We start from the raw sequence: 55,806 nt of genomic DNA on the forward strand, positions 1-55,806 counted from the left end.
ATGTTGCCGGTGCCATAGATATGGGACATGTCGAACGGTACGCCATTGGCGTTAATTGGCTTGGCCGAGCGTCCAGATGACAGCACCTGTCGCAGGTTCAACTCCCTTAGATCCTGATGAAATAGGATAACGCAAGTGGACCCCGGCCGGGGTCATCGGTGTCGTTAGGTTGAGAGCGACTACATGGCTTGGGAGTCAATGCGCCTGAGTTCCTCGGCAATCGTCGTTATAAAAATGTCGCAATAGTGCCTTCCAACCCGCTAAACCATGGCGTGGAGAATGAACTGCATCGCTGTTTGGGTCTCGCCGTTGGATTTGCCGATGACCCGCTAAAGGTACCTGGCAAAAGCCGAACCGGGTCTGGCCACCCGGAACTCATATCGCAGTTTGCCTGACCGCGAGTACATCGCATACACCCTCGTAACGCGCAGGAAGTGCAGGCCACGCACTGGGAGGCAGCAGCATAGCAAGACGATGCTCGAGTGCTGAACATTCGTCATCAAGAGCCGCAGTTTCAGCAGATAAGTCGGCACGCGTGCGCGCGGCAATGGTTGTGGCCATCCCCCCGGGCGCACGGCCCCGAAGGCGGCAGGAGGCGACCACGACGGCATCCCAAGGTCGCGCCACCCGCAACCTTGCAGCCGACAGCGCGACGGCCATGCGCCGATCCTCTTCCCGGGGGAGAGGGGCGATCCCGCCCGAAGCCCGGTACGCATCCGGCCGCCATGCGATCAGGGCACCGGGGCTCTGGCCATGGCATGGGGTCGGGTTCCAAGGAAGCGCCGCCATAATGCCGTCGATGAGCGCACGGAGAGAATCGCGCCGATCTTCGAGGAGACCGTGCTGCCGTACCGCCGCGGGCAGGTTCGCGAACTCGCCCGCGTCAGGCACCACGCGCCCGAAGGCGGCTTCGGCGTCGTCCAGCGCACGGGCAAGGACTGTGGCCGTGCCATGGGCCAGGGTACAGTCTGCGTCGGTAGTCATGACCCAGGATGGCCGTCGCAGGAGGGCTATTTCGAGCCCGATGGCGCGTGCTTCACCTACACCTCCGGCGAGAGGGGGCGTCTCAATGACGAAGGCTCCGTGCTTGTGGGCCACCGCCGCCGTCGCGTCGCGGCAGCCATTGGCGACGACGATCGCCGTCACGCCTTCGCGGCGCAGAGCCGCCAAAGCCGCGGGCAGGCGAGCGGATTCATCACGCGCGGGGATCACCGCGATCACGTTCATGGCGATGGCAGGGGAAGGGGGGCGAAGACGGCGATGCGGTAGCGTCTGTCGGTCTCGACCGTATGGGATTGGCGTTGCGTCGCGTTCGAATATTCGGCGAATGCATCCTCGCCGCTGAGCAGGTGACCAGTCGGACCGCGCCACGTGACCGTCACCACGTCGGCACGTGGCCATGCTGCGTCGATGCGTCCTGCAACGTCTCGGATCGCGTCGGCCGCAAGGAAATAGAGAACCTCACTCAGCAGCACGAGATCGTGCATTGTCCCGGGCAACGGGCATGGCAGGAACCCCTCGACGAAGAGACCATTCGGCACGACCTTGCGTGCCGCTGCCAACGCTGTCGGTACGGCATCGAGGCCGGTATAACTAAGACATCGTGGTGCGATGCGACGGGAAAGCTCACCGTTGCCACAACCGAGTTCAAGCGCGCTTTCGTAATTCGATCGGGGCAGGGCATTCAAGACTGCCGCAAAACGTTCAGCCTCGAAGCTTGATGAGCGGAAGTTCCATGGGTCGTCCGTCTCGGCATAGAGGCCCAGCAGGTGCGCCCGCCCCGCAGCTACCGGGGCGGTCATGCCGATACCGGTACAAAGAGCTCGGCTTCGCTGATGAAGCGTTCGGCAAAACCCGGTGGCATCTCGAATCCGTCGGGATCGTCGGTGACTACGAGGCCCATCTGGCTTCGATGCGCGGCAAGCGCCCGACGCTTGGCATCCCGGCGCTTGGGCAGATCCAGCCGCAAACCCGGCAGATCTTTGCCCGCCTCCAAGGCACTCCAGCGGGACCAGACCGGATAATGCCAGAGCTGCAAACCGGTGCGCCAAACGCCAACCCTCGCTGCCGCTTCCGCGCCTGCTTGGTGGTCGCAATGGGGATCGTCCGGTGACGGGAAGAGGAGTGTGTCTACACCCAGTCGATCGCATAGTCCTGTCAGGACATGCGCCAGATCGGCACCCGGCCCGTAAAGCCTGTGCAACGCCGCATCGGGAAAGCCAAGCCATGTCACGTCCCGGGCAGGCGTTCCGCCGAGCCGGCGTACGGCTTCAGTCAGTTCGCCATGCCGTACCGCAGCAAGGCGCGCGTGGGGCCAGAGCAGAGAATGCGGATGGGAGGCCGCGCCATCAGTCAGGCATACGACATGCGTGAAACGCCCTTGCGCCCATCGTTCGGCGAGCAGCAACCCGCATCCAAGTGACTCGTCGTCGGGATGCGGGGCCAGTACGAGGAGTGGTGCTTCGCCCTCCAACAGATCCGCGAGAGTCATCGGAGCGCCTCCAGCCCGGTTTCCGTGACAGTCCGGACGGCGCGATCGAGCTTGGCGTCGGGCGCGGCCTGACGCAGGAACAGCGACAGGTCCCGCCGCATCCGGTCGAGCGGATCCCGAATGTCCTGAGCGGCCATACCGAGCGAACGTTCACAGAGCGCAAGGATACGGGTGCAGGCGCTTTCCACGGCTTCGCGCGCGAGAAGGCTATGCGCCACCGCCCGCTCGACGGCTTCTGGGGGCGCGTGACTTGCTGCTTCCACCGCTTCGGCTGCCGCTTCGACCACGGCGCGGGCAGCCGTCGCATCGGCCATGGCGCGACCCAAACGGTTGCGCTGAATGGGATCGTCGAGGCGTTCCATCCGCCGTAGCATGTCAGTCCAGCGCGCGATGAGGCCCTCCGCGCCGCCCACATGCGCCGCACAATAGCGCCAAACCCCGCCTTCGAACCAAGGCTCGGTCATCAAAGCTCCAGCCTTGCCGATGCATTCCGCCTCCTCAAGGATAATCCCCGTGGCGTCAAAGCCGCCGGATCGGGTGGCACGCATGGCGGAAGCCGTCCATGCGTCGTGGTCGTAGCGATTTGGGTCGTCTGCTGGGGCCAGGAACATCCTTATGGGGGCGTCCCGTGTCGCGCGAGCAGTCAGGACGGCGAGGCCGACATGGCCGAGACCCGACGCGTAGCGCTTGCTTCCAATGAGTGCGAAGCCGCCCCCGCCATGGTCCCGCCATTCGAGCGGTTCGGGACCTTCGGCTCCCCATACGCCAAGTAGCACGCCACGGCGCACTGCTGTCCGCATCGCTTCGCGGACCTGGCGGTCGCCATGTATCTCGACTAGGACAGCCGCGTTGACATGCCCCTCGACGAGCCGCGCGAGCGCTAGGTCGGCAGCCCCGATGACGCGTAGCAGGTTCGAAAGCGGACGGGCCGTCCCATGCGCCCACCCGAGACCGTGTCCTTCGGGCGAAGGTAGCACGGCACGCAGTGTCCCCCTCTCGCGCAGCAAGTCCAAGGCGGCGGACAGGTCCGGCAGATCGTGGGTGGTGGTATTCTGGGAATTCCTCAGACGATCAAGCGATCGAAACAAGCTGGCGACGACCGCGTCAACGGCGACCGGCTCGGCAGTATGGTGTACGGGATACATGCATCCTCCCGCCCGAACGCGACGGGCATGAATAGCAGGTAGGTCGCCTCCATCCGTAACAAGCGGTCGTTAAACTAGTTTACGTGCCTGTAGCTCGGCGTTGTGAAGTTCGAGGTAGGCCGGGTCGAAATCGGCGAAACGTGCCAACCCCTCGGGGTTCGGCAAATGGATACGTCCGCCGGCCCATTCGAGAAGACCTTCGGCGCGCAGATCCCTGACGGCGTGGTTCACATGCACAACCGAATAGCCCAGCACCTGGGCCAAGCCGCGCTGGTCCAAGGGCATCGCGAAAGTGGATTCTCTCGTCAAACCCACAGCTGCGAGGCGTGCGTGCAACTCGCAGATTAGGTGGCCGATCCGTTGCGTGCCGCGGAGCGCCGCCCGCGTCACGATCCAAACGCGGTGCATCTTTGCGTCGATAAGTGTGGCGCGCCAGAGCAGGCGCGCGAGGCGCGGATAATCTCGGGTCAGTGCTTCGAGGTGATCGCTCGCGACGAAGTCGATCATGCAGGGCCCTATGGCCACGATGTCATGATCGAGATGATCGAGCAGGAACGAGTGCAGATCCACGAAGTCGCCGGGCACGTGGAGCGCGCTCACGACACGTTCGGTCCGCCCTACTCGGTGGACCCGCATTGCCATGCCATCCACCAGCATGCAACTTCCTTCGGGTGCAAGCCCTTCGGCAACGATCCTTTCGGCATGGGCATAGGTGCGCCGTTCGACCGGCATGTCGCGCAAGGCGGTGCGCTCTTCCTCCGACAATGCATTTCTGCGCGCGAGATGTGTTTCGAGCTGTTTCGTCATGACCAAATGGGAACCCTTACTCTTCTGTAACAATCGTTCTATCGAATCTGGCAGGTCACGACGGCGATGTTCTAAGCCCCATCGTCAGCGGATACGTCGAGGGACTTGCGATAATAGAGAGGCCGACCTTCCGGTTTGCCTCTGACGGATGGCTCAATGATTGCCGATGTGACTGAGATTGGTCTCGGGAAGCTCGCGAGCACAAGAGAATAAATTGCTTTATCCCTGACTGGGTGTCCTTGGAGAGAAACATTCATATCGCAAGCGCCGCCAGAACTCGAGAAACCGCATCGTGATCATATTCCTCGGACTTAAGACCACTCATAGAGTTTGTGGGCCTTAGCTTGATTGCGCGGAGACTATTTCGTCAGCCGCCGTGTATGCCGCCCCAGTCATTCTTTGCTTTGAGGACCAAGGAGTCAGGAGCGTAACCAAAACTCTTCTTGCGCGCAGGCCGTGACCTTCGGCCCGGCCGGGACTATCGGATATCTGGAAGACGTCGGGATCCAAAAACAAAACTCGGGCGAAACCAGGCATTCGGGCAGTGAAGTGGTTCGGAAGGGGGGCAGGGATCTTCGCGCTGTCGGATACGACTCATCCATTAGGTGCTGCCAACTTGTCGACGAAGCGCGCCCCCCAGACAAAAACGTCGGTATCGCGGACGACTTCCATCAGTGCGGCATGGCGCTCACACCGTTCGTCGAGCGGCATAGAGAGACCCTGTTCAATTGCGTCGGCGACTTCTTCGGAATCATGGGGGTTGACGATCAGAGCTTCGGTCATCTGCTCGGCTGCCCCGGCCGACCGCGACAGGATCAAGACGCCCGGATCCTGAGGATCCTGTGCGGCTACGTATTCCTTGGCGACAAGGTTCATGCCGTCTGCGAGAGGTGTCACCAATCCGACGGAAGCCAGCCGATAAAGGGGCGCGAGCGTCTCGCGTGGAACGCTTCGTACGATGAGCCGGATCGGCGTCCAGTCGATCTCGCCGTACTGCCCGTTGATGCGTCCTGTCAGTGCCTCGAGCTCGCGTGTGATTTCCTGATAGGAGGCGATGACCTCGCGCGAGGGGGGCGTGATCTGGATAAGCGTGGCGCGTGGCAAAGAAGGGTCACGCGCTTCGAGGAACTTTGCGAACCCACGTATGCGATGGGGGATTCCCTTTGAGTAGTCGAGCCGATCCACGCCGATGATCATTTTGGCACCCGCCCGGATATGTACTGGGTCATGGGAAAGCGGCGTGCTTGCGACCGAAGTGAATGCTTCGCTGTCAATTCCGATCGGGAAGGAGCGAACTTCGAACTTTCGGTCTCCGAGCTTTACCCGACCGTTGAAGAGCAACTCTCCGCAGGCATGACCGCGATATACTTCGAGGCAACGCGCGACATCCGCTTCTGTCTGGAGACCAACCAGGTCGTAGGAGGCGATCCAGCGATAGAATTCGTCGCGCTCGTTGAGGGATGCGATGTCCGAGGATGTGGGGAATGGGATATGGAGAAATAATCCCAGACGGGCCCGGACGCCCAACCGTCGCAGCTCGTAGGCAAGGGGGAGGAAGTGGTAATCGTGGATCCAGATCAGATCCTCGGGGCCGGTAATCTCTGCGAGCATTCGGGCGATCCGCGCGTTAACAGCAAGATAACCCTCGGCAAAGCGCCGTTCGAGTGCGAGGAGATCCGTCCGATGATGGCAGAGCGGCCAGAGAACGGAATTCGCATATCCGAGGGGCATTGTTGCAGAACTCACGCTTGAGGCATGACTTCCCCTTCCCCCGCTGAGGTTATGCGACGCGAACGATCTCGGCAGTGCCGAGGGCATTGAAGCGGTTCATGAGTGCGACGCGAATGTGGATCTCGGCGGTTTGGCGGTCAGGGTCTCTTGCGGCTATGCGTTCGCCGAATGCTTTGAGGCATCGCATTTTCGCCTCCACGCGGCTGCGTGCGTGGTATCCGGTCCAGTACTTCCAGAATGCTCTGCCGTAATGCTTCGTGGCGCGCAGCGTCTCGTTCCGCGCCTTCGCTGCCGGGCCGTCTTCCTTCCAGGCGCGCCCGTTTCTCCGGATCGGGATGATCGGTGTGGCTTGCCGGTCGGCGATAGCAGCATGGCAGCGACGTGTGTCGTAGGCACCGTCGGCGGTCACCGTGCCGATCTGCTCGTCCTCGGGGATCTGGCCGAGTAGCTCGGGTAGGATCGGGCTGTCGCCATCGCGGCTTGGAGTGAACTCGACGGCCCGGATGTCGGAAGTGGCCGTATCCATGGCGAGATGCACCTTGCGCCACTGACGACGGCCTTGGGCGCCATGCTTGCGCGCCTGCCACTCACCGTCGCCGAGGAACTTGATGCCCGTGCTATCCACGAGCAAGTTGAGCGGGCCATCGGAGCAGCGATACGGGATCTGGACCGCCAAGGTCTTTTGCCTGCGGCACAGGGTGCTGAAGTCGGGGACGGACCAGTTCAGCCCCGCCAACCGGAGCAGGCTGGCCACCATACCGGCGGTCTGTCGCAAGGGCAGCTTGAAGAGAACTTTGACCGACAGACAAAACTGGATAGCGGCATCTGAGAAGACGGGTGGACGTCCGAGCCGACCTTTATGCGGCGCCAGCCAAGCCATCTCCCGGTCTATCCAGATCAGCATTGAGCCGCGCTTGCGCAAGGCAGCGTTGTAGCTGGACCAGTTCGTCGTGCGGTAGCGGGCGGGGGAAGGCTTGCTCATGCAGCCCGTCTAACCAACTGGATTCACGCTGTGAATCGCCCGCAGACAGAGTTCTGCAACAACGCCCGCCCACTGGCCCTTGGGGAACCGAGGATACGACGAGGACTGATTCCGCGAAGACCTGATTAAAAGATGATAACGCCCTGCATCCCAAGGCGGAAGTCGCGTGATACACCAATGAAATACGACAAGCGCCGCTACCGAAAAGGCAACCGGATCGAGATCATGTTTGGGTGACTGAAGGACCTGGCGGCGCGCCGCAACCCGCTGCGACAGAAGCACCACGGTCATCCTCTCGGCGATCACCCTCGTTGCTGTCATAATCATCCTCCTCTGTCGCCGCTGCGCAATCGATCCAAGTATGGTCCGTTTGTGTAAGAGATACAGGAATGCGTTGGACCTTTAATGTGGAGGCTGCTTCGACGTTACCAGAAGGTAGGAATTGGGTTCTAACTTGGAAGAATTTTTGGAATACTAGCCTTCGACGTTGAGCGACAAATGATCGATGATTTGTCGCACTAAATTGATCGATAAGAACAAAGGGGGGAATATGCTTGGAGTAGGCATTGTCGGGGCCGGGATGGTTGCCGATGTGAACTGGCGGGCGCTCAGGGATCTCGATGATCTCGTAAGTATTGTCGGAGTGCATAATCGCAGTTCGGAAAGGTTGAAGAAGTTCTGTTCGGAACGATCGCTCGAGCCGTTCGAAGATCTCGACGACCTTCTGGGTCATCCCGACGTCGATGTCATACTCGTGCTGACCCCGCCCAACGCGCGGCGCGAGATCGTTCGGAAGGCAACGGAAGAGGGAAAGCATATTTTGCTGGAGAAGCCGATCGAACGGGATCTCGACGCCGCGACGGATCTTGTGGAAACAGCCGAGAAGGCCGGCGTAACGCTCGGGGTCATCTTTCAGCATCGCTTCAGGGAAGCCTCGGAAGAGCTTCGTCGGCAGATCCAGGCAGGGCGGCTCGGAAAGCTGGTCTGCGCGATGGTCGAGGTGCCTTGGTGGCGCCCACAATCCTATTACGACGAGCCAGGGCGCGGAACCTACGAGCGTGACGGTGGCGGCGTTTTGATCAATCAGGCAATCCATACGCTCGATCTCATGCTGTCTTACACGGGACCGGTCTCCGAGGTCTCGGCGCTTTCGGCAACGACCACCCTTCACGATATGGAGGCCGAGGATTTCGTTTCCGCTGGGATACGGTTCGCGTCCGGTGCGGTCGGATCTGTCGTTGCAACGACGGCCGCCTATCCGGGTGGTTCGGAATCTATCACCCTGCAGTTCGAGAACGCTTCTCTCAAGCTGCAATCGGGAACGCTGACAACGTCCTGGCAAAATGGAGAGGTCGAGACGTTCGGTGAAACCGCCACGACGGGCGGTGGTGCCGATCCCATGGCGTTCCCGCACGATTGGCATTCTTCGGCTCAGCGCGATTTTTTCGTAGCCGTCGGGGCTGGCCGCCAACCGACCGTGGACGGGGCCGAAGCACTCAAGGTGCATCGATTGATCGACGCGATGACACGGTCGTCGTCGGAAGGACGCACGATAATATTGGAGGATACGAACCTTGAGCAAGGATGACATCGTCATCGGCGTGGTCGGCATCGACCACCGTCATATCTATGGAATGCTCGAAGGAATGCTTTCGGAGGGAGCCACCTGCAAGGGATGGTGGACCGAAGGCGAACCGCAGACCATCGAGGGGTTCGTAAAGAGGTTCGGTGAGATACCAAGGGTCGAGGATCGAGAGAGCCTCCTCAAGGATCCCGATATCGACATGATCCTGATTGCATCTCCGCCCCACGAGCGAGCGGATCGGTCGGTCGAGGCGATGGAGAACGGCAAGGACGTGATGCTCGACAAGCCGGGCTGCGTGAAGCTCTCCGAGCTTGAACGCATTGAGGAGACGGTTGCCCGGACGAAACGGATCTGGTCCATCGACTTCTCTGAGCGCTTCGAGGTTCCGGCCGCCTACAAGGCGCTGGAAATCGTCAGGACCGGCGTATTGGGGCGAATCGTGCAGACGGTTTCGGTCGGACCGCATCGCCTGAACGCGCCGACGAGGCCTGACTGGTTCTTCGACAAGTCTCTTTATGGAGGGATCCTGGGGGATATCGGTACGCACCAGATCGACCAGTTTCTCGCTTTCACGGGGTCGACGGAGGCCGAGATCGTCAGTTCGACAATCGGCAACTTCGCCAACGAGGACCACCCCGATTTCGAGGATTTCGGCGAAGTCTTGTTGCGAAGTGAACATGCGCAAGGTTATTTCCGGGTCGACTGGTACACGCCCGACGCCCTGCCGAACTGGGGGGACGGGCGTCTCTTTGTCCTTGGCACCAATGGGTACATCGAACTTCGCAAATACGTGGATGTCGAAGGGCGGCCGGGGACGGATCACCTCTTCATGGTAACCAACGACGAGTCGAAATACATCGACTGTGCGGACGTCGAGCGGACCTATTTCTCCGACCTGAAGCGCGATGTCATAGATCGGACTGAGCATGCAGCGTCCTTCGAACATACCGCAACCGTCATGCGGCTTGCATTGCAGGCCCAGGCGGAAGCGCACGTTCGTTGGGGACATGGCATCCGAGGGCGATCCGAACCTCTAAGGGTTCGCGCAAGGGTCCGTTAGTTGTGCCAGCACAGCCAGCATGGAAGGTCTTCGGATTTTTTCCTGAAGATCCTTGCGGCACCCGATCGAGCCATGTGGTTCATGGCCGGAACGCTGAGCACGAAGATCAGCAACAACACGACGAGGAAAACTGCACTGATCGGACGTGTGAAGAAGGGTGTCGGATCGCCGCGTCTGCCCGAGACCGTGACGAAGGTTCACATTGAGCGAATCTCCCAGCACGATACCAAGGACGAGGGTACCATCGGAAAGCGCAGTTCCCTCAACAGGAAGCCGGGAAAGCCGAATAGAACCGTCACGTAAACTTTGAACATCCGCTGAGTGATTACAAACGAGCATACGACACAGAGGATGGCAATCACGGCCATCAACCGTTCGCTCGGGATCGTCATCAACTGCATGAAAACTCTCTTCAGTAAAAGCCCTATGAGCAGGTTCGCGATCTTCGCCGTCAAGAGTATCGCGACGATCTGATAAAAGAACCCGGGATTCATGACGAGGAGAAGCGGCCCCGGTCGAACACCTTGCAGGAACATCGCCGCCATAAGGACCGCCGCCGATCCCGGCAGTACGAGCGTGAGCGCCGGGATCATCGACGCCGGCACGACTGCGTTGTTGCCGGTCTCGGCTGCAATCAGCCCTTCTTGGCTGCCGTGACCATATTGCTTGCGAAGCTTCGCCGCCCATTTGGCTTTAGCGTACTGGCCTGCCCCTATCGGGTGGTCCGGTTTCAGTCTTAGTGCATGATGGGTTTCCGTGCCAAGGCGGATGCCTGCGGCGGGGCTGATCTCCGCCCGGGCGCCGGCCAGTGGACAGCCTCCGGCGCCGGCGGTCGGTAGCCCAGCGACGAATGGGGCCTAACCGTGTTGTAGTGGATCCGCCATGCCTCGATCACGGCGCGAGCCTCCGCCAGCGAGTAGAAGATCTCGCCATTGAGCAGCTCGTCACGGAGCTTCGAGTTGAAGCTCTCGCAGTAGCCGTTCTCCCATGGGCTGCCGGGCTCAATGAACGCCGTCTTCGCACCCACTGCGTCGATCCAGCCCTGCACCGCCTTGGCGATGAACTCTGGCCCGTTGTCCGATCGGACGTGGCCGGGCACTGCCCGAAGGATGAACAGGTCGGTCAGGACATCGATCACGGCGGTCGAGTTCAGCTTCCGGTCGACCCTGATGGCACTCGCCATCGTCCTCGGACCGATGGCGGACAATGGCTCGTAACTCCCGTGTGAACTCATCGACGACGTTGAGCATGCGGAACTTCCTACCGTCATGCGTCCGGCTCTCGACGAAGTCGTAGGACCAGACGTGGTTCGGCCGCTCTGGTCGGAGGCGGATGCATGACCCGTCATTCAGCCAGAGCCGCCCCTTCTTAGGTTGCTTTTGTGGCACTTTCAGACCCTCCCGCCGCCACTCGCCATCGTCCTTGGACCGATGGCGGACAATGGCTCGTTGCTCGACGCGTTTCACGTTCACGGCCCAGCCGGCGTCTCGCGAGCCATGGCCGCGATCCGACGATAGCCGTAACGCCCATAATGGCTGGCCAGCGCGACGATGTCCGCGGTCAGCGCCTCCTCGTCGGCCCGCCCGTGCGGTGCCTTCCGCTGGGTCGATCGATGCTGCCCCAGAACGCGACAGGCAAGACGTTCGGAGATCCGGAACTTCCGTCTGACGTGATCGACGCATGCTCGGCGGCGGGCGGGGCTTAGAAGTTTCACTACGCGGACCTTCGGTTCCCGAGGCCGCCTCCCGCAGGATCAGCTTCTCGAGCGTCAAATCCGACACGGCCTTCCGCAGGCGTTCGTTCTCTTTCTCCAGCTCTTTCAAGCGCTTCACCTGGTCGGCCTTCAGCCCACCAAACTCCTTGCGCCAGCGGTAATACGTAAACTGTGTCACACCGATGGATCGCACCGCCTCGGCCACCGATCGGCCCTGCGATACCAGCACGTCGACCTGCCTTAGCTTCGCAACGATCTCCTCAGGCTTATGTCTCTTCTGTCCCATTCCTTGTCCTCCATACGGCTCGAAAGCATACTCCAGGGAGGACCACTTTTCAGGGGGCAGACCAGATGTAGGAGTTCTAAAGCACCAGGTTCGTGATGTTGACCGGCTTGAGCAGGATCCCCCCGGTCGCGATCTGGAAAAATGCCATGATCGCGATCAAAGCGAAGAGAATCCCGTATTCGCGCAGGTGGTTTCTGAGTAATCTCCAGCTCGCTTTGGCCTGCTGTCCGGGTGCGATGTCTGTGGATTGTTCTGTCACGTCACTCATGCTCCGCGGTCTCCCGTCTTGACGATCCGGGCCATGATCTTTTCCTGACTTGCCTCGGCGGTGGGCATCTCACCCACGAACCGACCCTGGTTCATTACGTAGAGACGGTCGGTGATACCGAGTAGCTCGGGCATTTCGGAGGAGATCACGACGATTGCCTTGCCCTGTGCCGCCAGGTCGCGGATGACGGTGTAGATCTCGAACTTCGCGCCCACGTCGATCCCGCGGCAGGGCTCATCAAGGATCAGGATGTCGGGGTCGCGAAAAGCCATTTCGAAAGGACGACCTTCTGCTGGTTGCCGCCGGAAAGATTGATCGTCACCTGCTCGATCGAACTCGACTTGAAATTGAGCCGCTTACGGTAGCGTTCTGCGACAGATGCCTCAAGTCCGCCGTCGACGACTCCATGATCGGCAATGGCGTCGAGATGGGCGAGCGGCACGTTGCGCCTGATCGTGTTATCGAGCATCAGGCTGTAGGTCTTGCGATCCTTGGTCGCGTAGGCGAGGCCCGCGTCGATTGCCGACCGGACGGTCGAAAGATCCGCGGGCCGGCCGCCGATCTCGACTTCGCTGCGAATGTCGGAACCGTAGGACCTGCCGAAGAGGCTCATGGCGAGTTCGGTCCTGCCCGCCCCCATAAGTCCCGCAATCCCCAGAACCTCCCCGCGCCGCACGTGGAACGACACGTTGTCAACGACCTTGCGGTCGGAATGGATCGGATGGTGGACGGTCCAGTTCCGGACCTCCATCACGATCTCGCCCGGAGCTTTGCCCGTGCGGGGCGGATATCGGTCGTTCAGCGCGCGACCTACCATGTCTCGAATGATGTCGTTCTCGCTGATGCCCCCCGAACAATCGAGCCGGGACAGGGCGGATCCGTCGCGCAAGACCGTGATCGTGTCGGCGACGCGGCTGATTTCGTCGAGTTTGTGAGAGATTAAGATCGAAGTGACGCCCTTCTTTCGGAATTCCGTCAGAAGGGAGAGAAGCTTCTCGCTGTCGCGTTCGTTGAGCGACGAAGTCGGCTCATCGAGGATGAGAAGCCGTACTTCTTTCGAAAGTGCTTCGGCGATTTCTACGAGCTGCTGCTTGCCGAGGCCCAGATCGCCTACGCGGGTGGCAGGGCTTTCGCTTAGTCCTACACGCCGGAGAAGATCGGCCGCGCGCGCCTCGGTCTCTCGTCAGTCGATTACCCCGCGGAAGGCGCGCTCGTTTTCGAGAAAGATGTTCTCGGCGATCGACAATAGCGGGATGAGAGCAAGTTCCTGATGGATAATGATGATCCCGCGGCTCTCGCTGTCGCGGATCGACGAGAAGTGCTGGATCTCTCGGTCGAAGACGATATCCCCTTTGTAGCTGCCGGAAGGATAGACCCCCGACAGGACCTTCATGAGCGTCGATTTTCCGGCACCGTTCTCGCCTACGAGCGCGTGGATCTCGCTCTCGGCAACCTGACGGTTGACGTCATCGAGTGCCTTCACACCCGGAAATTCTTTAGTGATGCCGCGCATTTCAAGAATGGTGGCCATCGCGCTCACCTTTCGTGGCTCTCGAGAAGGCCCCCGACCGCGCGGGTCGGGGGATGTTCGCAGCCGCCACCGCGGCCGCCGGAGATCACTCGATCTGTTCTCGGTTTAGTAGCCTGAGCCGATCAGGACGTCCTCCCAGTTGTTCCGGGTGACCTTTACCGGTTCCAGGAGGTAAGATGGCACGACCTTGACGCCGTTGTCGTTAGTCTCGGTATCGTTGATCTCGGGCTCGCCACCTTGGAGGAGCGCGTCGAGCATGCTCACGGTCACCTTCGCGAGTTCACGCGTATCCTTGAAGATCGTCGAATATTGCTCGCCGTTCAGGATAGACTTGATCGACTGCACTTCGGCGTCCTGTCCGGTGACGATCGGCATCTCCATGTCGCCGGATCCGTAACCTACGCCTTTGAGCGACGACAGAATGCCGATCGAAAGTCCGTCATAGGGGGAAAGGACCCCGTGAACGCGTGCATCGGTGTAATTGGCCGACAGGAGGTTATCCATCCGCGCCTGCGCGACCGATCCGTCGCAACGGAGCGTGCCGACCGTGTCCATTCCCATCTGACCTGAGACGATGTCGATGCGTCCTTCGTCGATAAGCGGCTGCAGGATCGACATCGCACCGTCGTAGAAGAAATACGCGTTGTTGTCGTCGGGGCTGCCGCCGAAGAGTTCGACGTTCCAGGGTTCCACGTCAGGGAAGCGTTCCTCGAGGCCAGAGACGAGCGTTTCGGCGTGCTGCACGCCGACCTCGAAATTGTCGAAGGTGGCGTAATAGCTTACGTCGCCCGTATCCCGGATCAAACGGTCATAGGCCACGACGGGAATGTCCATCGCCGCCGCATTGGCGAGGGCATTCGTCAGCGTCGTCCCGTCGATCGCGGCGATCACCAGCGCATCGACGCCTTTCGTGATCATATTCTCGATCTGGGCGAGCTGGTTGGGAATGTCGTCCTCAGCATATTGCAGGTCGGTCAGGTATCCGGCTTTCTGGAGCTGCGCGACCATGTTGTCGCCGTCGGCGATCCATCGGGCCGAAGATTTCGTTGGCATAGCGATCCCGATCGTGCCGAGATCCTAGGCAAATGCCGGGCTTGCCAGCAAGGCGGCCATCGCAGTCGCGCCGAGTGCGCGTCGCGTGAAAGTCATTGTGTCCTCCCTTCGAATGCGCGGCCTGTCGGCGACGCATTTCTATTATGGTCGTCCTTGGACGAGCGAGGACAGGCTTGCGTCGAGTTCGCACATCAAGCAAGTTCCGATTCTTAATTGTGATATAGCAAGAATGTCATATCGAAATGTGGGCGCGCGGGCCGATAAATCCGGATGATCTTGTACGTAAGGGTTTGAAATTCTTGCAGTCCAGGCTTCTTGCTGCATTGCGTGAAACCGGACAGATCGGAGCTGCGGCGCAACATGTCGGAATGACCCAATCGGCGGCATTGCGGCTGCTGTCACAACTGGACGACTTGGTTGGGACACCGCTCTATACACGGCATCCACGCGGAATCTTCCTGACGGAGGCCGGTGCCATCCTCGCCGCGCAGGCTGCCGACACGTTGAAGCACATAGACCGCGCGCACCAACTTATAGGCGAGCTTCAGGGCGGGGCGCGGGGCCACATCCGGATTGGATCCGTGACCGGGCCGTCGCTCGAGCTGTTGCTGCCGGTCCTACGGGACATGCGCGACCAGTTTCCCCGCATTTAGGCCGCCACCCGGATCGAAACGTCCGATCGCTTGACAGAAGCATTGGTTGCGGACGATCTCGATTTCTACATCGGCCGCATCATCGATTCCGCCGATCATCGGAATCTTAGTTTCGAACGGATTGCCGTAGAGCCTATCAGCCTGCTCGTCAGCATCGACCACCCCCTTGCTGGCCAAGACGGGCTGACGCTTGCCGATTGCCTTCATTATGACTGGGTCATGCAGCCGCGCGGCAACCTCATGCGCGCAACGGTCGACGCGTATCTCAGGGAATGTAACCTTCCGTTGCCGGAGCATTTCGTCGGCACGACATTGACGTTGTTCTCGATTGCGCTCGTTCACGACACTAAAGCAATCGCCCCCGTCGCGCGGGCAGTCGCCGAATTCTTCGTCGCGAGATATGCTTTGATGAGCCGTCTGACGCCCCTTTCGATCCCTGTTGATATCAGGGTATCGGATTTCGGAGTCGTCGCGCGGGCATGGGAAAAGCCATCACCGGCAACGCAACGAGTGCTGAACTTGATCCGGCAGCGTGCACGGGAAATGTTCGGTGCGTCTGGACGTCAATCTGAGCGCTGAGTGTTACAAAGATACTGTCTAGAAGTTTGGCCTGAACGGCTCCGTCTATCGTTCGGCACTAGCTGCTTGCAGCAGTATGGCCAGCTTTGTACGTCATACAGACCGGCGAGGGGAAGTCCGTAGTGACTTCCGCTCCGTCAGGATCGTTCAAATATAAGTGGCGGAGAGACAGGGATTCGAACCCTGGGAGGGCTTGCACCCTCAACGGTTTTCGAGACCGCCCCGTTCGACCACTCCGGCACCTCTCCGCGGGGGTCTGGGGGTGCCGTTTAGTCGCGTCGGTAGGGCCATGCAAGCGTCTTTTTCGAGAAACCCGATGCAGCATCCGGACTTGGCAGAGATGGATCGCAGTCCTACCTTTTCAGAATGGCTGAACCGGCGGAGCGATTGCACAATGAAGACGATAGTTGCCTTTTCGATTGTCGTCCTCACGGCGGGTCCGATCCAGGCCGAGCCCTCTCAGGCATCGCGTGATCTGTTCGAGGCACTTCGTCTCACCGACGTCGTGGCGGTGATGCGCGAAGAAGGGATTCAGTATGGCGAGGACCTTCGCGAAGAGCTGTTTCCGCAATCGGGTTCCGATGCTTGGAATGATGCCGTCAAAGGAATCTACGATTCGGATCGCATGGAGAGCCAACTTCTCGCAGGGTTCGACAAGAGGATCGAGTCTGACGATCTGCAGGCGTTGACTGAGTTCTTCACCGGAGAGCCGGGGCAGACCATAGTCGATCTCGAGATCGAAGCGCGCCGCGCCATGCAAGACGCCGACGTCGAGGAGGCGGCGGAAGAGCGCGCGGCAGAAATGCGAGCCTCGGAAACGGCTTGGATCGGCCGGATCGATGCATTTATCGCCTCGAATGATCTCGTCGAGATGAACATTGTCGGATCACTGAATTCAAACTTCGCGTTTTACGAAGGAATGACTCAGGGCGGTCTTCTCGCCGACGCGATGAGCGAAGACCAGATGATCGCCGACATCTGGGCACAGGAGCCGCAGATCCGTGCAGACACGGAAGATTGGATTTACGGGTTTCTTACACTCGCTTACCAACCGCTTAACGATGACCAGTTCGACGCATATGTCGATCTGTCAGCTAGCGATGCCGGTCAGGCGTTGAACTCGGCCCTGTTTGCGGAGTTCAACGCGATGTTCGCAGAGATATCCCGGCAATTGGGCGTGCAAGCGGCAAATTTCATGCAGTCGCAGGATATTTGAGGTTTCCAACGCTTGACAGGGTGGGGCTTCCCTTGGATAACCCGCCGATCCGGGGTCCGCGTTATTGCGGGCTCAGGATTATATGACATGACGTCCCGTATGGGGCGCGCTGTCCGAGGCGGGAGTGATCCCGAAACATCCATGGAGATGGCCACAGGACGCGGAAGCAAAAGGAAGACGACATGTTCGCGGTTCTGAAAACCGGCGGCAAGCAATACAAGGTTCAACCCGGCGATGTGCTTCGGGTTGAGAAAATTGCAGCGAATGCCGGCGAAAAAGTGCAATTCAACGAGGTTCTGATGGTGGGCACGACGCTCGGGTCGCCGCTCGTCGAAGGGGCCGGTGTGCAAGCCGAAGTGATCGAGCAGATCAAGGGCGACAAGGTCATCCACTTCGTGAAGCGTCGCCGGAAGCACGGCTCGAAGCGCACGAAGGGCCATCGCCAGCAGCTTACTCTGCTGCGGATCGGCGACATCTTGGAATCGGGCGCGGCCGACAGTGGCGTCAAGGAAGCCCTGGGCGCAGGCATCGCCGGTTGGAAGGGCGTTGAAGCCGACAACGGCGATTACGTCGGCAACCGGACCGGACAATCCGAAATGAAGAAGCGTGTCGTCGAGGGTGAGGCCAACGAAAAGGTCGCCTCAAAGACCGAGGCAGCCGAAGGCGGTGCGACGTCGAAACCCGGCAATCTTATTGCCGAACCGCGCGATGGCCAGGGTGACGATCTCAAGACGCTTGGGGGCGTGGGGCCGGCAATGGTCAAGAAACTCAACTCGGCCGGCGTGTTCCATTTCGATCAGATCGCCGCATGGAGCGACGAGGAAGTCGCCTATATGGAAGATCAACTGGGTGCCCGTGGCAAAGTCGGTGCCTGGGTCTCCGAGGCAAAAGACAAGTAAGGAAGGCAACGAGACATGGCACACAAGAAAGCAGGCGGTTCCAGCCGCAACGGCCGCGACTCAGCCGGCCGCCGTCTCGGCGTAAAGCTCTTCGGCGGGCAGGAAGCGATTGCCGGGAATATCATCGTCCGTCAGCGCGGTACCAAGTGGTGGCCGGGTGAGGGCGTCGGCCTCGGACGTGACCATACGATCTTCGCGACGGTTGATGGTCGCGTGACGTTCCACAAGGGACTGAAGGGCCGAACATTCATCTCGGTCCTGCCGGAGGCCGAAGCCGCCGAGTAAGCCGGAACATTTCCGCATCAAGGGGCCGGTCGACCAGACCGGCCCCTTTTTCATTTTATCACTGGCCTCGGGAGGAGACAGATGATCCAGAAATCGACGAAGCAGAGCGGTTCGCAGGCCGTAACCGGGAAAGTCGTCACCGATCAACCGATCATTCGCAGCGAGCGCCTCATCATCCGTCCGGTCGACATCGGCGATACCGGCCTGCTCGAACTGCATCGCGGCGATGTGCGCATCGCGAGGGGAACGCAAACGGTGCCACATCCCTTGCCACCTGGAGCGACCGAAGCGTTCGTAAGGCGTGCAGTGGACCCCGAACGGACGGAGGATATCTGGATCATTGACGCGACCCCCTGCAAGGGATCGCCGGTAAGCGGCATGATACGGATGAAGAGCCTCGAGCGGGGGCAGTCCGATATCAGATACTGGGTCGCGCCCGACGCATGGGGTGCACATATCGCGTCCGAGGCCGTTCAGGCGATGGTTGATGCCAATCCTCACGAATGCCGGACAATGTTTGCTGAAGTGTTTCAGGACAACCCCGCTTCTGCGCGTGTTCTGGTGAATGCCGGCTTTCAATGGCTGGGCGATGCCGAAACCTTCTCGGTTGCCAGGAATGGCCGGGTTCCGACATGGACCTACACGCGCAAGATGGACTGACACTGAGGAGCGATGGCGATGGCGCGTGTCTTTCCCTTTCTCCGCACACAGCGCCTGACCCTTAGGCCGCCCAAGACGACCGACGCCGCGGTGATCGCGCGCGAAATAGGGAATTACGACGTCGCGCGTTGGCTGGTTTCGGTTCCCTATCCGTACCACGAGAGAGATGCCCGCAGCTTCATAGCCGAGTGTGAGCCCGGCAGGATCTGGGTGATCGAAGACGATGCGGGGCTCTGTGGAGCGATAGATACACGCGGTGAGCTCGGATACTGGCTCGCCCGTCGGGCTTGGGGGAAAGGTTATCTCACCGAAGCAGGCGATACGGTCCTTGATGCCTATTTTGAAGATCGTAGACACAAGTCGATCGTCAGCGGTTACATGACGGAGAACGCACGATCGGCCAGCGTGCTGTCCAAGCTCGGTTTCGAACGGGTAGGCACGTCGCTTATCGGATCGGTATCGCTCGGTCAGGATGTAGCATCGGAAGCGGTTCGACTATCGAGGAGTCGCTGGCGAGAGCGGCGACGTTATCGTCTTGCGACCAAACGGCTGCGGCTGCGCGAGCTGCACGATTCCGACCGGAATTCGATCAACCGTCTTTTGACGAAAACGAACTTCGTGTCGGCAATACCAAATGCTTTCCAGATTTTGACCGGGCAGGCCGGAAGGACTTGGCTCGACCCCGTTCGATATCGCGGGCGGCCGGGATTTGGTACTGCAATCACTACTCGGACAGGACGGTTGGTTGGTGTGATGGTCCTTGGACGAGAAAGCGATAATAGTGCGACCGACTTCAGTATTTTCATTGATGAGGCCTATCGCGGTCAGGGATTGATGCGAGAGGCTGCGGCGGCGTTTCTCGCCGATGTGACTGAACGCTTCGATCTCGAGAAAGTACTTTCCGAGTATCCCGTTGACGCGTCGGCAGGCCGTGATCTTCTTCAGGATCTCGGCTTTGTTCCGACCCGGTGCAATTCGACGGAAACGACCGAGCGACTTGAGCCCGGAGCCCGGGTGATCTATCGGCTGGAACGCAGCAATTTGAGGGCAGATCCATGAAATTTCTCGATCTCGCCAAGGTCTCCATCCGGTCTGGTGCCGGCGGCGGAGGGGCGATCTCCTTCCGACGCGAGAAGTATATTGAGTTCGGTGGTCCGGATGGCGGTGACGGGGGTGCGGGCGGCGATGTTATCGTCGAGGCCGTGGACGGGCTCAACACACTTATCGACTTTCGATACCAGCAGCATTTCTTCGCAAAGAACGGCCAGCATGGCATGGGCAAGCAGCGGACCGGCGCGGATGGCGACGACATCGTGCTGCGCGTTCCGGTCGGCACCGAACTCCTCGAGGAGGACGAGGAAAGCGTGATCGCCGACCTGACGGAAGTTGGCGAGCGTGTCGTTCTGGCCCGTGGCGGAAACGGAGGCTGGGGGAACCTGCGGTACAAATCGTCGACCAACCAAGCCCCCCGGCGCGCGAATCCCGGCCAGCCGGGAGTGGAGCGGACGATCTGGCTGCGGTTGAAACTCATCGCGGATGCGGGGCTCCTGGGACTTCCGAATGCAGGGAAATCGACCTTTCTGGCGGCAACGTCGAACGCGAGGCCCAAGATTGCGGATTATCCGTTCACGACGCTTCATCCAAATCTCGGCGTCGTGGGTGTCGACGATGCGGAGTTCGTGATGGCGGATATTCCGGGTCTCATCGCCGGGGCGAGCGAAGGTCGCGGCATTGGCGACAGGTTCCTCGGCCATGTCGAAAGATGCTCGGTTCTTCTCCACCTTGTGGATGGCACTTCCGAAGATGTAGCGGCGGATTACCGTACGATCATCGACGAGCTGGAGGCATATGGCGGTATCCTCGCTACGCGGCCGCGTGTCACCGCGCTCAACAAGATCGACGCTCTGGACGATGAAGAGCGACAGGCGGCGCGCGACGCCCTCGAGGAGGTCGCAGGCCCGGTCATGCTTATGTCGGGTGTCAGTCGCGAAGGTTTGACTGACGTGTTGCGCGCCGTGCGGAGCGAGATTTCGGAAGACCGCCTGCGACAGCGCAAGGACGACGAAGGCGACGAGCCTTGGCACCCCTGAAGCCGGAACTGAGCGATGCGCGGCGGCTGGTCGTCAAGATCGGTTCGGCGCTCCTTGTCGACCGCGAGACGGGAATGCTGCGCCGCGATTGGCTGCATGCGCTTGCCGAGGACGTCGCGGAGCTGAAGTCGCGTGGCGTCGACGTGGTCCTCGTCTCCTCTGGATCGATCGCGCTCGGACGAGGTGGGCTCGACCTGGGGTCGGACGCACTGACCCTCGAACGTGCGCAGGCCGCGGCCGCCGTCGGTCAGATTCGGCTGGCCCGGGCATATGAGGAGGCTCTCGCGCCTCATGGACTTACCGCGGCGCAAATTTTACTGACTCTCGAAGACAGCGCCGACCGGCGCCGATACCTCAACGCGCGCGCGACTCTTGCGACGCTGCTTCGGCACGGTGCGGTGCCCATCGTCAACGAGAATGACACCGTTGCGACGGATGAAATCCGGTTCGGCGACAATGACCGTCTCGCGGCACAAATCGCGGTAACGGTTGGAGCAGATCAGCTCGTGCTGTTGTCGGATGTCGATGGCCTTTATACGGCTAATCCGCAAATCGACCCACAGGCGCGGCATATTCCTGTGGTCGAGGCGATCACGCCGGACATCGCAGCGATGGCTGGCGAGGCGGCGTCGCATCTGTCGAAGGGGGGCATGCGGACAAAGCTCATGGCGGCGCGGACGGCAACGGGTGCAGGTTGCGCGCTCGCCATCGCGAAGGGAGAGGCCGACCACGCCTTGCGCGAGCTCTGGCGCGGCGCGCGCTGTACGTGGTTCCTCGCCGATACCGATCCGCAAGCCGCGCGCAAGGCCTGGATCGCCGCGTCGAAGCCGCAGGGTGAGCTCGTCGTGGATGATGGCGCGGTCGGGGCATTGGGCTCCGGCAAATCGCTACTGCCTGCCGGTGTGGTATCGGTTACCGGAACGTTCGGGCGAGGCGACAGCGTGGCGATCCTCGATGCGAATGGCGCAGTTCTCGGTCACGGGCTGGTGCGGTACACCGCTGCCGAAGCGCGGACCATTGCGGGTCGGCGATCCGGTGACATCGAGGCGCTGCTGGGTTATCCGGGGCGCGCGGCATTGATCCACCGCGACGACATGGTTCTGTGAGGGCGACGTGGATACATCAGAAGATATCAATGGGATCATGGACGATATGGGGCGTCGTGCGCGCGATGCGGCGGGTATCCTGGCCATAGCATCGGCTGACGCCAAGTGCCGCGCGCTTGATCTGGCGGCCGCGAGATTGGTCGCCGCGACCGAAGAAATAGTCGAGGCGAATGCGAAGGATATGGAGTTCGCGCGTGAGAAGGGTCAGAGCCCGGCGATGCTCGACCGACTTGCGCTCGACCCCGAACGGATCGCCGCCATTGCAGATAGCCTTCGTACTGTTGCCGTGCAGGACGATCCCGTCGGAGCGGTCCTTGCTTCATGGGAAATGCCTTCGGGTATAGGGATCGAACGGGTACGCACGCCTCTCGGAGTCGTTGGCGTCATCTATGAATCACGCCCGAACGTGACCGCCGATGCCGGGGCACTTTGTCTCAAGTCCGGGAACGCGGTGATCCTGCGCGGTGGTTCGGAAAGCTTTCATTCCTCGCGCGCGATTCACGCATGCCTGCAATACGGATTGCAAGAAGCGGGTCTGCCCAAAGACTCGATCCAACTGGTCCCGACGCGCGACCGCGCGGCGGTTTCGCACATGCTGGGGATGACGGATGCGATAGACGTCATCGTCCCTCGAGGTGGTAAGGGTCTGGTCAGTTTGGTGCAGCGAGAGGCGAGAGTGCCGGTCTTCGCTCATCTCGAAGGGATCGTACATATCTACATCGATGCGGAAGCCGATCCAGAAATGGCGCTGAAGGTCGTACTGAATGCGAAGACACGTCGAACGGGGATCTGTGGTGCCGTCGAATGCCTGCTGATCCACGAAGCCGTCGTCGACACGATCGGGCAGGGGGTGATCCGCGCATTGATAGATGCAGGCGTTGAAGTTCGGGGTGACAGTCGGCTTGCCGGAATCGACGGTGTCCAATCGGCTGGCGAAGAGGATTGGGGCCGCGAGTATCTTGACAACATCGTCGCGGCCCGCGTGGTCGAGGATCTTGATGCGGCGCTGGCTCATATCGCACGGTATGGGTCTGACCACACGGATTGCATCCTGACCGAGGATGCCAAAGCGGCGGCGCGGTTCCTTAACGAAGTCGATAGCGCCATCGTGATGCACAATGCCTCGACCCAATTCGCCGATGGGGGAGAGTTCGGGATGGGGGCCGAGATTGGCATCGCAACCGGCCGTCTTCACGCACGAGGGCCAGTCGGGGCACAGCAGCTCACAAGCTTCAAATACAAGGTACGAGGCACGGGCGCGATTAGAAGCTAGGCCGAGATCGCGATCCGGCCCTCTTCCTGCATGACCGAAATACGTGCCCCCATCTCGGCCGCGGCGTGAGCGGCAAGGGGAAAGTGGATCTCCGATGCTTGTGGCATCTCGTTGCTTTCACCGGTTGCCTGCTGCCAGAGGTCGGGTAGGTCGCGAAGCCGCTCTGCCGTGACGACGATGGCTATCCGTTGGGCTTCGGTCTCTACGGCGACCTGACCGCCAAAGGGCAGCACCGTCTCGCAGCACAGAAGAAGCAGCAGAACAAGGCGGGCCGTGTCGCGAGGCATATCGGCAGGCAGTGCCCAATCTATCTCGATCTTGCGACCCTGACCGATCGGCCGGAGGATTTCAGTCAGTTCGGCACGGGCGATCCTCTGCTCCGGGCTTGCCGCGCCGAAGGCCACGCGGAAGAGCCGGATTCGCGCATTCGCGTTTTCGACACTTTCCGTGATCAGCATGAGTTCCGGTGAATTTCCCATTCCCGACATCTGAAGAAGCTCGACACCGTTGCTGATGGCACCAAGTGGTGAAACTAGATCATGGCAGATCCGCGATCCCAGAAGGGCGCAGATCCTGGGGTCTGTTTCGGTCATGGGCAGGGTCTCTCGTCGAATGAGGTGGAAACTATGTCGGATATGAACTCGTTGCTCGAACCGGGTATGATCGTGAGGCATCCGACGCGTCCCGATTGGGGTGACGGACAGGTGCAGTCGAATATCTCGGGAATCGTCACCGTAATGTTCCAGCACGAAGGCAAGGTAGTCATCGACGGCAGCAAGATCGACCTCGTTCCGGTGTTCTGATCGGCACTGAAACGTGCCAAGGCTCCGAACTCGTATCGAATCCAAGGTTAAATTTCTGTCAATGCGGTTGAACCGCCCGCGTCTTGTCTTCGGAAGCGGTCCCGCATACGAAGAACGCAGCCTTGCGACCCCGATCCTCCGAGGGACATGATCCAGCCGAATTTCCAGCTTTCGATGGCCAAAGATCCTGACGATCTGGCCGAAGCTCAGAGGCTGCGCTACGCGGTGTTCGTGGAAGAACTCGGCGGCGACGGGCCGCTTGTCGATCACCTCGAACGTCGGGAGGTCGATGCTTATGATGCCGCTGCCGATCACCTGATCCTGCGCGATCTTGACCGTGATCCGGGCGACACCGTCATCGGTGTCTACCGGATGCTGACGGATGACCGCGCGGCCGCTGCGGGTGGGTTCTACAGCGAACGTGAATACGACCTGGAACCGCTGCGTCGGACGGGCCGGCCGCTTCTGGAGCTCGGGCGGTCTTGCCTGCATCAGAATTATCGCGGTGGCGGCGCGATGTTCGAGCTCTGGTCAGGCCTCGTGGAATACGTCCTCGAGAACAAGGTCGAGATCATGTTTGGAACGGCGTCGTTCCATGGGACAAATCTGGATGCACTCTCAAGACCTCTTTCGGCGTTGCACCGCTACTCTCTCGCGCCGCAGGAACTACGCGTGAAGGCTCGGCCGCCCTTTGGCGTGCCAATGGACCGCGATCCCGAAATGCATGTGGATCGCCTTGCAGCGATGCGGGAGGTCCCCGCCCTGATAAAGGCCTACCTGCGTCTGGGGGGGTATGTAGGCGAAGGGGCTTACGTGGACCATGCGTTCAACACGACTGATGTCTGCCTCGTCATGGATACTGCGCGCCTCAATGCGAGGCAAAGCGCGATCTACACCCGGGATCGCAAATGACATGGAACGCAGTGACACCTCCGCCGCGTCCTCGTCTCGGTCCGGCGGAATGGTTGCGGATCGGGTTTCGCGGACCGGTTCTGGTTCTCGTTGTTGGCCTTGGCCTTCTTCTGTCCCTCAGTCTCCGTCTGATTGAACGACCAATCTACGGGTTGCACCGTCCGTTGACCCCGCATCTGACAGTCGCGGTCTGCCGGATCTCGCTTTGGGTCTTGGGCATCGGCCGAGTTGCACGAGGACATCCGATGACCGGTCCGGGGGCGATGGTGTCGAACCACGTGTCTTGGCTCGACTGCTTTGCGCTCAACGCAGGTGGCCCGCTTTACTTCGTATCGAAGTCCGAGGTCGGAAGCTGGCCCGGGATCGGTTGGCTCGCTCATGCAACAGGGACTGTTTTCATCCGTCGCAATCCGCGTGATGCCCAAAAGCAGCGTTCGATCTTCGAGGACCGCCTCCGCGCGGGGCACAGGCTGCTATTCTTCCCTGAGGGGACATCGACGGATGGCCGCCGCGTGCTGGATTTCAAATCAACGCTATTCGCGGCTTTCTTCATAAATGACTTTCGTCATGACATGGCGATCCAGCCGATTGCCCTGCGCTATGTCGCACCACCCGGCGCGCCCCCGACATTCTACGGCTGGTGGGGAGACATGGCATTCGGACCACATCTGTTGGACGTATTGTCGGCAAAGGCTGGGGGGCAGGTAGAGGTCATCTATCACGAACCGCTGCCTGTCGCCGCCATGGCGAACCGAAAGACGCTCGCTCAGGTTGCGACTGAAACGGTGCGTAAAGCGATCAGTGCCTCAGCCGAGCCTCGCACTGAGACCTGAAAGCCGCGCAAGCGGATCGTCATCGCTCCACACTTCCTCTCCAAAGGAAACAAAATCGGTAATCTTGGAAAGGGTTGCGAGTCGTTCTTCGTTCAGACCACCTTCGGCGACGACCGGGATCTCGATCACCTCTGACCACCAGGCGAATAGCTCGTCCTGAGCCAGCGCGTCTTCTGCCGAAATGGCGCCGCCACATGGACCGAACGTGACGTAGTCCACTCCGGCCTCGCCTGCGTTCATCCCCTCGTGCCGCGACGTGCCCGCGAAGCTACCGACGATGGCATCCGTGCCGAGCGCCTTGCGTGCAGCCCGCACGTTTCGCACCCCGTCGGACAAATGCACACCATCGAGACCCGTCCGTTCGGCAATCGCCCATTGATCGCGAATGACCAATGCCACGTCGCGGGGCTCGGTAACGGCGCGAAGCGCATCGGCCGCCCGCATCAGCCGGTCCTCGTCGCGAGTGGCGAGGTCGAGCCGAAGGCATGCCACCGCTTCGGCATCAAGCAAGCGTGCGAGCGTTTCAGGAAACGTCCCGATATCGATCTGCGGGGGCGTGATGAGATAGATCTGCGGTCTGTCGTTCGACATTTGGGGCCTTCGGGTCCAAGTAATCTGGCGCGCTATAGCGTGATTGTCGGCGTTTGACCACGCCGACGGTGCAGCCTAAGAGGCGTTCCATGACAACTTCCAGAACTCCGGCCTGTATTCTCGTACGCCCGCAAATGGGCGAGAATATCGGCGCGGCCGCGCGCGCGATGCTCAATTTCGGGTGGACGGACATGCGCCTCGTCGATCCGCGCGACGGGTGGCCCAACCCGCGGGCCGAAGCGCTGGCGTCGGGTGCCGTGCGCGTGCTCGATGATGCGCGCGTGGAAAAGAGCCTCGCCGAGGCGGCGGGAGATTGTCATTTCACGTTTGCGACGACGGCGCGTCCACGCGATCTCGTCAAGCCGGTCTACACACCGGAAGAAGCGGTAAGCGAGGCACGGAGCAGGCTCGATTCGGGGCAAAAGGTCGGTTTCTTTTTCGGACCGGAGCGCGCGGGGCTAGAGAACGACGATATTGCGCAGGCGAATGCAATCGTGACCGTACCGGTCAATCCGGACTTCGCCTCACTTAATCTCGCGCAATGCGTGCTCCTCGTGGCATATGAATGGCGCAGGCAGGAGGGTGAGGGAAGCCTTCCGGTTCCCGACACGGATCGTGCGACCGTCGAAGATATAGACCGCCTTGCCGGACATTTTGAGGAGCGTCTGGATGAAGCCGGGTTCTTCTTTCCCGCCACCAAGGCCCCTCACATGAAGCGTAGCCTGCGCAATCTCTGGTCACGCTTGCCGCTTCTTCAAAGCGATATCCAGATTCTGCACGGAGCGTTGCGGCAATTGGTGCGGCACCGCGACGGACAGCGCTGACTTGCGGGCAACGCGTGGCCCGATTAGCTTCCGCCCCGCGAAGGGAGACAGGCAGATGAGCAGCACGAAGCGGTCGATCTTCGAGGAGGTCGACGATACCGCCAAATCCGTAACCCCGAAAGGCGGGATGATCGATGCGCGGCCGCGCGGCGCGCGTGGCGGCGTACGGATCTGGATGATGATCCTGTTTGCATTGGTCGTCGTCATGATCGCCGTCGGCGGGCTTACCCGGCTGACCGACAGTGGCCTCTCGATCACGGAATGGGCTCCGGTCACTGGTGCACTGCCGCCGCTGAACGAGGCTGACTGGCAGGCCGAATTCGATCTCTATCGCGAGATCCCGCAATACCAGCTCATGAATCGCGGAATGTCCCTTGAGGAATTCAAGTCGATCTACTGGTGGGAATGGGGCCACAGACAGCTCGGGCGGCTCGTCGGGCTGGTCTGGGCGCTCGGTTTCATGGGGTTCCTCGTCACCCGCAAGATCCCGCCCGGCTGGACCGGTCGGATGATCGGGATCGGAGCGCTTGGCGGTTTGCAGGGGGCGATCGGCTGGTGGATGGTAACCTCCGGCCTGCAAGGCGAGGCGCTGAGCGTCGCCTCCTATCGCCTTGCCACGCATCTGGGACTTGCCTTCATCATCCTCGGCCTCCTCGCGTGGTGGATCCTGTCGCTCGGTCGGTCGGAAGCCGAACTCATGCAGGCCAGACGCAACCGGGAGAGGCGGCTGATGGGCCTGGGGGCATGGCTCGTCGGTTTGGCCTTCACCCAGATCATTCTCGGCGCGCTGGTCGCGGGGATAGATGCGGGCCGCGGTTATACCGACTGGCCATTGATGGCCGGCGGCTTCTTCCCGCCCCAGCCCTTCGCGATCGAACCTCTCTGGCGCAATTTCTTCGAGAATGACGGTCTGGTGCAGTTCATGCATCGAATGGCAGGGTATCTGCTCTTCGCGTTCGGCATCTTCGTCTTCCTTCGCGCCCGAAAATCATCCCTCAAGAAGACCCGCGCCGCATTCCATGGTGTGCTCGGAATGCTGGTGCTGCAGATGGTCATCGGCATCGTGACGGTCATGCATTCCGCGCCATGGTATCTCGCGATCCTGCACCAGTTCGGGGCGGTGGTCCTCTGGGTTCTGATCCTTCGCGCGCGGTATCAGACGGCCTATCCGCGCAGCCAATCTGTCCGCGGGAACGTGCGATGAACCCCATCGAGGCGATCCTGACCCATGCGCGCGAAACGGCCGCCCTCGATCAGGTGGCCGCGCGGCTTTCGTGGGATCAGGAGACCTTCATGCCCCGAGGAGCGGCTCGACAGCGGGGCGACGAGGTCGCGGCGATGAGCGACGTATTGCACGCACGCCGGGTCGATCCGCAGATCGGAGAATGGCTTGCAGCTGCGCAACCCGAAACCGACATCGAGAAGGCGCAGCTCCACGAGGTTCGACGCGCATTCGATCGCGCCACGAAGGTGCCTGCGCGCCTTTCGGCCGAAATCGCGCGCGTGACGAGCATGGCGCAGGGGCAGTGGGCCGAGGCGCGCGAGACCGAGAATGCTGCCGACTTTCTTCCGGTTCTGGCGCGCGTCGTCGAGCTGAAACGCGAGGAGGCCCTGCATCTCTCTGATGGTCGCGATCCATACGACGCGCTTTTGGCCGAATACGAACCCGGTGCCACGGCCGATGATCTTTCGGCAATGTTCGGGGCCCTTCGACCGAGGCTCGTCGCTCTGCGGGATCGTGCATTCGGCTCCGTCCGGCAGCCTGGGCTGCTCGGTGGAACCTATGATGAGACTGTGCAGATCGCACTCGGCCGAGAGCTCGCAAAGGTCTTCGGCTACGATTTCGCGCGTGGGCGCATCGACAAGGCCGTGCATCCATTCAGCTCGGGAAGCGGCGACGACGTGCGGATCACGACACGCACCGACCCGACGGATCCGTTCAACTGCATCTACTCCACGATTCACGAAACGGGCCATGCGGGGTACGAACAGGGAATAGACCCCGCCTATCACTTCAGTCCGATCGGAGGCGGCGTGTCGATGGGGGTGCATGAGTCGCAATCCCGCATCTACGAGAACCAGCTTGGACGCAGTCGTGCCTTCACCGGCTGGCTCCATGGCCGGATGGAGCGGGCCTTCGGCGATCTGGGGCTCGACGCCGATGCGTTCTATTGCACCGTCAACAGGCTTGGTCGGAGTTACATCCGAACCGAGTCGGACGAGGTTCAGTACAACCTTCACGTCCTTCTGCGCTTCGATCTGGAGCGCGCGCTGATAGGTGGCACTTTGGACGTGGCCGACCTTGAAGAAGCCTGGAATACGCGGTTCAAAGCGGATTTTGGCGTCGCGGTCGATCGTCCGTCCAACGGGTTCCTGCAGGATGTGCATTGGGCGGTGGGTCTTTTCGGCTATTTTCCGACTTACACCCTCGGCAATGTCTATGCCGGTTGTCTTCACGCGGCCCTGCGACGGGATGTGCCCGATCTCGACGTCGCCCTTGCGGAAGGAAACACGGCCCCGGCAATTTCCTGGTTGGCCGAGCGGGTTCACCGTCATGGCGGCCTCTATCCACCGCGCGAACTTATCTCCCGTGCCACGGGGGCTGAACCAAGCGAAGAGCCGCTTCTCGCGTATCTTGAGGCGAAGTTCGGTGCGCTTTATGCCTGATCCCAGAAGCCTCGCCTGCGCATGACATCGCGCAGCACGCGCGGGCGATCCGTCATCAATCCGTCTACCCCCAGATCGAGCAGACGCTCCATTTCGTCCGGCTCGTCGACGGTCCAGACATGAACCTGTGCGCCGCGCCTGTGGGCTGCTGCAACGAACCGATCGGTCACGATCGTAATCCCGTTCCACGAAGTCGGCACCTGCAGACAGGGCGGATACCCGAATGGCATATGCATCCTTGCCGCAAAGAATGCCTTTGCCACGCCGCCCATCGCAGGCGACCAGCACAGACGGTCCCCGAACCGCATCCTGAGCGCCTGAGTGCGTGCAGAGCGGAACGAAGCGGCGCAAACACGGTCGAGCGCGCCAGCGGCCGCGATGACGTCGCCCATGGGTTTGACCGCGTCGTCCGTCTTGGCATCAAGGTTCAACCTAAGCCGTGGAAAGGCTCGGAGCACCTGGTCCAGGCGTGCGATCTCCCCTCCGCCGTGCAACTCCATCCCCTCGAGATCGGCCCAGTCGAAGTCGCGTATCTTTCCCTTCCGCCCCAATAGCCGGTCGGTCGTGTCGTCGTGGAACAGCACGGCGACACCGTCACGCGTCGCCTGCACATCGGTTTCGACATGGGTATAGCCAAGCGAATGCGCACGCTCGACAGCCTGGAACGAGTTTTCGGCCGTACTCTCCGCCGCGCCGCGATGGGCGAATGCGATGGGGCCCTGCGTGTCGAGATACGGATGGACCGCCATCACTTGAGTGGCCGGATCTTCAGCCGTGTGATGCGGTTGTCGTTTCGCTCCATCACTTCGAAACGGAATTCGTGGAAGCTGAAGACTTGGCCTTCGGTCGGAATGGACTGTGCTTCGTGGATCACGAGACCCGCAATCGTGTTGGCCTCTTCATCGGGGAGGGTCCAATCCGCGGCACGGTTCAGGTCACGGATCGTCATGCTGCCGTCGATGATGTAATCGCCGTCCTCGGTCCTGTGCAGCGGGTATTCCTGATCGAGGTCGAATTCGTCCGTAATCTCGCCCACAATCTCTTCGAGAATGTCTTCGAGCGTGATCAGGCCCTGGAGCGTGCCGTATTCGTCGACGACAAGCGCGAAATGCGTGTGGCGGCGCAGGAACTGCTTCATCTGCTCGTCGAGCGAGGTCGTCTCGGGCGTGAAATACGGCTCCATCGCCACGTCCGTGATCTCGAAGCCCTCGAACGGATCGCTCGCTCCCGCATTCGCGGTTCGACGGGCGTAAAGCGCGCGCAGAAGATCCTTTGCATGAATCACGCCGAGGATGTTCTCGTGTTTCTCCCGGTAGATCGGCAGCCTCGTATGAGGGCTCTCGAGGCATTGCTGCAGAATCTCTCCGGCGGGCTTGTCGGCATCCACCATCTCGATCTTGGAGCGGTGGAGCATGATCTCTTCCACGGCCCGTTCAGACAGGTCGAGCGCTCCGAGAATCCGGTCACGCTCCTCCTTTTCCACGGCCCCTTCGGAATGACCCAGGTTCAGCGCACCCTCGATCTCTTCGCGAATGGCAAGAATGTGGCTGTCGGGATCCGTCTGCACGCCGAAGAGGCGCAGGATCAGGCGGACGAACGCCCGCACCGTGGCGACCACGGGATCGAAGACCTTGATAACGATCTTGATCGGTGCCGACACGCCGGCGGCCGCGGTCTCGGCATTGGTGATCGCGTAGGTCTTCGGCAAGACCTCGGCGAAGATCAGCACGAGGAACGTCATGATAAGGGTGGCAAGTGCCACGCCGCCATCTCCCAGCATCCGCGTGAAGAGTGCGGTGGCGAGCGACGTCGCGAGGATGTTGACGAGGTTGTTACCGAGAAGAACCGAGCCGATCAGCCGCTCGTTGTCCTCAGTGATGTCGAGCGCGCGTTGCGCTCCGACCGATCCCTTGTCGGCCTGTGCCCTGAGCTTTCCGCGCGATGCGGCGGTAAGTGCGGTTTCAGAGCCTGAAAAAAAGCCGGAACAGACAAGAAGTCCGAGGATCGCGGCGGAGGTCAGCCAGAAGGCGGCGTCGAACATTGAGATGTGCTTTTCGTTGCGGTCAGGATCGTTATGCGATGGAGCGGGCGTCTCATCAAGTCAGGTTGCTGGTCTTGCCAGCGGATGATGATCGAGCACCAGCTCCTGAAGACGGGCTTCGAGGATATGGGTGTATATCTCGGTCGTTGCGACGTCCGCGTGACCCAGAAGGGTCTGTATCGCCATGAGATCCGCTCCACCCGCAAGAAGGTGGGTGGCGAAGGCATGCCGAAGCGTGTGTGGCGTCACCTTTGCGGGGTCGATCCCGCCCGCGACCGCAAACTCCTTAATCAAAACGTAAAACCGATGCCGTGTAAGGTGACCCGAGCGCCCGCGCGAGGGAAAGAGGAACTTCGATCCTTGCGCACCCCGTGCTTCCGCATCCAATTCTGCCGCGTCGCGGGCGCGTAGCCATTCGCTCAGAGCATCGCGAGCCGGAGCCGAAAGCGGGACCATCCGTTCCCGTCCGCCCTTGCCCTTCACGAGCAGCATCCTCGGATCGCCCCGAGCGCTGGCCACGGGAAGTGAGACCAGTTCGGTCACCCGCATTCCGGTGGCATAGAGGATCTCGGTGAGACAGGTGTTGCGTTGCCTCTCGAATTCCGTGCGGCCGTGACCCCGTGCAGCGTCGAGCAGGTGCCCAACCTCGTCGACCGAAAGTGTCTTTGGCAGTCTGCGCGCACGGCCGGGGCCCTTTATCTGGATCGCGGGGTGATCGCTGCGCCAGCCTTCCTCGACGGCAAAGCGGAAGAGTTGCCGGATTGCCGAAAGCCGTCTGGCCCGCGTCGACACAGCGAGGCCTTGGGCGTCGCAATGCACGAGGTAATCCTCCACATCGGAGCGCCTTGCATCGGCGAAGCTCCGCTTTCTCGTGGCGAGCCAGTTGGCAAAATCTCGAAGATCGCGTGCATAGGCGAGTTGCGTGTTCGTCGCAGCATCGAGTTCGGCCGCCTGAGCCTCGAGGAAAGTTGCGATCTGCCGCTCGGCGGTCACGTGCCTGGCCCGAGGATCGCGAGCTCCCGCGCCGCGGTTTCGGCCCGATCCTCAAGTCCGGCTTCGCGCAAGAGCGAAAGTCCGGCGCGGATCGCGTCCAGATTGCCCTCCACCCCTTCGTCGAGCCGCGCAATCGCGGCAAGCGCCACTTCGCCGATACGGCCTTCGTCGATCATGGCGCGATCGGAAGCGCTGATCTCTGTCGTCTCGAGCCCCGCCCGAATCGCTTCGCCGAGATCGGTTTCGGGCCAGCTCAAAGCCGCGATGCCTAAAAGGCCCCCGAGTTTTCCGGCAACGCCGTCTGCGGCCATGTCGAGCCCGAGATTGTTCAGCGCCGCCGCATGACGCTCCGCGAGTTGCGGCGCGAGGCCAGCTTCGTTCATGGCCTCCCAGGCTTTGGGCAATGCCATTTCGATCGCATCCGCGTCCTGCTCTTCGATAGCCGTGTCGAGCGTCTGTACCGCGGCCACCCGATCCCAGACGCCACCGGACGCAGCCGGGCGGCTTTCGTGGTAGATGTCCCAAAGTCGTGCAGTGGGTATCGCGCCGGCCCGTGCCAGTCGTTCGCCCGCATCGAGCCTGGCTTTCCATCCGTTCATCGGCCGTAGATCCGCGTGTGCGAACGCGATCGGAAGGTCAGTACTTCGCAGCGGCTCTCCGGTCGCGGCATGGATCGCGAAATCGAGGGGAGAAGGCGTGGCTGGCGGCGGTAGCATCGCCGGTCCGGCTTCGGGATCGAGGAAGAGGCGCAGCCGTTCGGCTTCGGCCTTGCCGATCACCCCCAGCGAGGTGCCCGTTTCAAGGGTCAGCGCCGCGGCCCGCCAATCGCCACTGCGCGCGAGGCAGAAGACGCGCGCGGGATAGGTGGGCGTGACCTGCGGAAGACGGCGCATCGCCGAGCAGGCCCCATTCTCCTGTCCTGTCAAAAGTGCGATGTCGAACCAGCGACGGAAGCTGCGCGGCTCCTCCCGTCCCGACAGGTCGAGCAGGGCTCGCGCGGTGCTAAGCGCGCCCACGTTGATAAGGGCGTCGATCCGGGCCAGCAGAAACGCATTTTCGGATTGTCCGGCGGGGGCCTTCGCTTCGGCCGCAAACAGGTCATGCAGCAGGTCCTGCGTCGCCTTCAGGTGCGGGGCACGGGAGATTGCCAGGACGTCACTCCCCGAACCAGACCAGAGATCCGTTGGCAATCCTCGCGAGGCGGCTGGGAAAAGCCCGACGGCATCCTCGTTCAACTCCTCGAGCGGGATGACTGTCACTTCGTCGGGGCGCGCATCGCTGGCCACGGGTGGTTCGGTCGGGTGGGAGGGAACCGCTGGAAGCGCGACGGGGATCGCGACGGAATCGCTCAGCCAGTCGATCGCCGAAAGCGGAGCGGCATCCTGTGCCTGCGCTGCAACGGCGACCGCCAATCCGGTCGCCAAGGAAAGGACCGGAAGCTTACTGATCATCCAGGGTCACGGGAATCGTGCGCATCTCGGTTTCCGGGCTAAGGTCGCCGAGATAGGCGTAACCGACCAGTCCGACGAAAGCCACGATCGCCAGAAAGATCAGGAATTTGAAGAGTCTCAGCACGCGTCCTGTCCCATCTGGATCCTACTCGACACCCCGGATCTACGGCCGGGTTGCCGGTTTTATAGCTGGTCTTTCCACCGAGTTCACGCCATTCAAGCACCGATTGCGGACAAATGAGCGGGACGGGGTGTTTTGAGCCTGCACTTGTCGAAGACTGTGGCCCTCGTAGGGATGATGGGGGCGGGAAAGACCGCCGTCGGCACGGCTTTGGCCGAACGGCTGGGCGTGCAGTTCGTCGATTCGGATGCCGAGATCGTCGCCGCATCGAGCCTCAGCATAGCCGAGATTTTCGAGCGGCATGGAGAGGCCTATTTTCGTAGCAAGGAGGCTCAGGTCCTTCGCCGGCTGCTGGATGGGCCTGGAAAGATCCTGTCGACCGGTGGGGGAGCATTCCTGTCGCCCGAGAATCGCGCGGCGATCGCGACTTACGGTGTCGCAGTCTGGTTACGCGCGGATGTCGATCTGCTGTGGTCGCGCGTGCGGCACAAGAGCAGTCGGCCGCTTCTCCGCACGGCCGATCCGCTCGGTACGTTGCGCGAGATCAACGAGCAGCGCGCGCCGTCTTACGCCGAAGCCGGGATGATCGTCGATTCCGATGCCGGTCTCAGCGTCGCGCAAATGGCGGCGAAGGTCGAAGGCGTTCTGAAGACGCGTGACGATCTCTGGACCGGAGGAGCCGAAGAATGAACGATGTCGTAAGAGTCGATCTTGGATCAAGGTCCTACGACGTGCGGATCGCGCCGGGACTGCTTGGTCGGGCAGGGGAGATGATCGCGCCGATCCTGTCGCGGCAGCGCGTGGCAGTCGTAACCGATAGCAACGTAGCGGCGTCGCATCTTGATGCTTTGCGCGCGGGTCTTGATGGCATCGAGATCAGGTCGCTCGAACTTCCGCCGGGCGAAGGCACGAAATCATGGACCGAACTTCAGCGCACTGTCGAGTGGCTGCTCGCAGAGCGGGTCGAACGTCGGGACGTCGTCGTGGCTTTGGGCGGGGGGGTCATCGGTGATCTGGCGGGCTTCGCATCCGCGATTCTCAGGCGCGGGGTGCGTTTCGTCCAGATCCCGACCTCGCTTCTCGCGCAGGTAGACAGCTCCGTGGGCGGCAAGACGGGGATCAACGCCGCCGCGGGCAAGAACCTCATAGGTGCTTTTCATCAGCCGGCACTCGTTCTGGCCGATACCAACGTGCTCTCGACGCTTGAGGTTCGCGACTTTCTCGCCGGCTATGGCGAGGTTGTGAAGTACGGCCTCCTCGGCGATGCAAACTTTTTTCACTGGCTTGAAACCAATGGCCCGAAGCTCGCTGCGGGCGATGTCGATCTCAGGACGGAGGCGGTGCGCCGTTCGGTGCTTATGAAAGCCGGAATTGTCGCCCGCGACGAAACGGAACAGGGAGAGCGCGCGCTGCTCAATCTCGGACATACGTTCTGTCACGCTCTGGAATCGGCGACGGGGTATTCCGACAGGCTTCTCCACGGGGAAGGGGTGGCTATCGGCTCGGCGCTGGCTTTCGAGCTTTCCGCACGGATGGGGCTTTGCGCCCAAGAGGATCCGAGCCGGGTTCGCGCACATCTGAGCGATATGGGAATGAAGCGATCTATCGCCGACATTCCGGGAGACCTGCCGAATGCGGACGCACTGATCGATCTCATGGCACAGGATAAGAAGGTCGTAAGCGGGAAGTTGCGTCTGATCCTCGCCCGCGGGATTGGGGAGGCCTTCGTCGCCGACGAGGTTCCGCACGACCTGCTCAGGGGCGTCCTTTCCGACGCGCTGGCGCGGCGGATATGACCCCGCCGCGCCCGGTCGATCAGAACGGGATCTCGTCGTCCATGTCGCTCGCCGGTGGGCCGTCGTAGCGACCACCGCCTCCACCGCGCTGGCCGCCACCGCCGCCTCCGTAACCACCATCACGATCGTCGGGATAGCCGCCACCGCCACCCGATCCACCGCCATCGCGACCATCAAGCATGGTGAGTTCGCTGCGATAGGGACGGAGGACGACTTCGGTCGAATAGCGATCCTGGCCGGACTGGTCTTGCCATTTGCGCGTTTCGAGCTGGCCCTCGATATAGACCTTCGAGCCCTTCTTCAGGTACTGTTCCGCAACGCGCGCGAGAGGTTCGGAGAAGATCGCGACGGAATGCCATTCGGTGCGCTCGCGTCGTTCGCCGGTATTGCGGTCCTTCCAGGTTTCCGACGTCGCGATCCGCAAGTTGCAGACCTTTCCGCCATTGGAAAAGCTCCGCGTCTCGGGGTCGCGTCCCAGATTGCCGATCAGGATGACCTTGTTCACCGAACCCGCCATGCGTGCTCCTTTCCGAATCCTCGAGTGTGTCGCCGCGGACCCTATCGCGGTTGCGACCGGGCCGCGAGGGGGTTTGAACCGGGCGTTCCAAGGGTATAGTCGCTGCAGGCAGAGGGACATTCGGGAGACATCCGCATGAAAACGATCGGATTGGTGCTCGCCGCCGCATTCTGCGTTCCCGGCATCGCGGGGGCGGACAGTCTGACGGTCGGTACGAAAGGGCGAAGCGCGCTTTTCAGCAGCCAGCTCGACGTTCTCGATAACCGCGCGTCGCGTCAGTACGAGGGTTCGGCCCGGCTGCGACCGCAAGTCGCCAAGGTGCCGACCCGACTGCCGGGTGGCGGATCGGTCGAGCCATTCACCGGGAGTTATCGTGGCGAATATCTCTCGGCAGCACGGAATGCGGCGCGACGTCATGCAATCCCCGAGGATTTGTTCCTGCGCCTCGTGCAGCAGGAGTCGGGCTGGAACCCCTCGGCGGTTTCGGTAAAGGGCGCGCTCGGTCTGGCCCAACTCATGCCGGGCACCGCGCGGCTCATGCGGGTCGATCCGAACGTACCGGAGCAGAACCTCGACGGCGGTGCGAGATATCTTCGCCTGCAATACGAGCGCTTCGGCGATTGGCGTCTCGCGCTTGCCGCGTACAATGCGGGCCCCGGCGCGGTCGAGAAGCACAATGGCATCCCGCCCTACGCCGAGACGGTTGCTTACGTCCGGATCATCCTGGGGTCCTAGACGCTTTTCGCCTTTTCGGTCATCCGCGAGGCGAGGCTGTCTATGCTTTCCTGCCGCGCTTTCGGGACGATGCGGTAAGCGGCATTGACCGCGCAGAAAAGCGCGAAGCCCAGAAGCCCGGCGCAGAGCAGTCCGACAAGCACGCGGCCATAGGGCTGCCCACGAAGCCAGTCGAACGCTTCCCCCATGCCCCCGGCTTGATCACCAGAGAAGGTAACCGCGGCATAGACGATCAGACATCCGATGACGCCTACGACAAAGCCCTGCGACGCGACGCCGCCGCGCAGGGCCGGGTCGAAATTGCGCGTCACGGGGTTGCCCATGAGGACCTTGCGGTACTCGCGCTTCCACGCTTTCTTGAGGTAATAGAGCGCGGACCCGATCGTGATCAGCCCCACCGCCCCGACGATCCAGCGTCCGCCGGGCCAACCGAGCACCGTGGTTACACCCTTTGAGATTGCCGATTGATCGCCTTCACCGCCGCCACCCGCGAAGATGAGCGTGACCGCCGCAAAGCCGATGCCGAGGTGGATGAGACCAGTGACGATCATGCCTGCCCGGGCAACCATGCCTTCGCCGTCGGTTCCGTAATCTTCCAGATCAAAGATCGAATCGATGATGCGCCAGACGGCGTAGCTTACCATTCCGAGAAAGATCGCCACGAGGACGACATTTCCGCCTGCCGTCGATTCGAGGGATTTGAAAGCGGATGTCGTGCCCTGTGCCTCGCCGCCGCGTGACACCGCCCAGAGCGAGAACCCCGCGACGACGAGATAGACGAGGGCGCGACCGGCATATCCCGCGCGCATGATTGGAATTGCCCAGCCGAAATCTGACTTCGTGCTCATGTGGTGGTCCTTCGTTCTACGCCGACCGCGTCGGGCGGGGTTCACGGAATCGCGAGATCTTCTCCGGTCGAAAGAGTTCGGGCAGCGGAAAAGATCCGCGTCGATCGAGATCACCCGTTCCCGTCATTCCTCCGGCGGAGGTATCTGAACCCAATCGCGCATGCGCTTTCGGAACCAGGTGCGCTGTCGCTTGGCGTATTTTCGCGTCGCGATGATGGCTTGCTCCCGTGCCGCTTCTAACGGGATCTCTCCTTCGAGATGGGCCACGAGTTCCGGCGCACCGATCGCCCGATCGGCCGGACGTGATGGATCGTATGTCGCGAGGTTCGCGCGCGCCTCTTCCAGGGCACCGCTTTCGAGCATGCCGTCGAACCGTTTCACGATCCGGGGCTCTAGAACCGCTGGTGGCATCTCGAGCACGACTTTCATCGCATCGTCCGGTGCAATCTGAGGGGCAGGTGTCTCGTCTTGCCACGAGGCGAGACCGCGCCCGGTCGCCCTGAGGACCTCCCAGGCGCGCTGTACCCGTGCGGGATTGGCACGGTCGATCCGTTCGAGCGTCTTGCGATCCAGATCCGCCAGAAGGCGGGCGATTCCCGACCGGGTCAGAAGCTGCTCGGCTTCGATACGAATTTCGTGGGGGATGGGGGGGATGTCGGCCAGCCCCCCCGTCAGGGCGCTGAGATAAAGCCCGGTGCCGCCGACGAAGATCGGCCGCTTACCCCGCGCGCGGATTTCCGCCACATCGCGAAGCCAGTGCCCCGCCGAATAAGATTGATCCACGGAGACGTGTCCGTAGAGCGCGTGGGGTGCCCGCGCCAGATCCGCGTCGTCCGGGCGTGCCGTCAGGATCCGCCAACGATCATGGACCTGCAGCGCGTCTGCATTGACCACGACCCCGCCATGCCGCTCGGCGATGGTAAGGGCGAGAGCCGATTTCCCCGAGGCGGTCGGCCCCGCAATCAGGACGGGCCGGTCGTCGCCGGTCAGCTTCACGACCTCTTCGCGCCGCATCGGTACCCTTTCCGTCATGTTGTAATCCGACTGGTTTTGGGACATCTCAGAGCGCGAAGCAAAAGGCGAGGCGCGACATGGCCGAGGATGGTGGCAAGCGGACCTATGACAGGGTCCTCCTGAAGATTTCCGGCGAGGCGCTGATGGGGGACCAGTCCTTCGGCCTGCACCCTCCGACCGTGCAACGCGTCGCACGTGAGGTCGAGTCGGTGCGCGACCTCGGTGTAGAGATCTGCATGGTGATCGGTGGCGGCAACATCTTCCGCGGCCTTCAGGGGAGTGCCCAGGGCATGGAGCGGACGACCGCCGATTACATGGGGATGCTCGCCACGGTGATGAACGCGCTCGCCATGCAATCGGCGCTCGAAGAGCTCGGCATCCACACGCGCGTGATTTCGGCCATCACCATGAACGAGGTGGCCGAGCCCTACATCCGCCGCCGCGCCGTCAGGCATCTCGAGAAAAAGCGTGTTTGTATCTTCGCCGCCGGAACCGGCAATCCCTACTTTACGACAGATACCGCTGCGACGCTGCGGGCTTCGGAGATGAACTGCCAGGCGATCTTCAAGGGGACCAAGGTCGACGGCGTCTACGACAAGGACCCGATCAAGCACGCCGATGCGGTCCGCTACGACCGGGTGAGTTATGACGAGGTGCTGCAGAAGCATCTGGGTGTCATGGATGCCTCCGCGATCGCGCTTGCGCGCGACAACGATCTGCCCATCGTCGTCTTCTCGCTGGACGAGCCGGGCGGGTTCCGTGGCATTCTCGCCGGTCAAGGCACGTTCACGCATGTGGGAAGCTGAGACCCGCACGCATTGACGTTTTGGAAAGGTCGCTCCGTTAGCAGGACGCGGAGGCCGGGCGGCAAGCGGATAGGGCGTCGTGATCCATGCGATGCCACCGTGCCTCCCAACGGTATGCTATACATGGACATGCATTTCGCATAAGAGCGGCCGCAACTTCATTGATACGGCCGACGAAAGAGCAAGGTAATGGCAGACGAGTTCCTCCTCGACACTGACGATCTTCAACGCCGGATGGACGGCGCGATGACCAATCTCAGGACGGAATTCGCGTCTTTGAGAACCGGACGCGCATCTGCCTCCATGCTCGAGCCCGTGATGGTCGACGCCTACGGACAGCCCACGCCGATCAATCAGGTCGGCACGGTGAATGTCCCCGAGCCGCGCATGGTCACGATCAACGTCTGGGACAAGTCCATGGTGGGCAAGGTCGAGAAGGCGATCCGTGAATCAGGGCTCGGTATCAACCCGCAGATGAACGGCACGATCATCATGCTGCCGATCCCGGAGCTGAACGAGGAACGCCGCCGCGAGCTCACCAAGGTTGCAGGCCAGTATGCCGAGAACGCCCGCGTGAGCATCCGCAACGTGCGCCGCGACGGTATGGACCAGATCAAGAAAGCCAAGAACGATGGCATGTCCGAGGATGACCAGAAGCTCTGGGAGACCGAGGTTCAGGACATGACCAACGCATACATCAAGAAGATCGACGAGGCGCTCGAAGCCAAGCAATCCGAGATCATGCAGGTCTGAGCGTATAACCGCGACCGTTCCCTGACCGATCCGGGACACCATACGAGGAGAGCCTGCAATGGCCGCAGACGATCAGATCGCACGGGCACCGCATCACGTGGCCTGCATCATGGATGGCAACGGCCGCTGGGCGGCGGGACGTGGTCGGCCGCGGCTCTTCGGTCACCATGCCGGTGCGCGCCGTGTGAAGGAGATCGTGCGTGCCTGTCCGGATCTGGGTGTGCGGTATCTGACGATCTTCGCCTTCTCGACCGAGAACTGGAAGCGGACGCAGTCCGAGGTTTCGGGCCTGATGAAGCTCTTCCGGCGCTACATTCAGCGCGAAGCCCGGGATCTTCTGGCCGAGGGCGTCCGTGTGCGTTTCATCGGCGACCGGGTTCGTCTCGACGAAAAGCTCGTGCGTCTCATGGACGAGCTTGAGCTCCTGACGAGCAGGAACGACAAGGTACACCTCACGATCGCTTTGAATTACGGCGGTCGTGACGAAATCGGTCGCGCGACCAAGCGGCTCGCGCAGGAAATTGCGGACGGAAAGCTTTCGGCCCATGAGGTCGACGAGACGACGCTTGCGCGGTTTCTCGACACCCACGTATTGCCGGATCCCGATCTCGTCATCCGGACGTCGGGCGAGGCGAGGATCTCCAACTTTCTGCTCTGGCAATCCGCCTACGCGGAATACGAATTCATCGATACGCTCTGGCCGGACTTCACCCGCGAGGAATTCTCGAAGGTGCTGCGTGCCTATGGCGCACGCGACAGGCGTTTCGGGGCAGTCCCGGCATGAGTGCATCCTCTCGCTGGGCCGATCTCGGACCGCGGCTGGGGATCGGTTTCATCATCGCCGTCATCGGGCTCGCCTGTGTCTGGGCGGGTGGTGCGGTCTTCCTGATCCTGACGGTCCTGATCAGCGCCTGCATGATCTGGGAACTGGTGAGGATGCTCGATCGGTCCGCGCCGGCGGTCCCCCTTGCCGTAGGCAGCGGTGGTGCTCTGCTCGTCGCGGGACTCTTGCCGGCGGGATATGCCCTGCCGCTACTGATCGCGCCGGTCTTTGTCGGATTCTCGCAGATGTCGCAGCATCGCGCGACCTATTCGGTCTTCGCGCTGATGATCGTTCTTGCGGGCTTCGGGATGTTCATCCTTCGCGAGCAGTTCGGGTTCGCCTGGATGCTCTGGCTTGCGCTCGTGGTAATGGCGACCGACATCATGGGATATTTTGCGGGCCGCTTCATCGGCGGGCCGCGCTTCTGGCCGCGCGTCAGTCCCAAGAAGACCTGGTCCGGGACGATCGCAGGCTGGATCGGTGCCGCGATCGTGGGCGCCATTTTCGTTCATTTCACCACGTCGACATACGAGCTCGTCGGAATTTCCGTCGCGATCTCGATGGCTTCGCAACTCGGCGACATAGCCGAGTCCGCGGTCAAGCGTCGCATGGGCGTGAAGGACAGCTCGAACCTGCTTCCCGGACACGGGGGGCTCTTCGACCGGTTCGACGGAATGCTCGGGGGCGTGGTCTTCCTGCTCCTCGTGGAACAGCTCATCGATTTCCCCCCGGGCGTCGTGATCGGCCTCTGATGCGTCGAATATCTGTCTTCGGGGCGACCGGCTCGATCGGTGTCAACACGCTCGATCTGATCGCACGGCGGCCGGACGCGTTCGACGTGGTGGCTCTGAGCGGCGGGCGCAATGTCGCATTGCTGGCCGAACTGGCCATCCGCCATCGTGCCGAGATCGCCGTCACCGCTTTCGAGGAATGCCTGCCGAACTTGCGCGACGCCTTGTCGGGTACCGGTATCGAAACTGCCGCGGGCTCTGATGCCGTAACCGAGGCAGCCGGTCGTCCCGCCGACTGGACCATGTCTGCGATCGTGGGTGCGGCCGGCCTGCCGCCGGGGCTAAAGGCGCTGGAGCAGGGCGGAACCCTTGCGCTCGCCAACAAGGAATCGCTCGTCTGCGCCGGTCCGCTGATGCTCGAGACCGCGCGGCGGCACGGTTCCACGATCCTGCCGGTGGACAGCGAACATTCCGCAGTCTTTCAAGCCCTTCTGGGCGAAGATATCGCCAAAGTCGAGCGCGTCATCATTACGGCATCGGGCGGTGCCTTCCGGGACTGGAGCATCGAGCGCATGGCGCGGGCCACTCCGGAGGAGGCGGCGAGTCATCCGAACTGGGATATGGGTCAAAGGATCACGATCGACTCGGCATCCATGTTCAACAAGGCGCTGGAACTCATTGAGACGCATGAATATTTTGGGATCACGCCTGACAGGATCGAGGCGCTTTTCCACCCGGAATCCATGATCCATGCCATGGTCGGTTTCTGCGACGGCGGCCTGATGGCCCATATCGGTCCTGCCGACATGCGTCATGCGATCGGGTTCGCGCTCAATCATCCGCATCGCGAGCCGCTCCCGGTCGAAAGGCTCGATTTCGCGAAACTCGGTCAGTTTACATTCCGGGCTCCCGACGAGGTGAAGTACCCGGCCCTCCGCCTTGCCCGCGAAGTGATGCAGGCGGGCGGACATAACGGTGCGGTCTTCAATGCGGCCAAGGAAGCTGCACTCGACGCCTTCATCGATCGGCGGATCGGTTTTCCGCAAATGGCCGAAGCGGTCGAGAAGGTGTTGGTCAAACTCTCGTCATCCCACCTTGGAAAAGGTGCGATGACGTTGGATACCGTGCTCGACGCCGATGCGAGGGCGCGCGTAGCCGCCGCAGAGATTATCGCCGCGCTCTGACGCCGCGAAGACGAGGGAACGATCTTGGACATCATCGGTCTCATTCCGAATTTCGGATCGGCTCTCTACACCGTGCTGGCTTTCGTCGTTGCGTTGAGTGTCATCGTCGCGATCCACGAATACGGGCATTACATCGTCGGCAGATGGTGCGGAATTCACGCCGATGTCTTCTCGCTGGGCTTCGGCCCGGTTCTTTTCCGAGGGACCGACAGACACGGCACCCAGTGGCAGATCGCCGCGCTTCCGCTCGGCGGCTACGTCAAGTTCGCGGGGGATGCCGATGCGGCAAGCGTCGGCCGCTCCGCCGACACGCCCGGTCTCGACGCGGAAGCCCGGCGCAGGACGATGCACGGTGCCCCGCTTTGGGCAAGAGCGGCAACGGTTGCGGCGGGTCCGCTCTTCAATTTCGCGCTTTCGATCATCGTTTTCTCGGCAGTCCTTCTGGTCCGGGGCGTCGCGACGGATCCGCTCGTCATCGACGAAGTGAGGGCTCTGCCGATGGCCGAACAGGGGCTGCTGCCGGGTGACCGGCTGGTTGCCATTGCGGGCCGCGAGACACCGGAGCTCGATGGCCTCGGGGCATTCATCGAAACCCTGCCGATGGAGCCGGTGCTCGATTACACCGTCACGCGTGACGGGACCACGGCCGAGGTCGCCGGTGCATACCCGGAACCACCGGTCGTCGGCAGCGTGACGCCCCAATCCGCAGCAATGGAGGCCGGCATTCGTCGTGGCGACGTCATCACCGCGATCGACGGACGCGATGTCTTTGCCTTCTCGCAGCTACGCGACATCGTGGGTGACAGCGACGGCCGGACGCTCGACCTGACGATCTGGCGGCCCGATGACACGGGGCAGGGCGAAACGATGTCGTTGAACCTCAGCCCCAAACGCGTCGACCTTCCGCTGCCGGAAGGCGGGTTCGAGACACGGTGGCTGATCGGGATCACGGGCGGGCTCTATTTCTCGCCCGAGACGACGACGCCCAGTCCGCTGGCCGCGGTCACCTATGGTGTCGAGCAGACCGGCTTCATCATCCGCTCGTCGCTTTCCGGTCTATATAACATGGCCGTGGGCGCGATCAGCAGCTGCAACCTGCGCGGTCCCATCGGCATCGCCCAGACCAGTGGAGCGGCCGCAAGTCAGGGTGCCGCAAGTTTCATCTGGTTCATCGCGGTTCTCAGCACCGCCGTGGGCCTGCTGAACCTCTTTCCGATCCCGGTGCTCGACGGCGGGCATCTCGTCTTCCATGCCTACGAGGCGGTCCGTGGCAAGCCGCCGGGCGATTGGGTGATGAACGTTCTGATGGCGATGGGCCTTGCGCTTCTCGGTACGCTGATGGTCTTTGCGATCTTCAACGATCTGTTCTGCCCGTGACGCATCTTTGCCTCATATTCGCCTGAAACGCCCTCCAGATATCTCGCTGCGATATTCTGGAGATGACTGTATCATGCGAGATCTAACGATGAGGCTGAACGGATTCCTCTTCGTCCTGAGGCTGAATGCCGACGCTGCGATCGCGGCCGCGACAGTCGCCTTTGCATTGGCGATCGGTGCGATCCTCGCAACACCCTGAACGCGGGCATTGATTCCGAGCTCCAGGACGGCATCTTCGGGCGGCCGCTGACACGCGTCAGGCGTTTTGACACGCTTGACCAATCAAGCTAGTCAGCAAGCGAGGGGCAGTCTGGAATTGGAAAACTTGCATGCTTTCTGCGGTGAGAACGCGCGCGTGTCGGGCTGGGTCCCCGGCACGTAGATGGGCCGGTCTTGTGGGGGTCGCGATGATCGTTGCGACGGGAATGGATGCAGGCCCCGCAACGGCGCAGAACTTCACCTTCTTGAACGTCGCGGTCGAAGGAAACCAACGGGTCGAACCGGCCTCGGTTCTGTCCTATATCGACTTGCCGCGTGGAACGCCCGTCAGCGCGGGCGAGCTCAATGCAGCCTATCAGAGGCTGGTGAATTCCGGGCTTTTCGAGACGGTCGAGATCGTCCCGCAAGGCAATACGCTCGTCGTCCGCGTCCAGGAATGGCCAACGATCAACCGCATCAACATCGAGGGCAACGCGCGGATCGACGATGCGTCCCTGTCGGAACTCGTCGTCTCGACACCGCGCCGCGTCTATTCGCCCAGCCAAGCGGAAGAGGATGCGGCCGCGATCGCTGCCGCCTATGAACAGCAAGGGCGTCTTGCCGCCTCGGTTACGCCGCGTATCATCCGCCGTTCCCAGAACCGCGTCGATCTGGTCTTCGAGGTCGCCGAGGGCGGTGTTGTCGAGATCGAGCGTCTGTCTTTCGTCGGCAACCGGGCCTATTCGGATGGTCGCCTCCGCCGCGTGCTCGCGACGAAGCAGGCGGGGCTTCTCCGCCGGTTCATCAGCCGAGACAGTTTCGCGGCCGACCGGCTGGAACTCGATCGTCAGCTCCTGACCGATTTCTACGCCTCCCGTGGCTATGTCGACTTCCGCATCCTCGACGTCGCGAGCGAGTTGTCGCGCGACCGGGACGCGTTCTTCGTGACCTACAACGTGCAGGAAGGCCAAAGTTTCGATTTCGGCGGCGTCACGGCCTCCACCTCGATCGAGGGGCTCGACGCGCAGGATTACCTCGCCGTCGCGCAGATCCGTCGCGGCCAGACGTACACGCCTCAGGCCATCGACAATGCTATCGCCCGGATGGAACGTCTCGCAATCCAGCGTGGCCTCAACTTTGTGCGAGCCGTTCCGCAGGTCACGCGCAATCCGCGCGACCTGACGCTCGACGTGAACTTCCTGCTCGAACGCGGCGAACGCATCTTCGTCGAACGGATCGACATCGAGGGCAACGCGACGACGCTCGACCGCGTGATCCGGCGCGAGTTCAACGTGGTCGAGGGCGACCCCTTCAACCCGCGCGAGATCCGCGCCGCCGCCGAACGCATCCGCGCATTGGGCTTTTTCTCCGACGCCTCGGTCGATGCCCGCGACGGAACCGGTCCGGGTCAGGTCATCATCGACGTCGATGTCGAGGAGCAGCCGACCGGCAGTCTCACCCTCGGCGGTGCCTACAGCACCGATAGCGGGATCGGCGTCAATCTTGGCTATTCGGAGCGTAACTTCCTCGGTCGTGGACAGACGCTGAGCTTCGGTCTGTCGACCGCCTCTAGTTCGCAGAGCGCCAGCCTCAGTTTCATCGAGCCCTATTTCCTCGGCCGCGATCTCTCGCTCGCGCTCAGCGCATTCTACGAGACGACCGATCTGAGCGAAGCGGATTACAATACCCGCTCTGTCGGGTTCAGCCCCGCACTGGCTTTCCCGGTCAGTCTCAACGGGCGGCTCCAGGTGCGCTACCGGCTCGCGAAGGAAACGATCTTCGACGTCGACGAGGACAGCTCTCCCATCATTCAGGCGGACGAGGGTGGGGAGTTCAGTTCCTCGATCGGGTATACCTATACCTACGACACGCGTCGTACGGGGCTCAATCCGAATGCGGGGATTTTGCTGCGCTTCGGTCAGGACCTTGCCGGTCTCGGCGGAGATGCCGATTACCTCAAAACCACCGCGTCCGCGACCGCCCAGACGCTTGTCTGGAACGAGGAAGTGACGTTGCGCGCGACGCTCGAGGGCGGTTCGGTCAATTCACTCGGCGATAACGACGTCCGCGTGATCGACCGGTTCTTCCTCAACAGCCGGCAGATGCGCGGTTTTGAGCCCCTGGGCCTCGGTCCGCGGGACGTGAACGCCCCGAACGAGGATGCGCTTGGCGGCAACCTCTTCGCCGTCGCCCGCTTCGAAGCCGAGTTTCCGCTCGGGCTGCCCGAGGAATACGGGATTTCGGGTGGTGTCTTCTTCGATGCGGGTTCGGTCTGGTCACTCGACAACACGGATGGTTTCGGCGGGGTCGAAGTCGACGACAGCTTCAATCTGCGCTCGTCGGTCGGCGTGTCGATCTTCTGGACCACGCCCCTCGGACCGCTGCGGTTCAACTTCGCCAAGGCTTTGGTGAAAGAGGATTACGACCGCACCCAGGCCTTCAATGTCAGCGTTCAGACGTCCTTCTGAGATCCTCCGGGCGACGCTCCTCCTGCTGAGCCTTGCCGCCCCGGCCATCGGTCAGCCGCTCGCTGAGAATGCGGGCGGCAGGGACGGACAGCAAAGCCTGCCGATCGTGATCGTCGATCAGGAACGGCTTTTCGACGACAGCCTTTTCGGCCAGAGGATCCTTGCCGAGATCGACGCCAGGTCCGAGGAACTGGCGTCCGAGAACCGGCGGATCGAAGCGATGCTCATCGCGGAGGAACGCGCGATCACCGAGGAACGCCAGACGATGACGCAGGACGCGTTCCGCCGTCGCGCCTCGGAGTTCGACGATCGGGTTACGCGCCTGAGGGCCGAGCAGGATGCGAAACTGCGCGCGGTCAGTCGTCTGCGCGACGATGCGCGGCAGGATTTCTATGGACGGATTGGGCCCATCCTGCAGGACATCCTGGACGAGCGCGACGCGCTCGTTCTGCTCGACCGCCGCGCGGTGCTGAGCGCCGTCGGCGCGGCCGACATCACCGACCTTGCCATCGGACGGATCGACGATGTGATCGACGACGGCTCCGATCTTTTCGAGGACGGAGCTCTTCCTTCATCCGACTGAGCCTTTCTTGCGAAGGGCGGGCGGCCTTGATACCGATAGGGACGCGCCCGGAGCGCGGTTGCTGTCACGAAGGAACGCTATGACGAAATCGGCCGACATCACCCTGATCCAGCGTTTGCTGCCGCATCGGTATCCCTTTCTGCTCGTCGACCGGGTGGAGGAGATCGATGGCCATCAAAGCGCCGTCGGCATCAAGAACGTCACCGTGAACGAGCCGCATTTTCAGGGCCACTTTCCGGGTCTGCCCATTATGCCGGGCGTCACCATCATCGAGGCGATGGCACAGACGACAGCCGTCATGGTGGGTGTCGACCGGGACCTGGCCGACAAGAACCTGCTCGTCTATTTCATGGGGATCGAGAGCGCCAAGTTCCGTCGCAAGGTGGTGCCGGGAGATCAGCTTCGCATGTACGTCACCACGAAGCGCGGCGGTGGCAAGGTCTGGAAATTCCAGGGCCGCGCCGAAGTGGATGGCGAACTCGCTTGCGAGGCCGAGTTCACGGCGATGATGGACCTGCCTTCGTGAGCATCGACCCTACCGCGATCATCCATCCGCAGGCCATCGTAGAAGAGGGCGCGCGGATCGGTGCCGGTGTCCGGATCGGACCGTTCGCGATCATCGGCCCCGAGGTGATGCTGACCGAGGATGTCGAGATCAAGAGCCATGCGATCGTGACGGGAGCGACGACGATCGGTCCGGGCAGCGTCGTCTTTTCGTTCGCGAGCGTCGGTGAAATCCCCCAGGATCTCAAGTTCGCGGGCGAGGCCACGCGGCTCGAGATCGGCGCGCGTTGCCGGATCCGCGAACATGTGACGATCAATACCGGCACCGAGGGTGGCGGCGGTGTGACCCGCGTCGGGAATGACTGCCTTCTGATGACGGGATGCCACGTCGCGCATGATGCGCAGGTCGGCAATCGCGTCATCATCGTGAACCATTCCGCTGTGGCGGGTCACTGCGTGATCGGCGACGATGTCATTATCGGCGGCCTTTCGGGGATCCATCAATGGGTGCGCATCGGCGAAGGAGCGATCATCGGCGCGGTCACGATGGTCACCCATGACGTGATCCCGCATGCACTTGTCCAGGCCCCGCGGGGTGAACTCGACGGGCTGAACCTCGTCGGTCTCAAGCGCAAGGGCGTGGGGCGCGAGGATATTACCGCGCTCAGGGCTGCGTTCCAGATGCTCAAGCAGGGCGAAGGAGCTTTTCAGGATCGCGCGAGGCGGCTCGGGGCAGAGACCGAAAGCGATTACGTCCGGCGGATCGTCGATTTCGTCCTGTCGCCGAGCGATCGCGGATTTTTGACACCATCATGAAGACGGCACTGATTGCGGGCGAGGGTCGATTACCGCTTTTGCTGGCCGAGCGGGTCGAATTCGACCGGATTGCGGCGCTGGAAGGGTTCGAACCCGAAGGCCTGAAACTGGACCGGAGGTTTCGCGGCGAAACCATCGGCAGCTTTATCGCCGATCTGGCAAGTGAGGGCATTACCCGGATCTGTCTTGCGGGCGGAATTGCACGGCCAGCGCTCGACCCGTCGAAGCTTGATGCCGCGACGATGCCACTCGTCCCGCGTCTTGCGCAAGCGGTGATGGAAGGAGACGACGCCGCCTTGCGTATGGTTCTGACATTTTTCGAGGAATCAGGGATCACTCCAGTCGGCGCGCACGAGCTTTGCCCGGAATTGTTGCCGCCGGAAGGGATGCTCGCCGGGGAATTGACGGATGCGGCACGGCGCGATGTCGATCGCGGTGACGCGATCCTGGCGGCCATGGGCGCTGTTGATATCGGTCAGGCCTGCGTGGTGGCACGGGGCCAGGCACTGGCGATCGAGGCTATGGCCGGCACGGACTGGATGCTCGCCACTCTCGCGGCCGCTCGCGGTCAGGGGCGGCTTGCCGTCGGACTTCCTCAGGGGGGCATTCTCTGCAAGGCACCGAAACCCACGCAGGACCGTCGGGTCGATCTGCCCGCCATCGGGCCGGATACGATCCGCAATGCCGCCGCCGCCGGATTGTCGGGCATCGCGATCGAAGCAGGCGGCGTCATGCTTCTCGATGCGGAGGAAGCCATTGCGTTGTCGCGCGATTCGGGACTTCTGCTCTGGGTCTGGTCGCGATGAAGGTGTTCCTCGTCGCCGGAGAGCCATCCGGCGACCGCCTCGGAGCCGCCCTGATGGATGGCCTCGCGGAACTCTGCGACGAGGTGAGCTTCGAGGGGGTCGGCGGGCCGCTGATGGAGGAACGCGGGCTTGCCTCGCTCTTTCCTATGGAAGAGCTCAGCGTCATGGGGATCGCCGAGGTGCTCCCGAAATATCCCGCATTGCGCAGACGGATGATCGAGACGGCGGATGCGGTCATGACGGTGCGACCCGATGTCCTGATCACGATCGACAGCCCCGATTTCTGCCTGCGCGTCGCCAAGCGGGTCCGCCATCGAATGCGGATCCGAACGGTGCATTACGTGGCCCCGTCCGTCTGGGCCTGGCGGCCGGGCCGGGCAAAGGCGATGGCTCCGCATGTCGACCAGGTCCTCGCGCTGCTGCCGTTCGAGCCGCCCTACATGGAGGCGGCGGGCATGCGCTGCGACTTCGTCGGGCATCCTGTCGTGTCTGAGCCATCGGCCGATCCCCGCCGCGTCCGGGACCTCCGTATGGCAGCGGGGGAGGGACCGCTCGTCGTAGTGCTTCCGGGATCGCGCCGTTCCGAAGTTTCGCGCCTGATGCCAGTCTTCGGTGCCGCGCTGCGCGAACTCGGAAAGGCGCACGAAGGCCTCAGCATTCTTCTTCCGGCCGTGCCGCATCTGGCTGGCATGGTAGCCGATCTTTCGCGAGACTGGCCGGAAACGCTGATCGTGGATTCAAGCGACGCCGGCGAGAAGCGCGCCGCCTTCGCGGCGGCCGATGTCGCGCTCGCGGCGTCCGGTACGGTGTCCCTCGAACTCGCGAAGAACCGGACACCGATGGTCGTGGCCTACGACATGAGCTGGTTGAGCTGGCAGATCATGCACCGCATGGCGCTGATCGATACCGTGACGCTCGTCAATCTGATCGTCGGTCAGAAGATCGTCCCGGAATTCCTCGGACCGAATTGCCAACCGTCGAAGATCGCGGCGGCACTGGCCGATACGATCGAGGCACCGGGCGCGCAGAATGATGCGCTCGACAGAACGATGGCGGAATTGGGGGAAGATGGGCCTGCACCGGGCCTGCGCGCGGCCGCAGCAGTGCTCGACGGCCTCGCACAGGATAAGGAGCGCGGCTGACGAGGGATCAGCCGCGGTGGATCCAGCCTCCGCCGAAGATCCGGCTGCCTTCGCCTGCATAGAAGACGCAGGCCTGTCCGGGCGACACGCCTTCCTCGGCGACAATAAGTTCGACTTCGGCTTCCGTTTCGCTCAACGGGCGGATCACCGCTTCGCGAGGGGGGCGGGTCGAACGCACCTTCACGCCCAGGTTCCATTCGCCGCGTGAAGTGAAAGGCTCGTCCCCGAGCCAGTTGATTTCGCGCACGGGAACTATCCGGGTGGCCAGCATCTCTTTCGGGCCGACCACGACGCGGCGATTCTCGACATCGAGCTTCACGACATAGAGCGGATCAGTGAGGCCGCCTATGCCGAGACCGCGGCGCTGGCCGACGGTGTAGTGGATGACACCGCGATGCTGGCCCAAGACGCGGCCGTCTGCGTGGACGATCTCTCCGGGATCGGCCGCGCCGGGCCGGAGCTTTTCGATGACGCTCGCATAATCGCCATTCGGGACGAAACAGATATCCTGGCTGTCTGGCTTGTCGGCAACCATCAACCCATGACGCTGGGCAAGGGCGCGCGTCTCGGCCTTTGTGGCGAGATGCCCGAGCGGGAACCGCAGGTAGTCGAGCTGGTCGGGTGTCGTCGAGAAGAGGAAATAGCTCTGATCGCGGACCGGATCGGCCGCGGCATGGAGCTCGGCTCCGGCCGGGCCCATGCGGCGCTGGATGTAATGACCCGTCGCCATGCAATCGGCGTCGAGATCCTTCGCTGTCTCCAGCAGGTCCTTGAACTTCACCCGCTCGTTGCATCGGATGCAGGGGACCGGCGTCGCGCCGGCGAGATAGCTGTCAGCGAACTCGTCGATGACGGCCTCGCGGAAGGTGTTCTCGTAATCGAGGACGTAGTGGGGAAAGCCCATCGCTTCGGCCACGCGTCGCGCGTCGTGGATGTCGCGACCAGCGCAGCATGCCCCCTTCTTGGCGAGAGCCGCGCCGTGATCGTAGAGCTGCAGCGTCACACCCACCACGTCGTAGCCTTGGGTCGCCAGTTCGGCCGCAACGACCGAACTGTCGACGCCGCCAGACATCGCGACGACAACGCGGGTCTGGGCCGGCGGCTTGGCAAAGCCGAGCGAATTGAGCTGAGCGTCGAGCGCCATCGCGATGCTCTCCGATGATGTTGGAATTGCATCAAATATAGGAAAATGCCCGACATTCGCAAGGCGAGGTTTCACTCCTCCTTAAAGAGCGCGGCCATAAAACGCCCTACGACCAAGGAATGGGGTAATACCATGTATTTAAAAAAAATCACTGGCCCTCGGGCCGTGACGCTCCCCGACGGGGAGATCCTCAGCCGCGCGGACCTTCCGGATGCCGGAGTGAAGCGCTGGGTCGCGAGCAGAAAGGCCACGATCATCAAGGCAATCGCCGCCGGGCTTATCCGGGAGGACGAAGCCTGTGAAACATACGGAATCAGCCCCGAAGAACTCGAAAGCTGGGCCAATGCAGTCGATCGACACGGAGTCGCCGCATTACGGACGACGCAGTTGCAAAAATATCGACAACTTTAAGATGTTTTTACGGGGGCTGGGATCGTCTCTGAACAAGCCGGTAACACAGCGTTAACCTTTGTATCACAAGGTAAGGTTAATTAATGGCAGCGGAGATGACAGATGCGCGTACTTCTTGTCGAAGATGATCCCACAACCTCCCGTAGTATCGAGTTGATGCTCACCCACGCCAATCTGAACGTCTACGCGACAGATCTGGGAGAGGAGGGAATCGATCTCGCGAAGCTTTACGATTACGATCTGATCCTGCTCGATCTAAATCTTCCGGACATGCACGGACACGAGGTGCTCCGGCAGCTCCGGCTGGCGCGGATCAACACGCCGATCCTCATCCTCACGGGATCCGATGACACCGAAACCAAGATCAAGGGTTTCGGCTTCGGCGCGGACGATTACCTGACGAAGCCGTTCCACCGCGAGGAACTCGTCGCACGCATCCACGCGATCATCCGTCGGTCGAAAGGGCATTCGCAGTCGGTCATCTCGACGGGCAAGATCGTCGTGAACCTCGACGCGAAATCGGTCGAGACGGACGGACAGCAGATCCATCTGACCGGCAAGGAGTATCAAATGCTCGAACTGCTGTCGCTGAGGAAGGGCACGACCCTTACCAAGGAGATGTTCCTCAACCATCTCTATGGCGGCATGGACGAGCCGGAACTGAAGATCATCGACGTCTTCATCTGCAAGCTTCGCAAGAAGCTCAGCCAAGCGACGGGTGGCGACAATTACATCGAAACCGTCTGGGGGCGTGGTTACGTCCTTCGCGATCCCGAGGTCGCTCAACGCAGGGTCCCGATCGCCGCGGCCAGCTGAACCTGCCGCGAATGCTGGACGCCCCGGTCCGCCCGTCCTAGAACCGCCTTCGATGAGGCGGTACGGGGAATGTCATGGCCCATGCGAAGGCCGGCGATGCCGGCAGGACCGAGGCGGATGCGCAGGGACCGGACACCCTCGATGCGGCCGGGGCCGAGGCGGAGCTCGCCCGGCTGGCCGATCTGCTGGTCCGTGCCGATGCCGCATATCACCGTGACGACGCGCCGACCCTCTCCGATGCCGAATACGACGCGCTGAAGCGCCGCAATCGCGAGATCGAAGACCGGTTTCCAGCACTGAAACGGGTCGACTCGCCCAGCGAACGCGTGGGCGCGACACCTTCCGAAGGTTTTTCAAAGGTTCGCCACTCGCAGCGGATGCTGTCGCTCGGAAACGCGTTTGACGAAGACGACGTGGGGGAGTTCGAGCGCTCGGTTCGGTCGTATCTGGGGTTTGGCCCGGAGGCGGAACTCGACTTCGTTGCCGAGCCCAAGATCGACGGGCTTTCTCTGTCGCTGCGGTACGAGAACGGTAAACTCGTCCAAGCTGCCACTCGCGGTGACGGGCAGGTCGGAGAGAACGTCACCGACAATGCCCGCACGGTCGCCTCGATTCCCCAGACGCTCGACGGCGCGCCTGACATCCTCGAAGTGCGCGGCGAAGTGTACATGAGCCACCGCGATTTCGCGGCTCTCAACGCACGGCAGGAAGAGGCTGGTCAGAAAGTCTTCGCCAACCCGCGGAATGCCGCGGCAGGATCGCTCAGACAGCTTGATTCCCGTATTACGGCATCGCGGCCGCTCGCCTTCTTCGCCTATGCATGGGGGGAGGTATCCGAAGTGCCGGGCGAGACCCAGATCGAAGTCTTGGCCCGGCTTGCTGACCTCGGTTTCGTCGTGAACGACCGCACCGTCATCTGTCGCGATCCGGCCGAGATGATCGCCCACTACGATAAGATCGCCGAGGATCGTCACGGGCTCGGCTACGATATCGACGGCGTGGTCTACAAGGTGAACGACCTTGCGTTGCAGCGCAGGCTCGGGACACGATCGACGACTCCCCGCTGGGCAATCGCGCACAAGTTTCCCGCCGAGCTTGCCTGGACGCGGCTCGAACGCATCGAGATACAGGTGGGGCGCACCGGCGCGCTCAGCCCCGTCGCGCGCCTCGACCCCGTGACCGTCGGGGGGGTCGTGGTATCGAATGCGACCCTTCACAACGAGGATTACATCGCCGGCCGCGACAATCGCGGTGCGCCGATCCGGGAGGGGCGCGACATTCGCGAAGGGGATCTGGTTCAGGTCTATCGCGCTGGGGACGTCATTCCCAAGATTGCCGATGTCGACGTCGATAAGAGGCCGAAAGGTGCGGAACCCTACGTGTTCCCCGAAGAATGCCCCGATTGTGGATCCGACGCGATTCGCGAACCGGGCGATTCCGTCCGCCGCTGTTCGGGCGGTCTTATCTGCCCCGCGCAGGCGGTCGAACGGCTGAAGCACTTCGTGAGTCGGGCGGCCTTCGATATTGAAGGACTCGGGGCGAAACTGGTCGAGGATCTCTATCGCGAAGAGTGGATACGGGAGCCGGCTGACATCTTCGAGCTGGAAGCCCGCTATGGCCCGGGCAACGCCCGCCAGCTGAGCAAACGCGATGGCTGGGGCGAGAAGAGCGCTGCGAACCTTTA

General features: G+C 61.9%; 55 protein-coding genes, 1 tRNA gene and 5 pseudogenes (1 of these 61 only partly in view). 37 read left to right on the forward strand and 24 right to left on the reverse strand.

The genetic code is table 11. The annotated features are described in order from the left end of the window. Positions 1–375: 375 nt before the first annotated feature. From RVY76_RS04035 to RVY76_RS04065, 7 genes are all read right to left on the reverse strand, one after another. Positions 376–1,227 carry a glycosyltransferase gene (locus tag RVY76_RS04035; protein ID WP_317376022.1) on the reverse strand — a complete coding sequence of 284 codons (852 nt, stop codon included), beginning with the start codon at positions 1,225–1,227 and terminating at the stop codon, positions 376–378. Then, positions 1,224–1,802 (reverse strand): SAM-dependent methyltransferase, encoded by a 579-nt coding sequence (locus RVY76_RS04040; protein ID WP_317376023.1) that lies wholly within the window; start codon positions 1,800–1,802, stop codon positions 1,224–1,226. Before RVY76_RS04040 ends, RVY76_RS04035 begins: the two co-directional genes overlap by 4 nt. Beyond that, on the reverse strand, positions 1,799–2,491 hold the full coding sequence (locus RVY76_RS04045; RefSeq protein ID WP_317376025.1) for a PIG-L family deacetylase: 693 nt from the start codon (positions 2,489–2,491) through the stop codon (positions 1,799–1,801). The genes RVY76_RS04040 and RVY76_RS04045 overlap by 4 nt, the downstream gene beginning before the upstream one ends. After that, on the reverse strand, positions 2,488–3,468 hold the full coding sequence (locus RVY76_RS04050) for an acyl-CoA dehydrogenase (RefSeq protein ID WP_317376027.1): 981 nt from the start codon (positions 3,466–3,468) through the stop codon (positions 2,488–2,490). The genes RVY76_RS04045 and RVY76_RS04050 overlap by 4 nt, the downstream gene beginning before the upstream one ends. Positions 3,469–3,705: 237 nt before the next feature. Beyond that, a complete protein-coding gene (locus RVY76_RS04055) occupies positions 3,706–4,443 on the reverse strand; it encodes a Crp/Fnr family transcriptional regulator (protein WP_317376028.1) in 738 nt (245 codons plus the stop codon). Positions 4,444–5,037: 594 nt separating this feature from the next. Next, on the reverse strand, positions 5,038–6,261 hold the full coding sequence (locus RVY76_RS04060) for a trehalose-6-phosphate synthase (RefSeq protein ID WP_317376030.1): 1,224 nt from the start codon (positions 6,259–6,261) through the stop codon (positions 5,038–5,040). Then, positions 6,224–7,156 (reverse strand): IS5 family transposase, encoded by a 933-nt coding sequence (locus tag RVY76_RS04065; RefSeq protein ID WP_317373939.1) that lies wholly within the window; start codon positions 7,154–7,156, stop codon positions 6,224–6,226. Before RVY76_RS04065 ends, RVY76_RS04060 begins: the two co-directional genes overlap by 38 nt. A 67-nt stretch (positions 7,157–7,223) precedes the next feature. Between RVY76_RS04065 and RVY76_RS04070 the strand changes: the two are divergent. From RVY76_RS04070 to RVY76_RS04080, 3 genes and pseudogenes are all read left to right on the forward strand, one after another. After that, positions 7,224–7,490, forward strand: a pseudogene (locus tag RVY76_RS04070) (IS5/IS1182 family transposase); the annotation flags it as partial. Between the two features lie 216 nt (positions 7,491–7,706). Next, complete coding sequence (locus RVY76_RS04075) at positions 7,707–8,744, forward strand: Gfo/Idh/MocA family oxidoreductase (protein ID WP_317376032.1); 1,038 nt, start codon at positions 7,707–7,709, stop codon at positions 8,742–8,744. Next, complete coding sequence (locus tag RVY76_RS04080; protein WP_317376033.1) at positions 8,731–9,801, forward strand: Gfo/Idh/MocA family oxidoreductase; 1,071 nt, start codon at positions 8,731–8,733, stop codon at positions 9,799–9,801. The genes RVY76_RS04075 and RVY76_RS04080 overlap by 14 nt, the downstream gene beginning before the upstream one ends. Positions 9,802–9,998: 197 nt before the next feature. Here RVY76_RS04080 and RVY76_RS04085 read toward each other — a convergent pair whose 3' ends face one another. The 5 genes and pseudogenes from RVY76_RS04085 to chvE all read right to left on the reverse strand — a co-directional run bounded on the left by RVY76_RS04085 (position 9,999) and on the right by chvE (position 14,713). Then, complete coding sequence (locus RVY76_RS04085; protein WP_317376707.1) at positions 9,999–10,610, reverse strand: tripartite tricarboxylate transporter permease; 612 nt, start codon at positions 10,608–10,610, stop codon at positions 9,999–10,001. Beyond that, a pseudogene (locus tag RVY76_RS04090) lies at positions 10,538–11,801 on the reverse strand (IS3 family transposase). Before RVY76_RS04090 ends, RVY76_RS04085 begins: the two are co-directional and overlap by 73 nt. Positions 11,802–11,880: 79 nt before the next feature. Beyond that, a pseudogene (locus RVY76_RS04095) lies at positions 11,881–12,039 on the reverse strand (sugar ABC transporter permease); the annotation flags it as partial. Between the two features lie 26 nt (positions 12,040–12,065). Beyond that, positions 12,066–13,600: pseudogene (gene mmsA, locus RVY76_RS04100) on the reverse strand (multiple monosaccharide ABC transporter ATP-binding protein). Between the two features lie 105 nt (positions 13,601–13,705). Then, positions 13,706–14,713, reverse strand: a pseudogene (gene chvE, locus RVY76_RS04105) (multiple monosaccharide ABC transporter substrate-binding protein). A 182-nt stretch (positions 14,714–14,895) separates the two neighbouring features. Between chvE and RVY76_RS04110 the strand changes: the two are divergent. Continuing rightward, positions 14,896–15,306 carry a LysR family transcriptional regulator gene (locus RVY76_RS04110; protein WP_317376035.1) on the forward strand — a complete coding sequence of 137 codons (411 nt, stop codon included), beginning with the start codon at positions 14,896–14,898 and terminating at the stop codon, positions 15,304–15,306. Between the two features lie 12 nt (positions 15,307–15,318). Beyond that, a complete protein-coding gene (locus RVY76_RS04115) occupies positions 15,319–15,885 on the forward strand; it encodes a LysR substrate-binding domain-containing protein (RefSeq protein WP_317376709.1) in 567 nt (188 codons plus the stop codon). A gap of 158 nt (positions 15,886–16,043) precedes the next feature. Here RVY76_RS04115 and RVY76_RS04120 read toward each other — a convergent pair. Next, positions 16,044–16,133 (reverse strand) — tRNA-Ser (locus RVY76_RS04120). Between the two features lie 146 nt (positions 16,134–16,279). Between RVY76_RS04120 and RVY76_RS04125 the strand changes: the two genes are divergently transcribed. From RVY76_RS04125 to RVY76_RS04160, 8 genes are all read left to right on the forward strand, one after another. Beyond that, positions 16,280–17,101, forward strand: a complete 822-nt coding sequence (locus tag RVY76_RS04125; RefSeq protein WP_317376037.1) for a DUF2059 domain-containing protein — start codon at positions 16,280–16,282, stop codon at positions 17,099–17,101. A 182-nt stretch (positions 17,102–17,283) separates the two neighbouring features. After that, positions 17,284–18,000 carry a 50S ribosomal protein L21 gene (rplU, locus tag RVY76_RS04130; RefSeq protein WP_317376038.1) on the forward strand — a complete coding sequence of 239 codons (717 nt, stop codon included), beginning with the start codon at positions 17,284–17,286 and terminating at the stop codon, positions 17,998–18,000. Between the two features lie 15 nt (positions 18,001–18,015). Beyond that, entirely contained in the window at positions 18,016–18,285 is a 270-nt protein-coding gene (rpmA, locus tag RVY76_RS04135) for a 50S ribosomal protein L27 (protein ID WP_317376040.1), read from the forward strand. A gap of 81 nt (positions 18,286–18,366) precedes the next feature. Then, positions 18,367–18,945, forward strand: coding sequence for a GNAT family N-acetyltransferase (locus RVY76_RS04140; protein ID WP_317376041.1), 579 nt, complete (start codon positions 18,367–18,369; stop codon positions 18,943–18,945). Positions 18,946–18,963: 18 nt separating this feature from the next. Beyond that, positions 18,964–20,004, forward strand: a complete 1,041-nt coding sequence (locus RVY76_RS04145; protein ID WP_317376043.1) for a GNAT family N-acetyltransferase — start codon at positions 18,964–18,966, stop codon at positions 20,002–20,004. Next, a complete protein-coding gene (obgE, locus tag RVY76_RS04150; protein ID WP_317376044.1) occupies positions 20,001–21,035 on the forward strand; it encodes a GTPase ObgE in 1,035 nt (344 codons plus the stop codon). The genes RVY76_RS04145 and obgE overlap by 4 nt, the downstream gene beginning before the upstream one ends. Next, positions 21,023–22,141 (forward strand): glutamate 5-kinase, encoded by a 1,119-nt coding sequence (gene proB / locus RVY76_RS04155; protein WP_317376046.1) that lies wholly within the window; start codon positions 21,023–21,025, stop codon positions 22,139–22,141. Before obgE ends, proB begins: the two co-directional genes overlap by 13 nt. Before the next feature lie 37 nt (positions 22,142–22,178). Next, the gene (locus tag RVY76_RS04160) at positions 22,179–23,414 is read left to right on the forward strand and encodes a glutamate-5-semialdehyde dehydrogenase (protein WP_317376047.1); all 1,236 of its coding nucleotides are present in this window, start codon (positions 22,179–22,181) and stop codon (positions 23,412–23,414) included. Here the strand turns inward: RVY76_RS04160 and RVY76_RS04165 are convergent. After that, entirely contained in the window at positions 23,411–24,007 is a 597-nt protein-coding gene (locus RVY76_RS04165) for a histidine phosphotransferase family protein (protein ID WP_317376049.1), read from the reverse strand. The two genes, RVY76_RS04160 and RVY76_RS04165, sit on opposite strands and share 4 nt — an antisense overlap. 33 nt (positions 24,008–24,040) lie before the next feature. Here RVY76_RS04165 and RVY76_RS04170 point away from each other — a divergent pair, with 33 nt between their 5' ends. The 3 genes from RVY76_RS04170 to RVY76_RS04180 all read left to right on the forward strand — a co-directional run bounded on the left by RVY76_RS04170 (position 24,041) and on the right by RVY76_RS04180 (position 25,962). Continuing rightward, on the forward strand, positions 24,041–24,217 hold the full coding sequence (locus tag RVY76_RS04170) for a DUF3553 domain-containing protein (RefSeq protein ID WP_317376051.1): 177 nt from the start codon (positions 24,041–24,043) through the stop codon (positions 24,215–24,217). Positions 24,218–24,364: 147 nt separating this feature from the next. Beyond that, a complete protein-coding gene (locus RVY76_RS04175) occupies positions 24,365–25,129 on the forward strand; it encodes a GNAT family N-acetyltransferase (protein ID WP_317376053.1) in 765 nt (254 codons plus the stop codon). Positions 25,130–25,374: 245 nt separating this feature from the next. Beyond that, positions 25,375–25,962, forward strand: coding sequence for a lysophospholipid acyltransferase family protein (locus tag RVY76_RS04180; RefSeq protein WP_317376054.1), 588 nt, complete (start codon positions 25,375–25,377; stop codon positions 25,960–25,962). Here RVY76_RS04180 and RVY76_RS04185 read toward each other — a convergent pair. Then, positions 25,936–26,553 (reverse strand): thiamine phosphate synthase, encoded by a 618-nt coding sequence (locus RVY76_RS04185; protein WP_317376056.1) that lies wholly within the window; start codon positions 26,551–26,553, stop codon positions 25,936–25,938. The genes RVY76_RS04180 and RVY76_RS04185 overlap by 27 nt on opposite strands. A gap of 89 nt (positions 26,554–26,642) precedes the next feature. On the opposite strand from RVY76_RS04185, the gene RVY76_RS04190 reads away from it, so the two are divergent. From RVY76_RS04190 to RVY76_RS04200, 3 genes are read left to right on the forward strand one after another with little or no spacing between them, the layout of a single operon-like run. Next, the gene (locus tag RVY76_RS04190) at positions 26,643–27,377 is read left to right on the forward strand and encodes an RNA methyltransferase (RefSeq protein ID WP_317376058.1); all 735 of its coding nucleotides are present in this window, start codon (positions 26,643–26,645) and stop codon (positions 27,375–27,377) included. Positions 27,378–27,432: 55 nt separating this feature from the next. Next, on the forward strand, positions 27,433–28,581 hold the full coding sequence (gene ctaA, locus RVY76_RS04195) for a heme A synthase (RefSeq protein WP_317376059.1): 1,149 nt from the start codon (positions 27,433–27,435) through the stop codon (positions 28,579–28,581). Further along, complete coding sequence (locus RVY76_RS04200; protein ID WP_317376060.1) at positions 28,578–30,044, forward strand: carboxypeptidase M32; 1,467 nt, start codon at positions 28,578–28,580, stop codon at positions 30,042–30,044. The genes ctaA and RVY76_RS04200 overlap by 4 nt, the downstream gene beginning before the upstream one ends. Here RVY76_RS04200 and RVY76_RS04205 read toward each other — a convergent pair. The 5 genes from RVY76_RS04205 to RVY76_RS04225 are packed head-to-tail and all read right to left on the reverse strand — an operon-like array spanning position 30,035 to position 34,653. After that, positions 30,035–30,793 (reverse strand): glycerophosphodiester phosphodiesterase family protein, encoded by a 759-nt coding sequence (locus tag RVY76_RS04205; RefSeq protein ID WP_317376062.1) that lies wholly within the window; start codon positions 30,791–30,793, stop codon positions 30,035–30,037. The genes RVY76_RS04200 and RVY76_RS04205 overlap by 10 nt on opposite strands. Next, positions 30,793–32,085, reverse strand: coding sequence for an HlyC/CorC family transporter (locus RVY76_RS04210; RefSeq protein WP_317376063.1), 1,293 nt, complete (start codon positions 32,083–32,085; stop codon positions 30,793–30,795). Before RVY76_RS04210 ends, RVY76_RS04205 begins: the two co-directional genes overlap by 1 nt. Before the next feature lie 60 nt (positions 32,086–32,145). Then, the gene (locus RVY76_RS04215; RefSeq protein ID WP_317376065.1) at positions 32,146–33,078 is read right to left on the reverse strand and encodes a site-specific tyrosine recombinase XerD; all 933 of its coding nucleotides are present in this window, start codon (positions 33,076–33,078) and stop codon (positions 32,146–32,148) included. Then, a complete protein-coding gene (locus RVY76_RS04220) occupies positions 33,075–34,529 on the reverse strand; it encodes a hypothetical protein (protein WP_317376067.1) in 1,455 nt (484 codons plus the stop codon). Before RVY76_RS04220 ends, RVY76_RS04215 begins: the two co-directional genes overlap by 4 nt. Continuing rightward, entirely contained in the window at positions 34,519–34,653 is a 135-nt protein-coding gene (locus RVY76_RS04225; RefSeq protein WP_317376068.1) for a hypothetical protein, read from the reverse strand. Before RVY76_RS04225 ends, RVY76_RS04220 begins: the two co-directional genes overlap by 11 nt. Before the next feature lie 132 nt (positions 34,654–34,785). On the opposite strand from RVY76_RS04225, the gene RVY76_RS04230 reads away from it, so the two are divergent. Both RVY76_RS04230 and aroB read left to right on the forward strand, forming a co-directional pair. Beyond that, complete coding sequence (locus RVY76_RS04230) at positions 34,786–35,340, forward strand: shikimate kinase (RefSeq protein ID WP_317376069.1); 555 nt, start codon at positions 34,786–34,788, stop codon at positions 35,338–35,340. Then, the gene (gene aroB / locus RVY76_RS04235; protein WP_317376071.1) at positions 35,337–36,446 is read left to right on the forward strand and encodes a 3-dehydroquinate synthase; all 1,110 of its coding nucleotides are present in this window, start codon (positions 35,337–35,339) and stop codon (positions 36,444–36,446) included. The genes RVY76_RS04230 and aroB overlap by 4 nt, the downstream gene beginning before the upstream one ends. Before the next feature lie 19 nt (positions 36,447–36,465). Here the strand turns inward: aroB and ssb are convergent, their stop codons facing one another. Beyond that, complete coding sequence (gene ssb, locus RVY76_RS04240; RefSeq protein ID WP_317376073.1) at positions 36,466–36,963, reverse strand: single-stranded DNA-binding protein; 498 nt, start codon at positions 36,961–36,963, stop codon at positions 36,466–36,468. Positions 36,964–37,098: 135 nt separating this feature from the next. Between ssb and RVY76_RS04245 the strand changes: the two genes are divergently transcribed. Next, positions 37,099–37,698, forward strand: a complete 600-nt coding sequence (locus RVY76_RS04245; RefSeq protein WP_317376075.1) for a lytic transglycosylase domain-containing protein — start codon at positions 37,099–37,101, stop codon at positions 37,696–37,698. On the opposite strand, the gene RVY76_RS04250 is transcribed toward RVY76_RS04245, so the two are convergent. Together RVY76_RS04250 and miaA are read right to left on the reverse strand one after the other, a co-directional pair. Continuing rightward, positions 37,695–38,546, reverse strand: coding sequence for a DUF1206 domain-containing protein (locus RVY76_RS04250; RefSeq protein WP_317376076.1), 852 nt, complete (start codon positions 38,544–38,546; stop codon positions 37,695–37,697). The two genes, RVY76_RS04245 and RVY76_RS04250, sit on opposite strands and share 4 nt — an antisense overlap. Positions 38,547–38,669: 123 nt before the next feature. Continuing rightward, positions 38,670–39,578, reverse strand: coding sequence for a tRNA (adenosine(37)-N6)-dimethylallyltransferase MiaA (gene miaA / locus RVY76_RS04255; protein ID WP_317376077.1), 909 nt, complete (start codon positions 39,576–39,578; stop codon positions 38,670–38,672). A gap of 59 nt (positions 39,579–39,637) precedes the next feature. On the opposite strand from miaA, the gene pyrH reads away from it, so the two are divergent. From pyrH to lpxB, 12 genes are all read left to right on the forward strand, one after another. Further along, positions 39,638–40,366: a UMP kinase gene (pyrH, locus tag RVY76_RS04260; RefSeq protein WP_317376079.1), complete on the forward strand. Its 729-nt coding sequence runs from the start codon at positions 39,638–39,640 to the stop codon at positions 40,364–40,366. Between the two features lie 189 nt (positions 40,367–40,555). After that, a complete protein-coding gene (frr, locus tag RVY76_RS04265) occupies positions 40,556–41,119 on the forward strand; it encodes a ribosome recycling factor (RefSeq protein ID WP_317376081.1) in 564 nt (187 codons plus the stop codon). 58 nt (positions 41,120–41,177) lie between these two features. Beyond that, on the forward strand, positions 41,178–41,903 hold the full coding sequence (gene uppS / locus RVY76_RS04270; protein WP_317376082.1) for a polyprenyl diphosphate synthase: 726 nt from the start codon (positions 41,178–41,180) through the stop codon (positions 41,901–41,903). Next, positions 41,900–42,694, forward strand: a complete 795-nt coding sequence (locus RVY76_RS04275; RefSeq protein ID WP_317376083.1) for a phosphatidate cytidylyltransferase — start codon at positions 41,900–41,902, stop codon at positions 42,692–42,694. The genes uppS and RVY76_RS04275 overlap by 4 nt, the downstream gene beginning before the upstream one ends. After that, entirely contained in the window at positions 42,694–43,857 is a 1,164-nt protein-coding gene (gene dxr, locus RVY76_RS04280) for a 1-deoxy-D-xylulose-5-phosphate reductoisomerase (RefSeq protein WP_317376085.1), read from the forward strand. Before RVY76_RS04275 ends, dxr begins: the two co-directional genes overlap by 1 nt. A 24-nt stretch (positions 43,858–43,881) precedes the next feature. Next, entirely contained in the window at positions 43,882–45,234 is a 1,353-nt protein-coding gene (gene rseP / locus RVY76_RS04285) for an RIP metalloprotease RseP (RefSeq protein WP_317376088.1), read from the forward strand. A gap of 407 nt (positions 45,235–45,641) precedes the next feature. Continuing rightward, entirely contained in the window at positions 45,642–47,900 is a 2,259-nt protein-coding gene (gene bamA / locus RVY76_RS04290) for an outer membrane protein assembly factor BamA (RefSeq protein WP_317376090.1), read from the forward strand. Beyond that, positions 47,875–48,483, forward strand: a complete 609-nt coding sequence (locus RVY76_RS04295; RefSeq protein WP_317376091.1) for an OmpH family outer membrane protein — start codon at positions 47,875–47,877, stop codon at positions 48,481–48,483. Before bamA ends, RVY76_RS04295 begins: the two co-directional genes overlap by 26 nt. Before the next feature lie 79 nt (positions 48,484–48,562). Next, positions 48,563–49,009, forward strand: coding sequence for a 3-hydroxyacyl-ACP dehydratase FabZ (gene fabZ, locus RVY76_RS04300; protein ID WP_317376093.1), 447 nt, complete (start codon positions 48,563–48,565; stop codon positions 49,007–49,009). After that, the gene (gene lpxA / locus RVY76_RS04305) at positions 49,006–49,803 is read left to right on the forward strand and encodes an acyl-ACP--UDP-N-acetylglucosamine O-acyltransferase (RefSeq protein WP_317376095.1); all 798 of its coding nucleotides are present in this window, start codon (positions 49,006–49,008) and stop codon (positions 49,801–49,803) included. Before fabZ ends, lpxA begins: the two co-directional genes overlap by 4 nt. After that, a complete protein-coding gene (locus RVY76_RS04310) occupies positions 49,800–50,609 on the forward strand; it encodes an LpxI family protein (protein ID WP_317376096.1) in 810 nt (269 codons plus the stop codon). The genes lpxA and RVY76_RS04310 overlap by 4 nt, the downstream gene beginning before the upstream one ends. Beyond that, positions 50,606–51,751 (forward strand): lipid-A-disaccharide synthase, encoded by a 1,146-nt coding sequence (gene lpxB, locus RVY76_RS04315; protein ID WP_317376097.1) that lies wholly within the window; start codon positions 50,606–50,608, stop codon positions 51,749–51,751. Before RVY76_RS04310 ends, lpxB begins: the two co-directional genes overlap by 4 nt. Positions 51,752–51,758: 7 nt before the next feature. On the opposite strand, the gene mnmA is transcribed toward lpxB, so the two are convergent. Next, complete coding sequence (mnmA, locus tag RVY76_RS04320) at positions 51,759–52,895, reverse strand: tRNA 2-thiouridine(34) synthase MnmA (protein ID WP_317376098.1); 1,137 nt, start codon at positions 52,893–52,895, stop codon at positions 51,759–51,761. 45 nt (positions 52,896–52,940) lie between these two features. Here mnmA and RVY76_RS04325 point away from each other — a divergent pair, with 45 nt between their 5' ends. The 3 genes from RVY76_RS04325 to ligA all read left to right on the forward strand — a co-directional run. After that, positions 52,941–53,306, forward strand: a complete 366-nt coding sequence (locus tag RVY76_RS04325) for a DUF1153 domain-containing protein (RefSeq protein ID WP_317376100.1) — start codon at positions 52,941–52,943, stop codon at positions 53,304–53,306. Positions 53,307–53,408: 102 nt separating this feature from the next. Continuing rightward, the gene (gene ctrA, locus RVY76_RS04330; protein ID WP_317376102.1) at positions 53,409–54,122 is read left to right on the forward strand and encodes a response regulator transcription factor CtrA; all 714 of its coding nucleotides are present in this window, start codon (positions 53,409–53,411) and stop codon (positions 54,120–54,122) included. Positions 54,123–54,196: 74 nt separating this feature from the next. Next, positions 54,197–55,806, forward strand: partial view of an NAD-dependent DNA ligase LigA gene (gene ligA / locus RVY76_RS04335; protein WP_317376103.1) — the 5' portion only. Its footprint extends 679 nt past the window's final position; only the first 1,610 of its 2,289 coding nucleotides appear in the window; the start codon lies at positions 54,197–54,199; the stop codon falls past the right edge of the window.

The organism is Palleronia sp. LCG004, from assembly GCF_032931615.1.
In the GTDB taxonomy this organism is placed as follows: Bacteria; Pseudomonadota; Alphaproteobacteria; order Rhodobacterales; family Rhodobacteraceae; genus Palleronia.

Bases quoted from the DNA above. Each gene is read 5' to 3' on its own strand.
- mnmA (WP_317376098.1), bottom strand. From the start codon at position 52,895: ATGGCGCTCGACGCTCAGCTCAATTCGCTCGGCTTTGCCAAGCCGCCG.
- RVY76_RS04140 (WP_317376041.1), top strand. From the start codon at position 18,367: ATGATCCAGAAATCGACGAAGCAGAGCGGTTCGCAGGCCGTAACCGGG.
- lpxB (WP_317376097.1), top strand. From the start codon at position 50,606: ATGAAGGTGTTCCTCGTCGCCGGAGAGCCATCCGGCGACCGCCTCGGA.
- RVY76_RS04175 (WP_317376053.1), top strand. From the start codon at position 24,365: ATGATCCAGCCGAATTTCCAGCTTTCGATGGCCAAAGATCCTGACGAT.
- ctaA (WP_317376059.1), top strand. From the start codon at position 27,433: ATGAGCAGCACGAAGCGGTCGATCTTCGAGGAGGTCGACGATACCGCC.
- fabZ (WP_317376093.1), top strand. From the start codon at position 48,563: ATGACGAAATCGGCCGACATCACCCTGATCCAGCGTTTGCTGCCGCAT.
- RVY76_RS04045 (WP_317376025.1), bottom strand. From the start codon at position 2,491: ATGACTCTCGCGGATCTGTTGGAGGGCGAAGCACCACTCCTCGTACTG.
- RVY76_RS04170 (WP_317376051.1), top strand. From the start codon at position 24,041: ATGTCGGATATGAACTCGTTGCTCGAACCGGGTATGATCGTGAGGCAT.
- rpmA (WP_317376040.1), top strand. From the start codon at position 18,016: ATGGCACACAAGAAAGCAGGCGGTTCCAGCCGCAACGGCCGCGACTCA.
- ctrA (WP_317376102.1), top strand. From the start codon at position 53,409: ATGCGCGTACTTCTTGTCGAAGATGATCCCACAACCTCCCGTAGTATC.
- RVY76_RS04125 (WP_317376037.1), top strand. From the start codon at position 16,280: ATGAAGACGATAGTTGCCTTTTCGATTGTCGTCCTCACGGCGGGTCCG.
- aroB (WP_317376071.1), top strand. From the start codon at position 35,337: ATGAACGATGTCGTAAGAGTCGATCTTGGATCAAGGTCCTACGACGTG.
- RVY76_RS04110 (WP_317376035.1), top strand. From the start codon at position 14,896: ATGTGGGCGCGCGGGCCGATAAATCCGGATGATCTTGTACGTAAGGGT.
- RVY76_RS04250 (WP_317376076.1), bottom strand. From the start codon at position 38,546: ATGAGCACGAAGTCAGATTTCGGCTGGGCAATTCCAATCATGCGCGCG.
- RVY76_RS04185 (WP_317376056.1), bottom strand. From the start codon at position 26,553: ATGTCGAACGACAGACCGCAGATCTATCTCATCACGCCCCCGCAGATC.
- RVY76_RS04190 (WP_317376058.1), top strand. From the start codon at position 26,643: ATGACAACTTCCAGAACTCCGGCCTGTATTCTCGTACGCCCGCAAATG.
- RVY76_RS04075 (WP_317376032.1), top strand. From the start codon at position 7,707: ATGCTTGGAGTAGGCATTGTCGGGGCCGGGATGGTTGCCGATGTGAAC.
- bamA (WP_317376090.1), top strand. From the start codon at position 45,642: ATGATCGTTGCGACGGGAATGGATGCAGGCCCCGCAACGGCGCAGAAC.
- RVY76_RS04180 (WP_317376054.1), top strand. From the start codon at position 25,375: ATGACCGGTCCGGGGGCGATGGTGTCGAACCACGTGTCTTGGCTCGAC.
- RVY76_RS04275 (WP_317376083.1), top strand. From the start codon at position 41,900: ATGAGTGCATCCTCTCGCTGGGCCGATCTCGGACCGCGGCTGGGGATC.
- RVY76_RS04205 (WP_317376062.1), bottom strand. From the start codon at position 30,793: ATGGCGGTCCATCCGTATCTCGACACGCAGGGCCCCATCGCATTCGCC.
- frr (WP_317376081.1), top strand. From the start codon at position 40,556: ATGGCAGACGAGTTCCTCCTCGACACTGACGATCTTCAACGCCGGATG.
- obgE (WP_317376044.1), top strand. From the start codon at position 20,001: ATGAAATTTCTCGATCTCGCCAAGGTCTCCATCCGGTCTGGTGCCGGC.
- RVY76_RS04040 (WP_317376023.1), bottom strand. From the start codon at position 1,802: ATGACCGCCCCGGTAGCTGCGGGGCGGGCGCACCTGCTGGGCCTCTAT.
- RVY76_RS04035 (WP_317376022.1), bottom strand. From the start codon at position 1,227: ATGAACGTGATCGCGGTGATCCCCGCGCGTGATGAATCCGCTCGCCTG.
- rplU (WP_317376038.1), top strand. From the start codon at position 17,284: ATGTTCGCGGTTCTGAAAACCGGCGGCAAGCAATACAAGGTTCAACCC.
- miaA (WP_317376077.1), bottom strand. From the start codon at position 39,578: ATGACGGAAAGGGTACCGATGCGGCGCGAAGAGGTCGTGAAGCTGACC.
- RVY76_RS04200 (WP_317376060.1), top strand. From the start codon at position 28,578: ATGAACCCCATCGAGGCGATCCTGACCCATGCGCGCGAAACGGCCGCC.
- dxr (WP_317376085.1), top strand. From the start codon at position 42,694: ATGCGTCGAATATCTGTCTTCGGGGCGACCGGCTCGATCGGTGTCAAC.
- RVY76_RS04325 (WP_317376100.1), top strand. From the start codon at position 52,941: ATGCCCGACATTCGCAAGGCGAGGTTTCACTCCTCCTTAAAGAGCGCG.
- RVY76_RS04055 (WP_317376028.1), bottom strand. From the start codon at position 4,443: ATGACGAAACAGCTCGAAACACATCTCGCGCGCAGAAATGCATTGTCG.
- RVY76_RS04165 (WP_317376049.1), bottom strand. From the start codon at position 24,007: ATGACCGAAACAGACCCCAGGATCTGCGCCCTTCTGGGATCGCGGATC.
- RVY76_RS04220 (WP_317376067.1), bottom strand. From the start codon at position 34,529: ATGATCAGTAAGCTTCCGGTCCTTTCCTTGGCGACCGGATTGGCGGTC.
- RVY76_RS04145 (WP_317376043.1), top strand. From the start codon at position 18,964: ATGGCGCGTGTCTTTCCCTTTCTCCGCACACAGCGCCTGACCCTTAGG.
- RVY76_RS04210 (WP_317376063.1), bottom strand. From the start codon at position 32,085: ATGTTCGACGCCGCCTTCTGGCTGACCTCCGCCGCGATCCTCGGACTT.
- RVY76_RS04060 (WP_317376030.1), bottom strand. From the start codon at position 6,261: ATGCCCTCGGCACTGCCGAGATCGTTCGCGTCGCATAACCTCAGCGGG.
- uppS (WP_317376082.1), top strand. From the start codon at position 41,178: ATGGCCGCAGACGATCAGATCGCACGGGCACCGCATCACGTGGCCTGC.
- ssb (WP_317376073.1), bottom strand. From the start codon at position 36,963: ATGGCGGGTTCGGTGAACAAGGTCATCCTGATCGGCAATCTGGGACGC.
- RVY76_RS04245 (WP_317376075.1), top strand. From the start codon at position 37,099: ATGAAAACGATCGGATTGGTGCTCGCCGCCGCATTCTGCGTTCCCGGC.
- pyrH (WP_317376079.1), top strand. From the start codon at position 39,638: ATGGCCGAGGATGGTGGCAAGCGGACCTATGACAGGGTCCTCCTGAAG.
- RVY76_RS04160 (WP_317376047.1), top strand. From the start codon at position 22,179: ATGGACGATATGGGGCGTCGTGCGCGCGATGCGGCGGGTATCCTGGCC.
- RVY76_RS04310 (WP_317376096.1), top strand. From the start codon at position 49,800: ATGAAGACGGCACTGATTGCGGGCGAGGGTCGATTACCGCTTTTGCTG.
- RVY76_RS04065 (WP_317373939.1), bottom strand. From the start codon at position 7,156: ATGAGCAAGCCTTCCCCCGCCCGCTACCGCACGACGAACTGGTCCAGC.
- RVY76_RS04295 (WP_317376091.1), top strand. From the start codon at position 47,875: ATGTCAGCGTTCAGACGTCCTTCTGAGATCCTCCGGGCGACGCTCCTC.